The organism is Streptomyces sp. NPDC005263, from assembly GCF_042872365.1.
Lineage (GTDB): Bacteria > Actinomycetota > Actinomycetes > Streptomycetales > Streptomycetaceae > Streptomyces.
The window spans coordinates 1-57,671 of sequence record NZ_JBIAKJ010000014.1; the positions used below are offsets into that span (position 1 = coordinate 1).

Genomic DNA, 57,671 nt, shown 5'->3' on the forward strand with positions numbered 1-57,671 from the left:
GCGGGGGGCGCCCCCCCCCCCCCCCCCGCGCGCCGCGCCGCGTGGCGCCGGGGGCTCTACCGCCCCCGGGGCCAACCCCCCCCCCCCCCGGGGGGGGGGGGGCCCCCCGGGGGCCCCCCCACCGCCGTTCGGTCGTGCTGTGCCGTTCCGGCATCCGCCTCTAGGCGGACACCTCCGACCGGTCCCCGCCCCACAGGGTGTGGAACGAGCCGTCCCGGTCGGTCCGGCGGTAGGTGTGGGCGCCGAAGAAGTCCCGCTGCCCCTGGGTGAGTGCGGCGGGCAGACGCTCGGCGCGCAGGGCGTCGTAGTAGGCGAGGGCCGCGGCGAAGCCCGGGGTCGGGACGCCCTGGCGGGTCGCGGCGATGATGACCTCGCGCCAGTCGTCCTGGGCGGCGGCGATCTCCTGGGCGAACGTGTCGTCGGACAGCAGGCTGGGCAGGTCGGCGCGGGTGTCGTAGGCCGCGCGGATACGGTCCAGGAAGGCGGCGCGGATGATGCAGCCGCCCCGCCAGATCGCGGACACGGAACCCAGGTCGATGTTCCAGTCGTACTCTTCGCTGCCGGCCGAGATCTCGTGGAAGCCCTGCGTGTACGACACGATCTTCGAGGCGTACAGCGCCTGCTCCACCCGGTCGGCGAAGGCACCGGCCTCCGACGGGCTCAGCGCGGTCGCCTTCGGCCCGGCCAGGCCGCGGGAGGCCTCGCGCAGTGCCGCGTGGCCGGAGAGGGAACGGGCGAACACCGCCTCCGCGATACCGGAGACCGGAACGCCGAGGTCCAGGGCGATCTGGACGGTCCAGCGGCCGGTGCCCTTCTGCTCGGCCTGGTCAACCAGCACGTCCACGAAGGGCTTGCCGGTGCTCGCGTCCACGTGGGACAGCACCTCGGCCGTGATCTCGATCAGGTAGGAGTCCAGGCGGCCGGTGTTCCAGGTGCGGAAGATCTCCGCGATCTGCGCGGGCTCGTACCCGGCGACGTCGCGCAGCAGTTGGTACGCCTCACCGATCAGCTGCATGTCGGCGTACTCGATGCCGTTGTGCACCATCTTCACGAAGTGCCCGGCGCCGTCGGGACCGACGTGCGTCACACAGGGCGACCCGTCCGCCGCCTTCGCGGAGATCTTCTCCAGCATCGGGCCGAGGGAGTCGTACGACTCGACGGGACCGCCCGGCATGATGCTCGGTCCGTGCAGCGCGCCCTCCTCGCCGCCGGAGACGCCCATGCCGACGAAGTGGATGCCCTGTTCGCGCAGTTCACGCTCGCGGCGTCGGGTGTCCGCGAAGTGCGCGTTGCCGCCGTCGATGATCATGTCGCCGGGCTCAAGGAGCGGGGCGAACTCCTGGATCACCGCGTCGGTGGGCTCGCCCGCCTTGACCATGACGACCAGACGGCGCGGCCGTTCCAGCGCGGCGACGAACTCCTTGGCGGTCTCGGCCGCGATGAAGTCGCCCTCGCTGCCGAACTCCTCGACCAGGGCGTGCGTACGCGACGCCGTCCGGTTGTGCAGGGCGACCGTGTAGCCGTTGCGGGCGAAGTTGCGGGCGAGGTTGCGGCCCATGACCGCGAGTCCCGTGACGCCGATCTGGGCTGTAGTGCTCATGCGGTGTGGCTCCTAAAGGATCCCGTGGAGGATTCCGGTCGTCGGGGCTGTCGGTCGTACCGCCAGTCTGCCCCACCGACCATCGTGACGTGCCGGTACACCGTCCGCGCATCCGGGCCGTTCGGTGTTCCGCAGGCAGATACGCACAGGAGGCCCCACCTTCCTCAGACGTTTCGCAACTACCGTTTTTTCCCGGTTCGCTTCGCCCGAAGCGCGGCCGATTGCCGCCTTGTCATGGCCTGTTCGCGGCACTTACTTTTGCCCCTTCCGACGCATGTGTAGGGGGCTTTCCATGGCCGTACGCGGCCGGCACCGCCGGTATCAGCCGAACAGGATCAACCGAGCCTCGCTCACCGTCACGGCGGGCGGCGCCGGAATGGCGATCCCGCTCATCGGCACCGGCATGGCCCAGGCCGCCGACGTGGAAACCTGGAACAAGGTCGCCGCCTGCGAGTCGACCAACGACTGGAACATCAACTCCGGCAACGGCTTCTACGGCGGGCTGCAGTTCACCCAGTCCACCTGGGAGGCGTACGGCGGCACGCGGTACGCGCCGCGAGCGGATCTGGCCACCCGGGACCAGCAGATCGCCGTGGCGGAGAAGGTGCTCGACGCGCAGGGGCCCGGCGCCTGGCCGCAGTGCTCCGTGCGGGCCGGGCTGACCCGGGGCGGGAGCACCCCGGACGTCCGTCCCGCCGGCTATCGCGACAGCGGCTCCCGCGGCGCCACCACCGAGAGGTCGGACGGCGCCGACGGCAAGAAGCAGGACAGTGCCACGGGCCGGAGGTCGGGTGCCTCCGCCCCCGACGTGCAGCCGCAGACCACGCCCCAGTCCCGGGCCGGGACCGCGCAGATGTACACGGTGGTCCGCGGCGACTCGCTGTCCGCCATCGCCGACACCGAGCGCGTCCGGGGCGGCTGGCAGGGGCTGTACACGGCCAACCGGAAGACCATCGGCTCGGACCCGGATCTGATCATGCCGGGGCAGCGGCTGAGTCTGCGAGGTCAGGACACCGGCACCACGACGCCCCGGGCGGGCGCCGAGTCCACCGAGAAGACGTCGTCCTCCCGGACTCACGACAAGAAGTCCAGCACAAAGGACAAGAAGTCCCGCACCCAGCACAGACCGTCCCGCACACGGGACAGCCATGACACCGCGGAGAAGGCCACCCACAGCGGTTCGATGGTCGCGCCGGTCGGCGCGGGCACCGGAACGCCGTACCACCAGGCCGGCTCCTCCTGGTCGAAGGGCTACCACACCGGCGTCGACTTCCCCGTGCCCACCGGCACGTCCGTGAAGGCGGTCGGGGCGGGCACGGTCGTCAGCGCCGGCTGGGAGGGCTCCTTCGGGTACCAGGTGGTGATCCGGCACTCCGACGGCCGCTACAGCCAGTACGCCCACCTGTCGGCGATCTCCGTGCGGTCCGGGCAGACGGTCGGCGGCGGCCAGCGGATCGGCCGCTCGGGGTCCACCGGCAACAGCACGGGCCCGCATCTGCACTTCGAGGTGCGGACGGGGCCCGGCTTCGGTACCGACATCGACCCGGTGGCCTATCTGAGGGCCGGCGGCGTCAGGATGTGACCCGCGTACGGCGCCGGTCGGGGACCGGCAGCGGGATGTACGGGCCGCCGTAGAAGGGCCCGTAGAGGTTCAGCGCGTTGTCGGGCACCGACGGCTCCGGCTCCTCGTGCCCGCCGCTCAGGGCGGCGGGCGCCGGGATGATCACGCCCTCCGGGGCGTCGGCCGGGACCGGGACGACCACGTCCTGCGCGGCTGGTGCCGGGACGAGGTCCGCGGGCGCGAGCGACGGGACGAGCACGCTGCCCCGCAGCGCCGCGACCCGCTGTTCCGGCAGCAGCGCCAGGAGCCCCTCGGCCAGGTCCCCGGCGGCGACCGGCCCAGCGGGGCTGGACCCGGCGCCGGCGGGCTGGGCGTCGGCGGGCTCGGGGAGCGTCGGCGTCGCCTGCTCCTCGGCGTGGGTGCGCGCGATCCGCTCCGTGGTCAGGAGGATCAGACCGCCCGCCGCGACCACACCGCAGCCCAGGGCGAGCGCGGTGCCCGTCGTGCCGTAGCGGAAGGTTTCGCCGAACATCGTGATGCCGACCGCGGCCGCCACCACCGGGTTGACGACCGTGAGCGTCGCCAGCGGGGCCGCGAGACCGGCGCCCCGGTAGGCGGCCTGCGACAGCATCATGCCGGCCGTGGCCAGCACGCCTATCACGGCCAGGGAGGGCACATCGGCCGCGGAGACGCCACCGGCCCAGTCGACGGCGACCGTCTTCGTGAACACCGAGGACATGCCGAAGGCGATGCCGGACGCCGTCGCGAGCAGGATGCTGCGCACCGCCGGGTGCCGGTGGGCGGCCCGGCCCGCGATCATCAGCGTGACCACCGCGCCGGCGGTGACCACGGCCACGACCACCCGCTGGGTGGTGTCCAGCGACTGCGCCTCGGACGCGCCGACCAGCGACAGCAGACCGGCCAGACCCGCCGTCGCCATGATCGCGCCCCGCCAGGCGGTCGCCCCGGCCCTGCGGCCCACGAACAGGGCCGCCATCGGCAGGGCGAACACTATGGTCAGCGCGCCGAGCGGCTGGACCAGGCTCAGCGGGCCGTAGGCGAGCGCCACCACGTGCAGCAGTCCGCCGAGACCGTTCAGGGCGACCGCCGCCCACCAGCCCGGGCGGCGCAGCGGCGCGTACTGTTCGTCGGGCGAGGACACCGCGACCTGCTCCTGCACGATCGCTCCGGCCGCGTAGGCCACGGCGGAGACGAGCGACAGCAGCACGGACAACGCGAGGGCACTCATCAGTTGCTCCTCTGCGTGAGGCGGGGGCGGGGCGCCCGGCGCGACGAACGGTCGGCTTCCATACGCAACACGATCCCGTGAAAACTTCTTCCCGTCGTCGTCCCTGAGCAGGCAATGGGTCCTACTGCCGATGGAGTACGAAACGGGCGCCATCATCCCCAAGGTGGGGTATCCGGGTCGGGCCCCTCCGGGTTGCGACCCCGAGGGGCCTTGGTACTACTGCTCTTCGTGGACCTCGACCCCGACCTCGCCGCGCTCCGCCCACTCGGCGGCTTCTTCGCCCTGCGCACGACCGGAGGGCGGCGACCACCGCTGCCGACGCTCGAACGTGTGTATGAGGAAGGGGCGTCGGATGGTTCTGGACATTCTATAACTTTCCGCGTCAACAAGGTGGTGAACGCCCTCCGCGCCCCCGAGGTGCGGATCGGGGCCTCCGTGGCCCACCAGGGCCTCGCCGCACGCCTCTGGTCGACGGCGCTGGGCTGCGCCGCCCTCTACGAGCGGGTCCCCGACCTCGACCCGCGGCTGCTGCACTGGGACCCGGACGGCACCGCCCCCGACGACCTGTGGCTGACCGCCCTACGGCCCCTGCCCGCGGACGTGGAGACCCTCACCGACGTCGTCCTGACCGCCCACCTGCGACCGTTGACCGACCTCCTGCACACCCGTCACCGCTTGGCCGAGGGCCTGCTGTGGGGCAACGCGGCCTCCGCGCTGACGGGCGCCGCCCGCCAGCTGGACGGCTGGGCGCGGGCGCACGGTCGTACGGACGTCGGCGAGCGGGCCCGCGAACTCACGGCGGGGTTGCTCGCCCACCCTCTCCTGGCCGGCACCGGCACCCTGACCGGCACCGCGTTCCGGCGCCGCAGCTGCTGCCTCTACTACCGCGTCCCCGGCGGCGGGGTCTGCGGTGACTGTTGCTTCCTACGAACCCCGCGCTCTTCCCCACGCGCGTCATCTGGGTGACCATGAAGACCATGAAGGCAATCAGCGGCTGAGAGACAGGGGGTTCCGGGTGCGAGTGGGACTGCTGACCCGGGAGTACCCGCCGGACGTGTACGGCGGTGCGGGTGTCCATGTCGAGTTCCTCGCCCGGGAGCTGAGATCCCTCGTCGATCTGGACGTGCACTGCTGGGGAGAGGGCCGCGCGGAGGGCGTGATCCGGCATCGCCCCTGGTCGGCGCTGGACACCGCCAACGACGCGCTGCGCACCTTCTCCGTGGACCTCGCCATGACGGCCGGCCTCGAAGGCCGCGACCTGGTCCACTCGCACACCTGGTACGCCAACCTGGCCGGCCATCTCGGCAAGCTGCTGTACGGCATCCCGCACGTGGTGACCGCGCACTCCCTGGAGCCCCTGCGCCCCTGGAAGGCCGAGCAGCTCGGCGGCGGATACGCCCTGTCCAGCTGGGCCGAGCGCACCGCGATCGAGAGCGCCGACGCGGTGGTCGCCGTCTCGGGTGCCATGCGCGAGGACATCCTCGGCTGCTACCCGGCGCTGGATCCGGCCAAGGTCCACATCGTGCACAACGGCATCGACACCACCCTCTACCGGCCCGACCCCGGCACCGACGCGCTGCGCCGCATCGGCCTCGACCCCGACCGCCCGTACGTTCTGTTCGTCGGCCGTATCACCCGCCAGAAGGGCGTGCCCCATCTGCTGCGGGCGGTGCGGAAGATCGACCCGGCGGCCCAGGTCGTGCTGTGCGCGGGTGCCCCCGACACTCCGGAGATCGACCAGGAGTTCCGGGACCTCTTCGGGGAACTCAGCCGCGTCCGCGAGGGCGTGCACTGGATCCCGCAGATGCTGCCGCGGCCCGAGGTGATCCAGCTCCTCACGCACGCCGCCGTGTTCGTCTGCCCCTCGGTGTACGAACCCCTCGGGATCGTCAACCTCGAGGCGATGGCCTGCGGGACTCCTGTCGTGGCCTCCCGGGTCGGCGGGATCCCCGAGGCCGTGGAGGACGGCGGGACGGGGGTACTCGTCCCCGTGGACGACGATTTCGAGGCGGGCCTCGCGCAGGCGTTGGACACGGTGCTCGGTGATCCGGTGGCCGCTCGGGCGATGGGTGAGGCCGGGCGGGAGCGCGCGGTGGGCGAGTTCGGCTGGGACGCGGTCGCCCGTCGTACGGTCCGGCTCTACGAGGAGATCGTCAAGCAAGCGTAAGCCGCCCCGTGCGAGGGCAGGCATGGGTCAAACCAGCGTGAGGGGAGCGGCCATGCGTCGTGGTGGTCCTTCGGTGCTCGGCATCGTACTGGCGGGCGGAGAAGGCAAGCGGCTGATGCCGCTGACCGCGGACCGCGCGAAACCGGCGGTCACCTTCGGCGGCACGTACCGCCTGGTCGACTTCGTGCTGTCCAACCTCGTCAATGCCGACGTCCTGCGCATCTGCGTGCTCACGCAGTACAAGTCGCACTCGCTGGACCGGCACATCACCACCACCTGGCGGATGTCCAGTCTGCTCGGCAACTACATCACTCCGGTCCCTGCCCAGCAGCGCCTCGGCCCCCGCTGGTACCTGGGCAGTGCGGACGCGATTCTGCAGTCCCTGAACCTCATCTACGACGAGCGCCCCGAGTACGTCGCCGTCTTCGGCGCCGACCACGTCTACCGCATGGACCCGCGCCAGATGGTCAACCAGCACATCGAGAGCGGCGCGGGCGTGACGGTGGCCGGCATACGCGTCCCGCGCGGCGAGTCGTCCGCGTTCGGCGTGATCACCCCCGGCTCGGACGGCCAGACGGTCGAGCGGTTCCTGGAGAAGCCCGCCGACCCGCCCGGTCTGGCCGACGACCCGGAGAGCGTGTTCGCCTCCATGGGCAACTACATCTTCACCACCAAGGCCCTCATCGAGGCGCTGCAGCGGGACTCCGAGGACCCGCAGTCCGTGCACGACATGGGCGGCTCGATCCTGCCCCAGCTCACCGGCCGGGGCGAGGCCCACCTGTACGACTTCAGCGCCAACCACGTCCCCGGCGAGACCACCCGCGACCAGGGATACTGGCGTGACGTGGGCACCCTGGACGCGTACTACGACGCCCACATGGACCTCATCGCCGAGCGGCCCGCGTTCAACCTCTACAACCGGCAGTGGCCCATCTACACCCACTCCGGCCAGCTCTCCCCGGCCCGTTTCAACGCCGGTGGCATCGCCAGCGAGTCCATCATCAGCGCGGGCTGCCTGATCCGGGGCCAGGTCACCCGGTCGGTGCTCTCGCCGGGGGTGGTGGTCGACCCGGGTGCGGTCGTCCAGGGCTCGGTGCTGCACGACAACGTGCACATCGGGCGGGGCGCGGTGGTGCGGGGCGCCGTCCTGGACAAGAACGTCGAGGTGCCCCCGGGGGCGACGATCGGCGTCAACCCGGAGCGGGACGCGGAGCTCTACACGGTTTCCAAGGGCGGGGTGATCGCGCTCGGGAAGGGGCAGCGGGTGCCCTGACCTCTCAGGGCGGCCCCGATGACCGGTGCGCACCGGGGCCGCCGCGACGTCACGTCGTGATGCCCTCTGGACGGTGGGTGGAATGCGTGTTGTCATGCCAACTCCGTAGCATGACAACGTTGTTATGGGGGTTCAGTGCACCGCACCCGCCTCAGAAACCGACTCTCCTTACTCCTCGCCGCGCTCCTCGGCCTCGCCGGGCTGACCGCGGCACCCGCCCTGGCCGACGACGCGGTCGAGGCCCGTGGGCTGAAGGGTGAGTACTACACCCAGTCCGCCCCCGGCGCCTTCGACTTCCACGAGCTCAAGGCCACCACCTTCGACCCGGCCATCGACTTCGACACCCTGGAGCCGCGGCTCGCCGCCGCCACCGGCCGCGCGGACGACGTCAGCGTCCGCTGGACCGGCCGGATCGTGCCGGAGCGGACCGGTCCGCACACCTTCTCGGTGATCGGCGACAACGGCTTCCGGCTGTGGATCGACGGCAGGCTCCTCATCGACCACTGGGTCGACGACTGGGACCGCGAACAGACCGCCACCCCGATCGAGCTGACCGCCGGCACCGCCTACGACATCAAGATCGAGTACTTCGAGCACTACGGCGGCTCCAACCTCCACCTGCGCTGGACCGAGCCCGGCGGCAGCAAGGAGGCCGTCCCGCAGTCGGCCTTCCGGCTGCCCGCCGGGTTCGACTACGACGGGCCGATCGCGACCACCGTCCTCGGTGACGGCCGCACCCTGAGGCTCGACTTCGCCCAGCGCCTCGCCCCGCCCCCGGCCGGTCTGGCCGACCACCTCGAAGCGGTGATCGGCGGCGCCGCATGGCCGCTCGGCGCGGTCAAGCCGGACCCCGCGGACCCGAGCGCCCTGCTCGTCGCCCTCGACCAACCCGTCGTCGGCAACAAGACCGGCACCGCACGCGGCACGGCCGACCTCCGCTACGACGGGAACGGCGGCCTCACCGACACCGGGGGCGACGTTGTCGGGGCGTTCTGGAGCAGCGGCTCCAACCACTCCACGTACCAGCTGCGCACCCGCTGGGCCGACGAGGTCGGACCGGACAACGCCCACCCCGAGTACCCGCGCCCGCAGCTGACCCGTGACGCCTGGCGCAATCTCAACGGGCGCTGGCAGTTCGCCGCGGCCAAGGCGGGGGAGGGGCCGCCCGTCGGCAGGAACCTGGCGGAGCGCGTCCTGGTGCCCTACCCCGTCGAGTCCCAGCTCTCCGGCATCGAGCGGCACGAGGACCGCATGTGGTACCGGCGTACCTTCACGGTCCCCGCCGACTGGCACATCGGCTCGGGCAAGCGACTGCGGCTCAACTTCGGCGCGGTCGACTGGCGCTCCGAGGTCTACGTCAACGGCACGAAGGTCGCCGAGCACCAGGGCGGCTACGACAAGTTCGGCGCCGACGTCACCGACGCGCTCAAGCCCGGCCGCACCCAGGAGCTGATCGTCGGTGTCTACGACCCGACGGACGCGGTGAACGGCGAGAACCCGCCCCTGGGCAAGCAGCGCCTGGACCCGAGCGGGATCTGGTACACCCCGAGCTCCGGCATCTGGCAGACGGTGTGGATGGAGCCGGTGGCGCGCGACCACGTCGGCTCGCTCAAGCTGACCCCGGACGTCGACGCCGGCCGGCTCACGGTCGAGGCGCAGGGGGTCCGTCCCGGCGTACCGATCACGGCGACGGCGTACGACGGCGGACGCAGGGTCGCCACGGCGCGCGGCCGGACCGGCGGGCCGCTGACCCTGACGATCGAGAACCCGCGTCTGTGGTCGCCCGACGATCCGTTCCTCTACGACCTGAGGGTGACCGTCGGCACCGACCGGGTGGGCAGCTACTTCGGCATGCGCTCCATCACCGTCCACCAGGTGAACGGTGTCCCGCGTACCCTCCTCAACGGTCAGCCGGTCTTCATGATGGCCACCCTCGACCAGGGCTTCTGGCCGGACGGACTGCACACCGCGCCGACCGACGAGGCCCTCGCCTCCGACCTGAGGGTCCACAAGAAGCTGGGCTTCAACGCGGTCCGCAAGCACATCAAGGTCGAGCCCGACCGCTGGTTCTACTGGGCCGACCGGCTGGGTCTCCTGGTGTGGCAGGACATGCCCGCGATGACCGCGGGAGTGAACCCGAGCGCCGCCGCCCGCGCCGAGTACGAGCGGGAGATGAAGGAGCTGATCGACGAGCACGTCAGCAGCCCGTCGGTGGTCATGTGGGTGACCTTCAACGAGGGCTGGGGCCAGTACGACGTCGGGCGCGTCGCCGAGCAGGCCAAGGCCTGGGACCCGACCCGGCTGGTCAACAACCAGTCGGGCCTCAACCTCGGAGCCGACGGCGACGCCGGCGACATCATGGACGAGCACGGCTACCCCAGCCCCGCCCTGCCGCCCCGCCCGGACGGCAGACGGGCCCTGGTCAGCGGCGAGTACGGCGGACTGGGACTGGCGGTGCCGGGACACGCCTGGTCGGTCCAGCAGTCGTACGTCGACGTCGACCCGGCGACCTACACCGACGACTACCTGACCAAGCTCGACGAGGTACGCGCCCTGGCCTGCCGGGGCGGCAACGGTGCCGTCTACACGCAGATCTCGGACGTGGAGGGTGAGCTGAACGGTCTGCTGACCTACGACCGGAAGGTGCTGAAGCCGGACGTGGCGCGGCTGAAGGCCGCTCACCGGGCGCTGATCCGGGACGCCTCCCGGGCCACGCCCGCCGGCTGCCCCGCGCACTGAGGCGCCCGCGAAAAACGGATGTGACCACAGACGGCCCACGAGTCCCGCCTCTTCCGAGAGGCGGGACTTAATCTGCTTTTAACTGTGCGTAGCATGACCGTGCTTGACCGTAATCGCCTGTGGGCGGTTGACTGCTGACTCACCCGTCGTCGAAGCGAGGCAAGCCATTGACTTCTCACCTGCTGGCCCCTCTCGACCTGGCGTTCTGGAACATGGAATCCGCCGAGCACCCGATGCACCTGGGCGCACTCGGCGTCTTCACGGCCCAGTCGCCCAGCGCCGCCGCCCACGCCGCCGACCTGCTCGCCGCCCGGGCCGCCGCGGTGCCCGGGCTGCGGATGCGGATCCGGGACGTGTGGCCCCTGGGCTTCCCGACCGCGTTCGGCGGGGCCGCCCGGGAGCCCGATCCCGACTTCGACCCGCTCGACCACGTCACGCTGGGCGCGCCCACCGCGGACTTCCAGGCCGAGGCCGGCCGCCTCATGCAGCGGCCGCTGGAGCGCGGTCGGCCGCCCTGGGAGGTACATGTGCTGCCGGGACAGGACGGCCTCTCGTTCGCCGTGCTGTTCAAGTTCCACCACGCCCTGGCCGACGGACTGCGCGCACTGACGCTCGCCGCCGCCGTCCTGGACCCGATGGACATGCCCGCGCCGCGCCCCCGTCCCGTCGAGCCGCCGCGCGGTCTCGTCCTCCCGGACGTCCGCACACTGCCGAACGTCCTGCGCGGCGTCCTGGCCGGTGCCCTCTCGGACGTGGGCCGCGCGCTCGACATCGGCGCCTCCGTCGCCCTCTCCACCCTGGACGTGCGGTCCTCCGCCGCCCTCACCGCCGGGTCCACCGGCACCCGCCGCACCGCCGGAGTGGTCATCGACCTCGACGATGTGCACCGTGTCCGCAAGGTCGTCGGCGGCACCGTCAACGACGTCCTGATCGCGGTCGTCGCGGGCGCCCTGCGCCGCTGGCTCGACGAGCGCGGCGACGGCAGCGAGGGTGTGGCGCCCCGCGCCCTGATCCCGGTCTCCAAGCGCCGCCCGCGCACCGCCCACCCGCAGGGCAACCGGCTCTCCGGCTACCTGATGCGGCTGCCCGTCTCCGATCCCGACCCGCTTCGGCGCCTCGCGACGGTTCGCGCGGCCATGGACCGCAACAAGGACGCCGGCCCCAACCGGGGCCCGGGGGCCGTCGCCCTGCTCGCCGACCATGTGCCGGCGCTGGGCCACCGGCTCGGCGGACCGCTGGTCGGCCAGGCCGCCCGGCTCTGGTTCGACATCCTGGTGACCAGCGTGCCCCTGCCGAGCATCGGACTGAAGCTCGGCGGCAACCCGGTCACCGCGGTGTACCCCTTCGCCCCGCTGGCCCGCGGCCAGTCCCTCGCCGTCGCGATCTCGACCTACCGCGGACGCGTCCACTACGGCCTGGTCGCCGACGCCCACGCCGTCCCCGACCTGGACCGGCTGGCCCGCGCCCTCACCGAGGAGGTCGAGACGCTCATCACCGCCTGCGAGGCGTGATCCTCGCGGTTTGGCGCCGCGGCCCGACCCTGTCGTAAAATTCGCCGTTCGAAAGCGGACGCCGTCGGAGCGCCGCGCGGAAGACCCAGGGAACGGCAGCGGCCATGACGGTGACAGACAACGGCTCGGCGACCACGGACGAGGTGGTGTACGGGCCCGGCATCGACCCGGAGCGGCTGGCCGTCTGCCTGAGCGTGCTCGACGAACTCGACAAGCTGGACGTCGACCACCCCGACGCGATCGCCGTGCGCCGGGCCACCGCCGGCATCTACCGCACCGTGAAGCAGCGCCGCCGCCAGGAGCGCCGAGCCGCCAAGACCGCCCACGACAAGGCGGTCACGGAGGCCACCGCGACCGGCTCCGCCCAGCGCATCGACGACGAGACGGAGGGCATCCTGCCGTCGTCGGCCACCGAGGAGGGCAGGATCGCGGGGATCCTCCAGCGACCCCGCTCCTGCTACACCTGCAAGGCCCGGTTCGTGGAGGTCGACTACTTCTACCACCAGCTGTGTCCCGACTGCGCACGGCTGAACCGCTCCAAGCGCGACGCCCGCGCCGACCTCACCGGCAAGCGCGCCCTGCTCACCGGCGGCCGCGCCAAGATCGGCATGTACATCGCGCTGCGGCTGCTGCGCGACGGCGCGCACACGACGATCACCACGCGCTTCCCCAAGGACGCCATCCGCCGCTTCAAGGCCATGGACGACTCGGGGGACTGGATGCACCGCCTGGAGGTCGTCGGCATCGACCTGCGCGACCCGGCGCAGGCCGTGACCCTCGCCGACCAGGTCGCCGAGGCGGGGCAGCTCGACATCCTCATCAACAACGCGACCCAGACCGTGCGCCGTCTGCCCTCCGCCTACGCCGCCCTGGTCGACGGCGAGGGCGCCCCGCTGCCCGCCGGCGAACTGCCCGCCCACCACGTCATCGGCGCCTTCGGCTCCGGCGCGGTCGACGGCCTCGCCGCGCTGCCCGTCGGCATCAGCGGCCTCGACGCACAGCAGGTCGCCGACCTCGCCCTGGTCGCGGGCAACGCCAGCGTCGCCCGGCACCTCGACGGCACCGCCATCGACGCGGGCGGCCTCGTCCCCGACGTCGTCGACAGCAACACCTGGGTGCAGACCATCGAGCAGATCTCCCCCGTGGAGCTCCTCGAGACCCAGCTGTGCAACTACACCGCGCCGTTCATCCTGATCAGCAAGCTCCGTCCGGTCATGGCCGAGGCCGCCAGGAAGACGCCGAGCGGACGTGCGTACGTCGTGAACGTCTCGGCGATGGAGGGCGTCTTCGGCCGCGGCTACAAGGGCGCGGGCCATCCGAACACGAACGCCGCCAAGGCCGCGATGAACATGGTGACGCGGACCAGCGCGCAGGAGATGTTCCAGTCCGACGGCATCCTCATGACCTCGGTCGACACCGGCTGGATCACCGACGAACGCCCCCACTACGACAAGCTGCGCCTCGCCGAGGAGGGCTTCCACGCCCCGCTCGACCTGGTCGACGGCGCCGCCCGCGTCTACGACCCGATCGTGCGCGGTGAGGAGGGCGAGGACGTGTACGGCGTCTTCCTGAAGGACTACGCGCCGGGCAAGTGGTAACAGTCGCGCGCCGGGCATGAGCCGTGCGTGAGGCGGTCGGTGGCGCCGGGATCAACCGCGGGGCCCGGCGGGCCGGTCGTGCGGTTCCCCGCGTCCCACGGGTGCCGTGTGGGCGGGCCGGACCCGGGTCCCGCCGTCCACCAGCAGATCGGCGCCGGTGACCCAGCGCGCGGCGTCCGACGCCAGCCACAGCACCGCCCGTGCCACGTCCTCGGGCTCGCCGATCCGTCCGAGCGGCAGTCCCGCCGCGATCTCCGTCTCCGCCGGTTCCCAGACGAACCGGGCCATCTCGGTCCGCACCAGCCCGGGGGAGACGGAGTTGACGCGCACCTTTGGCGCGAGCTCGCCCGCGAGTTGCCCGGTGAGGTGGAGCAACGCGGCCTTGCTGGTGCCGTACGCGCCCACGTGCGGACCGACGTGGCCCGCCCCCTCCGTGCAGATGTTGACCACCGAGCCCCCGTGCTCCCGCATCCAGCCCCGCCACGCCTGCTGGACGAGCCGCAGCGGTGCCTCGACGTTGACGGTGAAGGCGGTGCCCCACAGGTCCGGGTCGGCTTCCATGAGCGGCCCGTACGGCTGGTTGGTCGCCGCGTTGTTGACCAGTACGTCGAAGCGGCCGAACTCGCGCAGCACCAGCTCGGTGACCCGCTCCGGATGACCCGGGTCGGCGACGCTGCCCGCCAGTCCGATGCCGCCCAGTTCCTCGGCGGTCCGGCGCACGTCGTCGCCGTCCCGAGCGGTCACGCACACCAGCGCGCCGGCCGCGGCCAACTGCGCCGCCACGGCCCGCCCGATCCCCCGTGTCGCCCCGGTGACGACGGCGGCCCTGCCCTCGAGTCCGTACGACGACGTCATCGCCGTACCGTCTCATGACGGACCGTCAGTCAACAGCCCCAAGGCGCGAGTTGCGTGCCGCCAGCAGCTCCAGCACCGTGCGCCAGTCCTCCAGGACCCCGGCGTCGAACGTGGCGTGGCGGGCCTCCTCGTCGGCCTGGCGCAGGCGCAGCTGGTCGTCGTCGGTGAGTCGGCCGTCGGGGCGGTGGGCCCGGATCAGGCCGGCGACCCGCTCACCGAGGAGGGAGCGGACCGCGTCGGCGGCGCAGTCCGGGTGCGCGGTCCGGTCGCCGGGTCGCAGCAGCGGGCCGATCGCGTGCACCAGGCCCGCCACCTGGAGCTCCTTGTCGGCGGGCCGGGACCGGCGCAGCAGTGCGGCTGTCCGCAGCGCGTGCTGGTGGAGGTCGACCGGGCGGTCCCCTGGGAAGCCGGGCCCGCCGAACGCGCCCCGGCAGGCGTACAGCAGATCCATCAGCTCTTCGACACCGCGCAGCTCCATGCGCCAGTCCTCCCGCTGGACGAGCCTTGCCGGACGCCAGCAGATCATGGTCGGCTTGCGATTCGGCCAACGGGATCTGAACTGCGCCGCGCGTTCGTCCCCGTAGGCCGAACGGGCGACCACAAAAGGGGCGTCTCGGAAGGGAACAGGGCAGACTGTCCCTGGCTGTGCACGGGTTGACTTCGGATAGTTACCCTTTGTTTTCAGCCCTATCGAGCGGTACGCCGCTCATTTGGTTAGTCTGTAGCGGACGGACAGCAGTACGGGGTCCAACCCACACCCATGGTCCGTCCTGGGACCCGCCCGTTCACCACGGCCTGCTCTCATTCGAGAAACCGGCGCCACCGCGTCCGAACTGCCTCTAGCCATACCCAAGCGGGCGTCGGGAACCAGGTCGCAGACTGGGCAGGGACGCCCGAGGGTGACCCGACACATAAGGAGTGCGCGGTGACACCGGAGAAGACGAATCGCGATCAACGCCCCAAGGAACGCACGGACCGTGCCGGCCGCAGGCCCGGAGAGATCGGCAGCCTCGACGTGTGGGCACGGTCCGCCCCGATCCGCCTCGCGGGTTACGAGGAAGACCTCGCGGAGGACCACATCCTGCCCAGCGTGGACTGACCCGGGGGCAACCCGTCGCGATCGCCGACCGCATGGGCGTGCGAAACTCACGCCCATGCTGATCAGAGAAGCCGTGGCCGACGACTGGCCACGGATCTGGCCTTTCTGGCACCGGATCGTCGCCGCCGCCGAGACCTACGCCTGGGCGCCCGACACCTCCGAGGAAGCGGCACGCGCTCTGTGGATGGCCCCGGCCAAACGCGTCTACGTGGTCGAGAACGACGACGGCGCCGTGGTCGCCTCCGCCTACCTGACCCCCAACTACGGCGGACCCGCGGCCGGCATCGCCAACGCCGGCTTCATGGTCGACCCCGCCCACGGCGGCCGCGGCTACGGCCGCGCCCTCGCCGAACACCTCCTGACCGCCGCCCGGGCGGCCGGATACCGGGGGATGGTCTTCAACGCCGTCGTCGAGACCAACCCGGCCGTCAAGCTCTGGACGTCCCTCGGCTTCACGATCCTCGGCACGGTCCCGGACGCGTACGACCATCCCCGGCACGGTCTCGTCGGCCTGCACATCATGCACAAGGCCCTGTAGACATCGGGCACATGGCCCGCGCCGCTGCTCCAGTGGCACCGGGGCACACGCAGCTCGCCCCGCCACCGCAGCGGCACCGGGGCACACGCAGCTCGCCCCGCCACCGCAGCGGCACCGGGGCACAGGCTGCCCGCCCCGCTACTCCAGAGGCGCCGTCCGCTCCCACGGGTGCCGCTCCTCCAACTGGGCCGCCACCTCCAGCAGATCCGCCTCCGAGCCCGGCCGCCCCACCAACTGGACGGCGCACGGGGCGCCCGCGGGCAGGGTGCCGAACGGGACCGACATCGCGGGCCACCCGGTCAGGTTCCACGGCGGGGTCAGGGGCGAGTAGTTCGTGTTCGCCAGCACATTGCGCAGCCAGCCCCGCTCGTGCCACGGCGCGGACTTGGGGGAGCGGCGGGCGAGCGCCGGCATGAGCAGTACGTCGTGCTCCTCGAAGAACGGCTCCAGACGCCGGCGCAGCGCCTCCCGCCCCGCGCCGGTGCGCACGGAGTTCACGAAGGGCCGCCCGACGGCCGCGTGCACCCGGGTGCGCCGCGTCAGCCGCTCGCGGTCGAGACCCCGCGCGTCCACGGCGGTGCCGGCCGTCCAGTGGGCGAGCGAGGTGAAGCTCAGCGACAGCGGATACGGCGGATCGGCCCGGCGTACCCGGTGTCCCGCCTTCATCAGCACCCCGGCGGCCTCCCGGACCGCCGTCGTGTACGGCGTGGTGACGACGATGCCGGCGAGGGGGCTGCGCAGGGAGACGGCGATCCGGTGGGTCGCGTCCGCGTCCCGGCGTACGAACGCCGTACCGGCGAGGACCGACAGCATCAGACGGGCGTCCTCGACCGTCGTCGCCAGGGGCCCGTTCTCGGACATGCCGAACCAGTCGCCGTCGCTGATGCCGGCGGGCACCACGCCGGGGCCCGGCTTGAGGGTGACCAGGCCGCAGTTGGCCGCCGGTATGCGCAGCGAGCCCATGCCGTCGTTGCCCAGGGCGATCGGCACCAGCCCGGCGGCGACCGCCGCGGCGCTGCCGCCGGACGAACCGCCCGCCGTGCGGGAGGTGTCCCAGGGGTTGCGGGCGGTGCCGTGGACACCCTCCGTGGTGCCGAAGACGCACAGCTCCGGCACGTTGGTCAGCCCCACGACCACCGCGCCCGCCGCCCGCAGCCGGGCCACGGTGACATGGTCCGCGTCGGACGGCGTGTCCGGGGTGGCGGCCGAGCCGACGCGTCTGGCCTCGCCGCGCACCGCGAGGTTGTCCTTGACGGCCACGGGCACCCCGGCCAGGGGGAGGGAGTCCAACTCGCCCCGCTCGGCGACCTCGTCGGCCTCGGCGAGCGCCGCCTGGGCCCGCACCACGCGGAAGGCTCCGACGCGAGGGTCGAGCCGCTCGATCCGGGCAAGGTGCTCGGCCACCACCTCGCGGGGCGTGGCCCGCTTCTCACGTACGGCGGCGGCGATCTCGACGGCGGTCCGGCCGACCCAGTTGGTCACGGGCGCTCCCTGGAGGCTACTGGTGGGTACGTCGAGAGAACTCTGCCCGGGACCGGGCGCCGCGTCGAGAGCGTGTGCGCTTGGACATTCGGACAGCTCTTGTTGGACTTTTCGCGGTCGGGCCGGGACCGCGGTCGACTGATCCGCAGGTCATCCGATCAATGGCCCGCCTTCTGCCCCATCGACCCCCATTGACAGGCTGATGGGCCGAGCCAATCATCAGGCCTCCGATGAATGGGGAGTCGCTGATGAGGAAACGGCTGAAACTCGCCGGCGTCATGGCAGCGCTGACGCTGCTCCTGGCACCGGCCCCGGCGATAGCGCGGCAGCAGCAGAGCCCGCCGGTCACCGTGCCCGCCCTGACCGACTGGACGCCCGAATCCGGCAGTTACATCTACCGGACCGGCGCGCGTCTGGTGGCGGACGGTCCAGGCGAACGCCGGGTCGCCGACACCCTGGCCGACGATCTCCGGGCGGCGGGCCACGGCACCGTGCCGGTGGTGCGAGGCGGTGCCCGCACCGGTGACATCGTCGTCGACGTCCAGCCCTCCGAGACCGCCCTCAGCGCCGAGGGCTACGAACTGCACGCGGGCCGGACCCTGTCGGTGACCGGCGCCACCGAGACCGGCGTCTTCCACGGCACCCGCACCCTGCTCCAGCTCCTCGCACAGGGCGACCGCGTCCCCGCCGGACGGACCGTCGACGTGCCGCGCTACAAAGAACGCGGAGTCGGCGTCTGCGCCTGCTACGTCCACATCTCGCTGCCGTGGCTGGAGAACCTGGTCCGCGAGATGGCGTACAACAAGCTCAACCAGCTGCTCCTCGAACTCAAGGTGAAGAGCGACACCCACCCCGAGGCCAACACCTGGGGCTACTACACCAAGGACGAGATCCGCCGGCTGGTCGCCCTCGGCGAGCGGTACCACGTGGAGATCATCCCGGAGATCAACTCCCCGGGCCACATGGATCCCTGGATCGAGAACCGGCCGGATCTCCAGCTCACCGACTCCGACGGCGCCAAGCAGCCCTCACGCCTCGACATCACCCAGCCGGCCGCCTTCACCTACTACACGAGCCTGATCGACGAGTACGCGCAGGTCTTCACCTCCACCTCCTGGCACATGGGAGCCGACGAGTACATGCTCGGCTCCGACTTCGCCAAGTACCCGCAGATCCTGCGGTACGCCCAGGACAGGTACGGCGCGGACGCCACCCCGCAGGACGCCTTCATCGACTTCGTCAACCGCGTCCACGCCTACGCCTTGGCGAAGGGCAAGAAGCTGCGGATCTGGAACGACGGACTCACCGGAGCCAACACTGTGCCCGTCGCGGCCGGCACCACGGTCGAACACTGGCTGGACGTGGCCACGAAACCCAGTCGACTCCAGGCCCAGGGCTACCCGTTGATGAACGCGGCGTACTCGCTGTACCTCGTCCGCGGCGGGTTCCACAGTGACACCGAGGGCCTGTACGAGCAGAGCTGGGATCCGCGCAGCTTCGAGGGCGAGAAGCTCACCTCCGCCGACGGCATCACCGGCGCGAAGATCAGCCTCTGGCCCGACAACGGGCGCGGCGAGACCGAGAACGAGGTCTCCGGCGAACTGTGGCCCGCCCTGCGGCACATCGCCCAGGCCACCTGGGGCGACCCGCACCCCGACGCCACGTATGCCGCCTTCACCGCGCGCGGGACGGCCGTGGGACACGCGCCCGGATGGCGGGACCTGACCCGGGTGCCGGTGCCGGACGGGACGTACACCCTCACCACGGCGGGCCGGACGATCGACGCCGAGGTACGGCGCACCGCGGACGGCTACGTGAGCCTGCGGACCCAGGACGGCTGCCTGGAGGTACGCGGCGGCAAGCTCACCCTCAACGTGCCGCTCCAGCCCGGCGTCGAAGCGACCTGGCAGAGCTGCGGCCCCGCGAACACCCTGCAGCGCTGGCAGGTGGCCCCGGCCGCCGAGGGCTACCGACTGGTCAACGCGATCACGCAGATGGCCCTCGGCGTGACCGACGACGGCCGGCTCGTGCAGTACCCGCCCGACCAACACCCGCCCGCCGTCTGGCATCTGACCGCCCACTGACGTGAGGAGCCCCACCCCCATGGCAGTCTCCCGCCGCCTCTTCGTCACCGTCGCCACCGCACTCGCCGTGACCGGACCGCCGGCCCTGACGGCGTCCGCCGCCCCGGCCGACCCCCGCTACCGCATCCCCGTCTCCCCCGACGACACCGAGGCCGACCTGGTCCGCAAGGCCTCCCAGGTCCGGCCCACGCAACGGCAGATCACCTGGCAGCGCCTGGAACGCACCGCGTTCCTGCACTTCGGCGTGAACACCTTCACCGGCCTGGAATGGGGCACCGGCGACGAGGACCCCGATGTGTTCCAGCCGGCCGGCCTCGACACCGACCAGTGGGCCAGAGCCCTGCGCGACGGCGGTTTCAAGCTCGCCATCCTCACCGTCAAGCACCACGACGGTTTCGTCCTCTACCCCTCGCGCTACACCGACCACTCCGTCGGCTCCAGCAGTTGGCGGGGCGGACGGGGTGACGTACTGCGCTCGTTCGCCGACTCCATGCGGCGCCACGGCATCAAGGTCGGCGTCTACGTCTCACCCGCCGACGAGAACCAGTACCTGCACGGTGTGTACGCCAACGGCAGCGCCCGCGCCGAACACGTCATCCCCACCCCCGTGCCCGGCGACGACCGTTCACCGAGCCGCTCGTACACCCTGCCCGCCACCGACTACGGCGCCCATATGCTCAACCAACTCTACGAGGTCCTCACCGAGTACGGCCCGATCGACGAGGTGTGGTTCGACGGCGCCCAGGGCCGGATCCCGCCGGACAAGGTCGAGAAGTACGACTGGGACAGCTGGTACACCCTCGTGCGCTCGCTCGCACCCGACGCCGCGATCGCCGTATCCGGTCCCGATGTGCGCTGGGTCGGCAACGAGGGCGGGCTGGCCCGCGAGGATGAGTGGAGCGTCGTACCGGTCCAGGAGAAGGACTACGGCCGCACCGACTACGCCCTCGCCTACGACGCCGCCGACATGGGCAGCCGGGACGCGCTCGTCAAGGCCCAGCCGGTGGCCGACTACCTGCAGTGGTGGCCGGCCGAGTGCGATGTGTCGATCCGGGACGGATGGTTCTACCACGCCGACCAACAACCCAAGACCGTCGACGAGTTGACGGACATCTACTTCCGGTCCGTGGGCCGCAACTCGGTCCTGCTGCTCAACGTTCCGCCCGACACGGACGGGCTGCTGCCCGCCGCCGACGTGGTCCGGCTGCGGGAGCTGCGCGAGCGCGTGGACCGCGAACTGCCCGAGGACCTGGCGCGCGGTGCCCGGACCACCACCGGGCCGGGGCGGGTGACCGTCGACCTCGGCACGGAACGGGAGGTGGACCGGATCAGGCTGGCCGAGGACGTGCGGTACGGGCAGCAGGTTGAGAGCTTCGTGGTCGAGGCCTCGGCGGGCGGCGCGTGGACGGAGGTGGCGAGGGCCGGGACCGTCGGCCTGAGCCGGATCCTGCTGCTGCCGGGCGCGGTACGTGCCAGACAGTGGCGGGTGCGGGTGACCGGGGCCCGCGGCGGCGTACGCATCTCGGAGTTCGGACTGTACCGGTCGCGGGTCTGAGGCGGGTGCGAGGGTGGGCGCGGGAACCGGCCAGGGCTTCACCGGTCCCGCGCCACCTCGTACCGCCCCGCCCGGTTGGAACCGCGTGCCGCGGGGGAGCTGTACACCTCGTCGGCCACGTCCTCGTGACCCACCCCAGGTAACCAACCGCCCCGGGCCCCGTCCCCCGGACTTCGTACGGAGCACACCGCATGCATGACGACCGCGACCTGGTCGAAGCCCGCCTCAAGCGCGTCCTCCACGAGCGCGTCCGCCCCGCCGTGTACCCCGAGTCCGTGCCGCTGGACGTGGCGGTGTGGCACGCGCCCGGCGAACCGGTGCCGGTCGCCGAAGGGCTCGCCGGCCGGACCGAACCCATCGCGGTGGGCACTCGGTGGGGCGCCCCCTGGGGCACCAGCTGGTTCCGCGTCACCGGGACCGTGCCGACGACGTGGGCCGGCCGGACGGTCGAGGCGCTCCTCGACCTCGGCTTCGACGAGAACCTGCCCGGCTTCCAGTGCGAGGGCCTGGTCTACCGGCCCGACGGCACCCCGGTGAAGGGCCTGAACCCGCGCAACCAGTGGGTGCGGATCGGCGCGCCCGTCGAGGGCGGCGAGGAGGTGCGCCTGCACATCGAGGCCGCCTCCAACCCCGTCATCCTCGAGCACCACCCGTTCCGGTTCCTGCCCACCCCCTTGGGCGACAGGGAGACCGCGGGCAGTGAGCCGCAGTACACGCTCACCCGCATGGACCTCGCCGTCTTCGACGAGACGGTGTGGCAGTTGGTGATGGACCTGGAAGTGCTCGGTGAACTGATGGCCGAGCTGCCGGTGGAGTCGGCGCGCCGCTGGGAGATCCTGCGCGCGGTGGACGGTGCCCTGGACGTGATCGACCTCCAGGACGTCAACGGCACTGCGGAACGGGCCCGTTCGCGCCTGCGACCGGCCCTGTCCGCGCCCGCCGTGCCCTCCGCGCACCGCATCAGCGCCGTCGGTCACGCGCACATCGACTCGGCGTGGCTGTGGCCGCTGCGCGAGACCGTCCGCAAGGTCGCCCGGACGACGTCGAACATGACCGCTCTCCTGGAGGACGAGCCGGACTTCGTGTTCGCCATGTCGCAGGCCCAGCAGTGGGCGTGGGTGAAGGAGCACCGGCCCGAGGTGTGGACGCGGGTGAAGAAGGCCGTGGCGGACGGCCGGTTCGTGCCGGCCGGCGGGATGTGGGTGGAGTCGGACACCAACATGCCCGGCTCGGAGGCGATGGCCCGGCAGTTCGTGCACGGCAAGCGGTTCTTCCTCGACGAGTTCGGGATCGAGAACGACGAGGCGTGGCTGCCCGACACCTTCGGTTTCGCCGCGGGGCTGCCGCAGATCATCAAGGCGGCCGGCTCCAAGTGGCTGCTGACGCAGAAGATCTCCTGGTCGCAGACGAACAGGTTCCCGCACCACACCTTCACCTGGGAAGGCATCGACGGGAGCCGGATCTTCACCCACTTCCCGCCCGTCGACACCTACACCTGCTCCATGGAGGGCGGCGAGATCGCCCACGCCGCCCGCAACTTCAAGGACAAGGGAGTGGCCCGGCACTCCCTCGCGCCCACCGGCTGGGGTGACGGGGGCGGCGGCACCACCCGCGAGATGGTCGCCAAGGCGGCACGGCTCAGGGACCTGGAGGGTTCGGCGACGGTGGTCTGGGAGACGCCGCGGGAGTTCTTCGAGAAGGCCGAGGCCGAGTACCCCGACCCGGTCGGCGAGCTGTACCTCGAACTCCACCGTGCCACCCTCACCAGCCAGGCCAGGACCAAGCAGGGCAACCGCCGCAGCGAACACCTGCTGCGCGAGGCCGAGCTGTGGGCGGCGACGGCGGCCGTACGGACCGGATTCCCCTATCCGTACGAGGAGCTGGACCGTATGTGGAAGACGGTGCTGCTGCACCAGTTCCACGACATCCTGCCGGGGTCGTCCATCGCCTGGGTGCACCGCGAGGCCCGCGCGACCTACGAACGGGTGGCCGGGGAACTGAACGACGTCATCGCCGCCGCCCAGCGTGCGCTGGCCGGCGAGGGCACCACCCCCCTCGTCTTCAACGCGGCCCCGCACACCCGCGACGGCGTCCCGGCGGGCGGCGCCCGCACACCCGCCGCCACCGGCCGGACCACGATCGGTGAGCGGCCCGGCGGCGGCCACGTCCTCGACAACGGCCTCCTGCGCGTCGAGATCGACGCCCGCGGTCTGGTGGTCTCCGCGTACGACACCGAGGCCGACCGGGAGACGGTGGCACCCGGCCGGGCCGCGAACCTCCTCCAGCTCCACCCCGACTTCCCGAACAAATGGGATGCCTGGGACGTCGACGAGTTCTACCGCAACACGGTCATGGACCTGACCGACGCGGACGAGGTCGTCGCCGTGGAGGAGGGCGTGCGGATCGTCCGGTCCTTCGGAGCCTCCCGCGTCACCCAGGTGCTGTCGCTCGCCCCGGGGGAGCGGCGGCTCGTCCTGGACACCGAGGTCGACTGGCACGAGACGGAGAAGTTCCTCAAGCTCGCCTTCCCGCTCGACGTGCACGCCGAGCGGTACGCGTCCGAGACGCAGTTCGGGCACGTGCACCGGCCCACCCACACCAACACCAGCTGGGAGGCGGCCAAGTTCGAGGCGTGCAACCACCGCTTCATCCACCTGGAGGAGCCGGGCTGGGGCGTCGCGGTCGTCAACGACTCGACGTACGGCCACGACGTGACCCGGACGGTCCGTACCGAGGGCGACCGCGGTACGACGACGACCGTCCGCGTCTCCCTGCTGCGCGCCCCGCGCTACCCCGACCCCGAGACCGACCAGGGCGTCCACCGCTTCCGGCACGCCCTGGTGCCCGGGGCGGGCATCGGGGACGCCGTGCGCGAGGGCTGGCGGATCAACGTGCCCGAGCGGCGGGTGACCGGCGCCCGGCAGAGCGCGCCGTTGGTGACGGTCGACGCGGCCGCGGTGGTGGTCACCGCGGTGAAACTGGCCGACGACGGCAGCTCGGACGTGGTCGTCCGCTTCCACGAGGCGCACGGCGGCCGGGCACGGGCCACCCTGACGGCGGACTTCGCGTTCGACCGGGTGACGGCCACCGACCTGCTGGAACGCCCGCTGGCCGACGTACCGGAACCGGAGCGCGAGGGCAACCGGGTGTCCCTGCGGCTGCGTCCGTTCGAGCTGGTCACCCTGCGGTTCCGGCGGCCCTGACGTGGGGCCCGGTCGGGGGCGGGGCCCGGGTCCTGCTCCGGTGGGATCCTCAGCTCTCGATCTGCGCCCGCAGCCACTGTTCGACCTCTCCCACGTGCGCGGCGGCCGCCGCCCGTGCCGCCTCCGGGTCGCGGGCGACCAGGGCCCGGTGGATGGCGGCGTGCTCGCGGCGGGTGCGCTCGAAGGCGCCCTCCTCCTGGTAGCCGCGCCAGACCCGGGCGCGGAAGGTGCGCGAGGACAGGCCGTCCAGGATCGCGGCCATGGTCTCGTTGCCGGCCGCCGTGGCGATCTCGCGGTGGAAGGCCAGGTCGTGGGCGATGATCACCTCGGGATCCTCGGTGGCGGTCATCGCCGTCAGATGCTTCTCGACCTCGGCGAGCTGGTCCGGGGTGATCCGGGCCGCCGCCAGCGCGGTCGCCGTCGACTCCAGGATGCGGCGCACCTCCAGCAACTCCACCAGGCGCGGGCCGCGGGACAGGTCGGCGACCACACCGAAGGTCTCCAGCAGGTCCCCGGCCTCCAGCTGGGTCACGTAGATGCCCGACCCGTGCCGGGCCTCCAGCACTCCCAGCACCGTGAGCGCGCGGATCGCCTCCCGCATGGAGCTGCGGGAGATGCCGAGCTGGACCGCCAGATCGCGTTCGGTGGGCAGCCGCTGGCCCGGCTCCAGCCGGCCCTCGCCGATCATCGCCTTGATCCGCTCGATGGCGCGCTGCGTCACGGTCCCCTTCTGGGGGGCTGTCTCGTCCACGCCGTTCCTCCACTCGCGGGGTGCGCCGCAGTCTAACCGGCAGAGTGGTCCGACCACTACGGCCTCAACTCGGGAAAATATGGCCACGGAGGGTGTTCCTCTGGCCGAGTGGTCTGATAAGTATGCGGGCATCTGCTCGAAGACCGCTCAACGAGGAGCCACCAGATGCTCGGCAGGACAGTGGGGAAGCGGAACAGGTTTCGGAGTGCCGGGACGGCGGCCACGGCCGTCGGAGCCGCGCTCGTGCTCGCCGCGTGCGGCAGCACGAAGGACACGGGTGGCGCCTCCAACGCGGGAGGCGACGGCAAGGGCAAGGTCGGGGTGATCCTGCCCCTGCTGACCTCGCCGTTCTGGCAGTCGTACAACGACTACGTACCCAAGATGGCGAAGTCCGAAGGCGTGGACGCGCTGAAGACGGTCAACTCCAACAGCGACCCCTCGCAGCAGATCACCGACATCAACAACCAGCTCAACCAGGGGGTTAAGGGTCTTGTCGTGGCCCCCCTGGACAGCGCCGCGATCGAGGCCGGACTCAACCAGGCCGAGCGCAAGGGAGTGCCGGTCGTCGCCGTGGACGTCGCCCCCGAGAAGGGCAAGGTCGCCATGGTCGTGCGCGCCAACAACGAGGCGTACGGAGAGAAGGCCTGCCAGTACCTCGGCAAGCAGATCCCCTCCGGCAAGGTCGTGCAGATCATGGGTGACCTCGCCTCGGTCAACGGCCGTGACCGCTCCGAGGCGTTCCGCGCCTGCGTGAAGAAGAACTTCCCGAAGCTGAAGGTCCTGGAGATCCCGGCCAAGTGGGAGTCCGACACCGCGGCCTCCAAGCTGGACACGCTGCTCAACGCCAACCCCGACGTCAAGGGCATCTACATGCAGGCGGGCGGCGTCTACCTCGCGCCCACCCTGCAGACCCTGAAGTCCAAGAACATGCTGAAGACGATGGGCCAGAAGGGCCACATCGCGATCGTCTCGAACGACGGCATCCCGCAGGAGTTCGACGCCATCCGCAAGGGCGAGATCGACGCGACCGTCTCCCAGCCCGCCGACGCCTACGCCAAGTACGGCATGTACTACATCAAGGCGGCGATGGAGGGGAAGACCTTCAAGCCCGGTCCGACCGACCACGACTCGACCATCGTCAAGCTGCCCAGCGGCATCCTCGAGGACCAGCTGCCCGCGCCCCTGGTCACCAAGGACAACGTCGACGACGCCAAGCTCTGGGGCAACACGGTCAAATGAGCACGCCACTGGTTGAAGCGCGTGGGGTCGTCAAACGCTACGGCCCCACCACCGCCCTCGCCGACGGCAGGCTCACCGTCCTGCCCGGCGAGTCCCACGCCCTCGTCGGCCGCAACGGCGCCGGCAAGTCCACCCTCGTCACCGTCCTCACCGGCCTCCAGGCACCGGACGAGGGCACCGTCAGCTTCGACGGCGAGCCCGCGCCGCCGCTCACCGACCGCACCGCCTGGCGCTCCAAGGTGGCCTGCGTCTACCAGCGGCCCACCGTGGTCCCGGAGCTCACCGTCGCCGAAAACCTCTTCCTCAACCGTCAGCCCGACAGCCGGCGCGGCTTCTTCAGCTGGCGCCGGCTGCAGGCCGAGGCCGCCGACGTCCTCGACACCTGGGACATCCACGTCGACCCCACCGCCCGCACCGCCGACCTCAAGGTCGAGGACCGTCAGATGGTGGAGATCGCCCGGGCGCTGAGCCAGGGCGCCCGCTTCATCGTCCTCGACGAACCCACCGCCCAGCTCGACAACCGTGAGATCGAGCGCCTCTTCACCAGGATGCGCGCGCTGCAGGAGTCCGGCGTCACCTTCCTGTTCATCTCGCACCACCTCCAAGAGGTGTACGAGGTCTGCCAGAAGGTGACGGTCCTGCGCGACGCCCGCTGGATCACGACCGCACCCGTCGCCGAACTGCCCAGGGCCTCCCTGGTGGAGGCGATGGCGGGGGAGGCGCTGGCCGAGCGGCAGGCGGCTGCCGCGGACGCCGTGGTGGAGCAGGCGGAACAGGTGGAACAGGAACGGGCCGACGCGTCCGTCGTCCTCGACGTCCAGGGTCTGACCTCGGACACGTACCAGGACATCGCTCTGACCGTCCGCCGTGGTGAGGTCGTCGGCCTCGCCGGTTCCAGCGGCAGCGGGAAGATCGCGCTCGCGGAGTCCCTCGCCGGGCTGCACACTCCGACCTCCGGAACCGCACAGGTGGAGGGCAGACAGCTTCCGTTCGGCGATGTCCAGGGAGCTCTGAAGGCCGGCGTCGGCTGCGTCCCGCGCGACCGGCACGGCCAGGGGCTCGTCTTCGGCATGTCCATCGGCGACAACGCCACCATGAGTGTCCTGGGCCGGCTCGGGCGGTACGGGTTCGTCGGCGCGGCCCGTAAGCGCGGCTTCGCCGCCGAGCTGATCCAGCGGCTGGACATCCACGCGGAGGGACCCGACCAGCCGGTCTCCGACCTCTCCGGCGGCAACGCCCAGAAGGTCGTGATGGCCCGCGCCCTCGCCTCGGACCCGCGTCTGCTGGTGCTCATCAACCCCACCGCCGGCGTCGACGTGAAATCCAAGGAGTCCCTGCTGTCCCGGGTGGACACCGCCCGCGAGGACGGCACCGCCGTCCTGGTCGTCTCCGACGAACTCGACGACCTGCGCCGCTGCGACCGCGTCCTCGTCCTCTTCCACGGCAGGGTCGTGGCCGAATACCCGGCGGGCTGGCACGACCACGAGCTGATCGCCTCCATCGAAGGAGTGGACCATGGCTGACACGAAGGCCCCGTCGGCCTCCGCATCCATCCCCGTGAAAGCGCCCGACAGCAAGACCCTCAGGAGCGTGCTGCTTCACCGGGCCCGTGAACTGGCTCTGGTCCCGCCCCTGTTGCTGCTCATAGTGATCGGCGCCGTCGTCAACGACTCGTTCCTCACCGAGCGCACCCTGATCTCCATCCTCGCTTCCTCCGCCGCGCTCGCGATGGTGGTGCTGGCCGAGGCGCTGGTGCTGATCATCGGCAAGATCGACCTGTCCCTGGAGTCGGTGGTCGGTATCGCGCCCGCCATCGGCGCGCTGTTGGTGCTGCCCGCCGCACAGTACGGCTGGGGCACCGAATGGCCCGCCGCCCTCGCCCTGGTCGGGATCCTCGTCGTGGGCGGAGCGATCGGCGCGTTCAACGGCTTCCTCGTGGTGAAGCTCAAGCTCAACGCCTTCATCGTCTCCCTCGCCATGCTGATCGTCCTGCGCGGACTGCTGGTCGGCGCGACCAAGGGCAAGACGCTGTTCTCGATGCCCGACGCGTTCTTCTCGCTGGCGACCACCACGTTCCTGCGCGTACCGATGTCGGTGTGGGTCGCCGCGCTCTGCTTCGGCGTCGCCGGACTGATCCTCAAGTACCACCGGATCGGCCGCGCCCTGTACGCCATCGGAGGCAACGCGGACGCCGCCCGCGCCGCCGGCATCCGGGTCGACCGGGTGGTGTTCGGCGTGTTCGTCGTAGCAGGCGTCCTCGCCTCGGCCGGCGGGATCATGCTGACCGGCTACGTCGGCGCGATCAGCGCCAACCAGGGCAACAACATGATCTTCACGGTCATGGCGGCGGCGGTCATCGGCGGCATCAGTCTCGACGGTGGCAAGGGCACCATGTTCGGCGCCCTCACCGGCGTCCTGTTGCTCGGTGTCGTACAGACCCTGCTGCAACTCGCCCAGGTGCCGTCCTTCTGGATCCAGGCCATCTACGGCGGCATCATCCTCCTCGCCCTCATGATCGCCCGCGTCACCACCGGCCGCGCCCAGGACTGACCCGTCCCGACCCGCCAACGACCGAAAGGCCCTCCGTGTCCCCGACGCCCGTCCGTATCACCGAGGTCGACACCTACGACATCCGTTTCCCCACCTCGCGGGAGCTCGACGGCTCCGACGCGATGAACCCCGACCCCGACTACTCGGCGGCGTACGTCGTGCTGCGCACGGACAGCGACGACGCGGACGGCGGGCCCGAGGGGCACGGCTTCACCTTCACCATCGGGCGGGGCAACGATGTCCAGGTCGCCGCGATCCGCGCACTGCGTCACCACGTGGTCGGACGGTCCGTCGACGAGCTGTGCGCCGACCCGGGTTCGCTGTTCCGGGACCTGATCGGGGACAGCCAGCTGCGTTGGCTCGGGCCCGAGAAGGGCGTGATGCACATGGCGATCGGCGCGGTCACCAACGCCGTGTGGGACCTGGCGGCCAAGTGCGCCGGCAAGCCCTTGTGGAGGCTGCTCGCCGAGGCCGACCCCGAGTGGCTGGTCGGACAGATCGACTTCCGCTACCTCACCGACGCGCTCACCCCCGAGGAGGCGCTGAAGCTCCTGCGTAAGGGCCGGGAAGGCGCGGCCGACCGCGCCACGACCCTGCTCGCCAAGGGCTTCCCCGCCTACACCACCTCCGCGGGCTGGCTCGGCTACGACGACGAGAAACTCACCCGGCTCGCCTCCGAGGCCGTGGCCGACGGCTTCCGGCAGATCAAGCTGAAGGTCGGCGCGGACCTCGACGACGACATCCGGCGCTGCCGCGTCGCCCGCTCCGTCGTCGGCCCCGACATCCGCATGGCGATCGACGCCAACCAGCGCTGGGACGTGGACGAGGCGATCCGCTGGACCAAGGCCCTCGCCGAGTTCGACGTGTACTGGATCGAGGAGCCCACCAGCCCCGACGACATCCTCGGCCACGCGGCCATCCGCCGGGCCGTGGCACCGGTGAAGGTGGCCACCGGCGAGCACGTGCAGAACAGGGTGGTCTTCAAGCAGCTCCTCCAGGCCGGTGCCGTCGACATCGTCCAGATCGACGCGGCGCGGGTCGCCGGAGTCAACGAGAACCTCGCGATCCTGCTGCTGGCGGCCAAGTTCGGCGTCCCGGTCTGCCCGCACGCGGGCGGTGTCGGCCTGTGCGAACTCGTCCAGCACCTGTCGATGTTCGACTACGTGGCGCTGTCCGGCACCACCGAGGACCGCGTGATCGAGTACGTGGACCATCTGCACGACCACTTCCTCGACCCGGTGGTGATCCGCGAGGGTCACTACACGGCACCCACCACGCCGGGTTTCTCCGCCGCCATGCGGCCGGAGTCCCTGGCGCGGTACACCTTTCCCGACGGCGCCTTCTGGGCCGCCGACCTCGGAGCCAGTGACACAAGCGAGACCCCGGACGAGACCCCGGACAAGAAGGGACAGGCGGCATGACCGACTTCGAGGGCCTCAAGGCCCTGGTGACCGGCGGCGCCTCCGGCATCGGCCGGGCGACGGCGGAACTCCTGGCGGCGCGCGGCGCCCAGGTCGCGGTACTCGACCTGGACCCGTCGTCGGTGGACAAGCCGCTGCTCGCCTTCCGGGCCGACGTCACCGACGACGCCTCCGTACGCACCGCCGTCGCGGCCGCGGCGAGCGACCTCGGCGGACTGGACGTCGTGGTCAACAACGCCGGCATCGGCGCCCAGGGCACCATCGAGGACAACGCCGACGACGAGTGGCACCGGGTCCTGGACGTCAATGTCGTCGGCATGGTCAGGGTGGCCCGTGCCGCCCTGGCCCACCTGCGGGAATCCACCCACGCGGCGATCGTCAACACCTGCTCGATCGCCGCCACCGCGGGCCTGCCGCAGCGGGCGCTGTACAGCGCGACCAAGGGCGCCGTGTACTCCCTCACCCTCGCGATGGCCGCCGACCACGTCCGCGAGGGCATCCGCGTCAACTGCGTCAACCCCGGCACGGCGGACACCCCGTGGATCGGCCGGCTGCTGTCCAAAGCCGCCGACCCGGCCGCCGAACGCGCCGCGCTGGAGGCCCGCCAGCCCACCGGCCGGCTGGTCAGCGCCGACGAGGTCGCGAGCGCGATCGCCTACCTGGCGAGTCCGCTGTCCGGCGCCACCACCGGCACCTCACTCGCCGTGGACGGCGGCATGCAGGGCCTGCGGCTGCGACCGGCGGGCCGGTGAGCACCCTCGGCCGAAGCGGCGTCGAGGTCAGCGCCCTGGCCTTCGGCGCCGCCGCCATCGGCAACCTCTTCACCGAGGTCGGCGAGGAGCAGGCGCACGAGGCGGTGACCGCCGCCTGGCAGCGGGGCGTGCGCTACTTCGACACCGCCCCGCACTACGGCCTCGGCCTGTCCGAACGCCGGCTCGGAGCGGCCCTGCGGGAGCACCCCCGCACCGAGTACACCGTCTCGACGAAGGTGGGCCGCCGCCTGGAGCCGACGCGGGACGGGGGAGACGACCTGGCGAACGGCTTCGCGGTCCCCGCCACCCACCGCCGCGTCTGGGACTTCACCGCCGACGGCGTACGACGCACCCTGGAGGCGAGCCTCGAGCGGCTCGGCCTCGACCACGTCGACGTCGTCTACCTGCACGACCCCGACGACCACGCCGAACAGGCCTTCCGGGAGGGCTATCCGGCCCTGGAGAAACTCCGCTCGGAGGGCGTGGTCGGCGCGATCGGCGCGGGCATGAACCAGGCCGGGATGCTCACCCGCTTCGTCCGGGACACCGACGTCGACGTGGTGCTGTGCGCCGGCCGCTACACCCTGCTGGACCAGGACGCGCTCGCCGAACTGCTCCCGGCCGCCACGGCACGCGGCACCTCCGTCGTCATCGGCGGCGCCTTCAACTCCGGGCTCCTGGCCGACCCCCGGCCCGGGGCGACCTACAACTACGCGCAGGCACCAGCCGAGTTGCTGGACCGCGCCCTGCGTCTGAAAACGGTCGCCGACCGCCACGGCACCACCCTGCGGGCCGCCGCCCTGGCCTTCTGCGCCGCCCCCGCCGCCGTCGCGAGCGTCCTCGTCGGCGTCCGGTCGGCGGCCGAGGTCCACGACTGCGCCGACCAGTTCGCGGCCCGGGTGCCCGCCGCCTTCTGGCAGGAACTGCGTGACACCGGCCTGCTACCCGCCGACGCCCCCGTCCCCACCGAGGAACAGTCATGAGAGTCGCCCTGCACACCACGGTCCGCGCCGACCGCGTCGACGAATACGAGGCCGCTCACCGCGAGGTCCCGGTCGAGCTGACCGACGCGATCCGCGCCGCCGGGGCCACCTCCTGGACGATCTGGCGCAGCGGCACCGACCTCTTCCACGTCCTGGAGTGCGAGGACTACGCCCGTCTCCTGGCCGAACTGGAAAGCCTCCCGGTCAACGTCGCCTGGCAGACCCGCATGGGCCAACTGCTGGACGTGGTGCACGACTACTCCGGCGAGGGCGCGGACGCCGGTCTGCCCGTCGTGTGGGAGCTGCCGTGACCGTGGACGCGCACCACCACGTGTGGGACCTGTCCGTACGGGACCAGGACTGGATCGAGGAACACAGCCCGCTGCGGCGCGATTTCACGATGGCCGACCTCGGGCCCGAGGCCGACGCGGCCGGAGTCGACCGCACCGTCCTCGTCCAGACCGTCACCGTCGCCGAGGAGACCCCGGAGTTCCTCGCCCTCGCGGCCGGCCACGAACTGATCGCGGGCGTGGTCGGCTGGACCGACCTCACCCGCCCCGATGTCGCCGACGAACTGGCCCGGCTGCGGGAACTCCCCGGCGGGCAGTACCTCAAGGGCATCCGGCACCAGGTCCAGGGCGAGCCGGACCCCCAGTGGCTGCTGCGGGCGGACGTACGGCGCGGCCTCACCGCGGTCGCCGACGCCGGACTGGTCTACGACCTCCTGGTGCTGCCCCACCAGCTACCGGCGTGCGTCGAGGTGGCGGCCGGTCTGCCCCAACTCACCTTCGTCCTGGACCACTTGGGCAAGCCGCCCATCGCCTCCGGGGCCCTCGAACCCTGGGCGGGCGACATCCGCGCCCTCGCCGCCCTGCCGAACACCGTGTGCAAGCTCTCCGGCATGGTCACCGAGGCGGACGCCGCCTCCTGGACCGTCGACGACCTGCGACCGTACGCCGAGGTGGTGGTGGACGCCTTCGGTCCGGACCGGCTGATGTTCGGCTCGGACTGGCCGGTGTGCACGCTCGCGGCGACCTACGGCGACGTGCTGGACGCGGCGGCCACGCTGACCGGCCCCGCCGACCGCACCCGCGTCTTCGAGACCACCGCCACCCGCGTCTACGGCCTGTGAGGCACCCGCGCTGAACGGCCCGCGAGCCCCGCACCTCTACGACCCGCGGGACACCCCAGATAGCCGGGTCGGCGGCAGGTACTCGCGTACGTACGTCCGCTCCCAGCACGCGCCCGTCTCCCGCAGCTCACGCCAGGTCGTGTAGCGGTAGCGGAACAGGCGGGCGCGGACGTGGCGGGGCGGGGCGTCGGACGGGAACGGGGAGCGGCGCAGCAGCTTCAGGGTGTCGCGGTCGTTCTCCAGGAGCCGTTCCACCATGGCCCCGAACCAGGTCCCGGCGTACGCGGGCGACAGCGCGGCGAACCACATCATCCAGTCGAGCCGCAGATGGTACGGCGCGAACTGGCGCGGCCAGCGCCGGGGATCGCCGGGCTTGCCCTTGAACTCGTACTCCCGCCAGTCCGAGTCCTCGCGCGGTACCTCGTCCGCCGTGCCCTCGACGACCACCTCGTAGCGGATCCGGCTGACGCTGCCGAACGCGCCGTAGGTGTTGAGCAGATGGAGCGGGTCGAAGGAGCGGTTCATGACCTGGCGACGGGAGAGCATGTTGCGGACCGGCTGGTGGCTCAGGCCCACCAGCAGCGCGGCGACGGCGAGCACCACCACCTCGTACCAGAGCGGCGGCCCGGCCACCGACGGCGGGTTTGCCGGGAACCTGACCGCCGACAGCGCCAGCACGACGGTGATCCAGTTCAGCCACGAGAAGTTGCCCGACAGCACCAGCCACAGCTGGGTCACGATCATCAGCGAGGCCGCCGCCGTGGCGATCGGCTGCGGGGTGAACAGCAGCACCGGGACGACGAGTTGGGTGACATGGTTCGCGGCCACCTCCACCCGGTGCAGGGGGCGGGGCAGACGATGGAAGAACCAGCTGAGCGGCCCCGGCATCGGCTGGGTCTCGTGGTGGAAGTCGAGACAGGTCAGCTTCCGCCAGCACGCGTCACCGCGCATCTTGATCAGACCCGCGCCGAACTCGACCCGGAACAGGATCCAGCGCAGCAGGAACAGCACCACGACCGGCGGGGCCACCTCGTCGTTGCCGAGGAACACCGCGAGGAAGCCGACCTCCAGGAGCAGGGACTCCCAGCCGAAGCCGTACCAGGTCTGACCGACGTTCACGATCGACAGGTACAGCGCCCAGGGGAGCGCCCACAGCGCCATCGCGGCCCCCAACGGCAGCCGGGAGTCCACTCCCGCCAGCAGCGCCGCCGACACCGCGCAGCCCGCCCAGGCGCAGGCGGCGAAGAAACGGTCCGAGTAGTGCAGGTGGAAGACGGACGGAGCCCGCCTGAACGGCACCCGCTCCAGATAGCGGGGCACCGGCAGCATCCCGCGCTCTCCGATCAGCGCCCGGAACTGCAGGGCCGCCGTCAGGAACGCCACCAGGTACACGCCGGCCAGGGCCCGCTGGAAGACCAGCCGGCTCATCCAGTACTCCGGTGCGGTGAACCAGTCCACGGACGTGCGCTCCTGTCCCCATTCTCGTGACTCACACGACTCACACGACTCACGCGATTCTCGCGCCGAACACCCGCGCGCCGGACCTCCAGGTGATCCTCCGGGTACCTCCCTGCAGCTCGCGTACCCCGATCGAGTGAAGCAGAGGATCCCCGGCGGACCGGCCCGACCGGCCCCGGACGTGCCCCGATCGCGGGAGCCCCTCCCGGACGAGCCCGTCACCTCGCCGGGGCCGGCGTCCTCGACCGTCCCACCCCAATCTTCGACAGCGGACGACGAACCATGTCCCATTCCTCACATGGGGGTCGAAGAATCGGGCAAATGCTGGCAAGGTGTCCCCATGGTTGATCGGGGAGCGAGCGCCCTGTCACTCCCGGACGACTGGCCCGCCCATCCGGATCCGATCCTGGCGCTCAATCGCATGGGCAGTTTCGACTGGGATCTGGACACCGGTCTGTTCCACATGGACGCCCAGGCTCACGAGGTCTTCGACCTGCGCCCCGACGAATACGACGGCTTCCCCGCCTCCCTCGCGATCCGGGTCCCGCGCGCGGAGGCCCACCGGCTCGACGCCGTGGTCGCGCAGGCCATGAAGGACGGCAGCGAGAACTACGGCGCCTACTTCCGGCTCCGCTGCCGGGACGGATCCCTGCGCTGGACCCACACCCAGGGCTACATCCGGCGGGACCGGACGGGCCGCCCGCGCCGCATCGTCGGCATCGTCCGGGAAGCCACCCAGGAGTTCGACGAGCTCGAGTCCCGCGGGGACCAGGCAGCCCAGGACGAGGCACGGCGCCACCAGACCAGCGTCGTGCAGCTCGCCACCGCCGCCCTGGCGCACGCCCGCACCGTCGAGGACGTGATCGACGTCCTCAGGGACACCCACGGCCTCACCCACCTCGGCGCCACCAGCCTGGTCTTCGGCCTGGTCGAGGCCGGCCGGATCCGGCTGGTCACCGAGGGCCCGGAGGGCAGCTTCGTCCCCGGCGCCGACGTCACCCGGATCGACGAGCCGTACCCGATGAGCGAGGTCGTCCGTACCCTCAGCCCGCGCTTCATCGAGTCGCCGGAGGAGTTCGCCGAGCGCTATCCGGTCCTCTGGTCGCACATCACCGACCTGAACATCACCGCGGCCGCCTATCTGCCCCTCATCGCCGAGGCCCGCCCGATCGGTGCCATGGGCCTGCTCTACAGCGACCGGCGCGCCTTCTCGCCGGAGGACCGCAACGTCCTCGTCGCCCTCGGCAGCAGCATCGCCCAGAGCCTGCAGCGGGCCATGCTCTTCGAGCAGGAGAAGGACCTCGCCAACAATCTCCAGCAGGCCATGCTGCCGCGCACCATCCCCAGCGTCCCCGGCGCCGACCTGGCCGTCCGCTACCGGGCCGCGACCGCCGGCGGTTCCCCCGGCCGGGACATCGGCGGCGACTGGTACGACCTCATCCCGCTGCCGGGCGGCCGGGTCGGCGCGGTCATCGGAGACGTCCAGGGCCACGACACGCACGCCGCCGCCGTCATGGGGCAGCTGCGCATCGTCCTGAGGGCCTACGCCGCCGAGGGGCACACTCCGGCCACCGTGATGGCCCGCGCCTCGGTCTTCCTGCACGAACTCGACACGGACCGCTTCGCCACCTGCCTGTACGCCGAGGCCGACCTGGCGACCGGCGTGGTCCAGGTGGTCCGGGCGGGCCACCTCGACCCGCTGATCCGGCATTCCGACGGCAGTTGCCGCCGCATGCCGGTCGAGGGCGGCCTGCCCCTGGGCCTGTCCGCGGAGTTCCACAGCCTCGAATACCCGGTCACCACCCTCGAACTCGATCCCGGCCACACCCTGCTGCTGTGCACCGACGGCCTCGTCGAACAGCCCGGCGCCGACCTGGACGACGGCATGCGGACCCTCGCGGCCCTCGTCGCCACCGGCCCGGACGACGTCCGGGACCTCGCCGACCGGCTCATCGACGTGGTCGAGGACCGCCGCGGCGACGACGACGTGGCTCTGCTCCTGCTGCGCCGCCGCGCCCTGGAATCACCCCGGACCGGGGGCCGGCTCCAGCAGCACGTGGCGCCCGGAGACCCCGAGGCGCTGGCCGAGGCCCGGCACATGATCCGCGCCGCGGTCGCCGCCTGGGGCGCGCGTGACCGGTCCGACGAGATCGAACTCGTCGCCGACGAACTGATCACCAACGCCCTGATGCACACCGAGGGTTCGGCGATCATCACGCTCAGGGCCTTCACCGGCAGCGACCGCCGGCTGCGCGTGGAGGTCGAGGACTCCTCCAGCGCCCTGCCCCGCCGCCGCGACGCGGGCGAGTCGGGTGTCTCCGGCCGGGGTCTGCTCCTCGTCGACCTGCTCACCGACGTGTGGGGCGTGGAGGCGCGCGGCGGCGGCAAGTGCGTGTGGTGCGAGTTCGTGGTGCCTGAGCGGGGCTGAGTGTGCCGCAAACGAGGCTGGGCCGTGCCGTGAACGAGGCTGAATCGTGCCCGAACGAGGCTGATCGGGTGCCGCGGCGGAGCTGAGCACTCCGGTGTCCGGTGGCACTCTGGACCTATGCCGGAACTTCCCGAGGTCGAAGCGCTCAAGGACTTCCTCGCCGAGCACCTGGTCGGTCACGAGATCGTCCGGGTGCTGCCCGTCGCGATCAGCGTCCTGAAGACGTACGACCCTCCGCTCACCGCGGTCGAGGGCCACGAGGTCACCGCCGTGCACCGGCACGGCAAGTTCCTCGACCTCGTCACCGACGGGGGCCCGCACCTCGTCACCCACCTCGCCCGGGCGGGCTGGCTGCACTGGAAGGACAAGCTCCCGGACGGTGCGCCCCGCCCCGGCAAGGGCCCCCTCGCCCTGCGGGTGGCCCTGGAGACCGGCGCCGGCTTCGACCTGACCGAGGCGGGCACCCAGAAGCGCCTGGCGGTGTACGTCGTCCAGGACCCGCAGGAGGTGGCCGGGGTGGCCCGTCTCGGCCCGGACCCTCTCGCCGACGACTTCGACGAGGCCCGCCTCGCTACCCTGCTGAAGGGCGAGAGGCGCCAGCTCAAAGGCGCGCTGCGCGACCAGGGCCTGATCGCCGGTGTCGGCAACGCGTACAGCGACGAGATCCTGCACGCGGCGAGGATGTCCCCCTTCAAACCGACCTCCTCGCTGACCTCGGAGGAGACCACGAGGCTGTACGAGGCCCTGCGCACCACCCTCACCGAGGCGGTCGAGCGCTCCCGCGGGGTGGCGGCCGGCCGCCTGAAGGCCGAGAAGAAGAGCGGCCTGCGCGTCCACGGCCGTACCGGCGAGCCCTGCCCGGTGTGCGGCGACACGGTCCGCGAGGTCTCCTTCAGCGACTCGTCGCTCCAGTACTGCCCGACCTGCCAGACCGGCGGCAAGCCCCTTGCCGACCGCAGGCTGTCCAGATTGCTGAAGTAGCCGTCAGCGGGACTTGAGCGTCACCAGGCGCTCCCCGGTGCTGGTGCGCACCTCGTAGTGGTCGATCTCGTCGCTGTGCATGGACGAGCCGCCGTGCATGGTGTTCGGCCTGGCGTCGTGGCGGGGGACGGTCCAGGTGGTCACGGTCTGTTCCGAGCCGTCGACGCCGATCGCGATCAGGCGGCAGGAGCGGGGGCCCGCCCCGTCCTTGATCTTCAGCTCCACGTCGCTGCCCCAGACCTCGTCCTCGGAGGTGACCTGCGCCCACACGCCCGACCGCTCGTCGGTCGCGGCGGTCACCCGCACGGCGCTGTCCTGGGCGGTGCCGCTCACCGTCATCGCGAGCCCGGACCCGGCCACCGTGAACACCACCGACGCGGCCAGCGCGTACAGCAGTCGCCGACGCCGTGACCGGTGCCGGGACGCGACCTCGCCGAGCAGCCGGTCCAGCATCCGGGGGCCCGGCTGGGCCATCGGGTGGACGACGCGCGGGGTCGCCCTCCGGTACAGCATCATCTGGCGGGTGATGGGCCCGAACTCAGTCACGTGTGCCGCACAGCGGGGGCACTCCATGAGGTGGTCCTCGAAGCGGAAGGCGTCCGCCTCGTCCAGCACGCCGAGCGCGTACGCGCCGACGTCGCGATGCCTCTCCAGGGACCTCATGCCGAATCCTCGTGCCGTTGGGTGCGGGTGGGGGGTTGCTCCTTGCTCCCACCCGTACGCACCAGCCAGCCGAATCACTCAAGGCGCACACCGAATCGTAACCAAGGGGTTCGGAGCCGTTGGGCCCGAGGATTGGTCCACGTCGAGACGATTTAAAAAAGATGGATCGCGAGGTGTCCCAGAGGCAACCCGAGCTGCCATGCGGGCGTCCATACCTCAGGCCCTTCGTCCTCTCCGCCCGCCGCACCGCCGCCCGGCACCGCGTTCAGATCGGGCGCGAGCAGTTCGGTCTCCTCCAGCCAGCGCCAGGCCGCGCGTGCCAGTTCCAGGTCGGGCGCCGGGCCGCCCGCGGCGACCACCTCGGCGGCTACCGCGGCCATCCGCTCGTCCACCCAGTCCTGCCACGGCTGGTCGTACGCCGTCAGCGACAGCCAGTTCTCCAACTGGGAGACGACCTGGATGCCGGACAGCTCACGGTCGGTGTCGGACAGGTAGATGGTCAGCGCCAGCGCGTCCCGTCCGGCCCGGAACTCGAAGGACGTCGGCGGCATCAGATCGCCGGAGCGCAGCAGCTCGTCGGCGATGTACTCGGCGTACAACCAGGCCATGGGGACGGTGAGTTCGCCCTCGCCGGCGCCGTCCGTGCTCTCTTGACCTCTGTGCAGCATCCCTTCCTGCCTTCCTCCGGTGCGTGCGCGTCGCCCGTTGCCGGGTCCTCAGTCCGGAACACGGATAGGGACACCCGATTACTCAACCGGGGTCAGCTGCAAGGCGCTTTACGGAGGTTTGACTCAGCCATTGGTTTCACCGCAGGTCGGCCGCGTATCCCGGAAGCACCCGGCGCAGGGCGCGCAGCGCGTAGTACGCGCGGGACTTCACCGTACCGGGTGGAATTCCGAGGACTTCGGCCGTTTCCGCCACACTCGCCCCCTGGAAATACACCAGCACCAGGACTTCGCGGTGCTCCGGAGTGAGTGTCTTCACAGCCTCGCGGACGTCGAGCGTCGCGGCCGCCCGCTCGGCGTGGTCGGCACACACCCGCGCGTTCTCCAGGACGGCGTCGCCGACCTCGGCCGGACGCGCCTGCCGGGCCCGGCGCGCGTCGATCGCGAGCCGCCTGCCCACCGTGAGCAGCCAGGGCCGTACGGACTCGAAATCGTCGGCGCGCAGCGCCTCGGGATGCTGCCAGGCGCGTACGAGGGTTTCCTGGACGAGGTCCTCGGCGCGCTGCCGGTCGCCGTCACAGAGCCGGAGCAACAGCGCGAAGAGGGGCCGGCCGTGCTCCCGCTGCAGTGCGACGAGCTCGTGCTCGGCGGTCGTCCCGTTCATGAGTGTGGTTCCGGCCGTCATGGCCGTATGGCACAGCAGGGGCTCCTTTCTGGACAGGGCGGGCGCACAGGTCTGCGGCGGACGGTCGATCGCGTCGACGAACGGTTCGGTGAACGGTTCCCTCCGCATGAGCCGCCCGCTCCCGCCGGCGGGTCGCCATGAGCCTCCGCGTCGAACCCAGTAGGCCCCTCCCCGCCGTTCGCGCCCTCCGGACGGGCTAAGAGGGCGGGCAAGCCGTTTGCGGGCGACTCCACCTTCGTACCTATTCGTAGGTAAATATGATCACAGTGGAGTGAGCCGATGATTGCACGCAGACGACAGGTGGCGCTGGCCCTGACGGCCCTGCTCACGGCGGGCGCCGCCTGCCAGGCCGAGGGCCACGCACCGTCCGCCGGACATCCGGCGCCGTCCGCCGCCGGCCGCGGCTTCACACTCGTCGCCTCCGGCGACGTCCTCCCGCACAGTTCCATCATCGACCGGGCGCACTCCGACGCGGGCGGCACCGGCTACGACTTCCGCCCGATGCTCGCCGGGATCAAACCCGTGGTCTCCCGCGCCGATCTGGCGCTGTGTCACATGGAGACCGTGTACGGCGCGAACGGCGACTACACCGGCTACCCGACCTTCAAGTCCCCGCCCGAAGTGGCCAAGGCCCTCGCCACCACCGGCTACGACGGCTGCTCCACCGCCTCCAACCACAGCCTCGACGACGGTGCCGCCGGCATCCGCCGCACCCTGGACGCCCTCGACCGCGCCGGTGTGCGGCACGCCGGCACGGCCCGCGCCGAGGTCGAGGCACGCACGGTCACCGTGCTGCGCGCGGGCGGGGCGCAGGTCGCCCACCTCTCCTACACCTACGGCACCAACGGCCTCCCCCTCCCGCAGGGGCAGCCCTGGGCCGTCAACCTGATCGACGAGAACCGGATCGTCACCGACGCCCGGGCGGCCCGGAAGGCCGGCGCCGACGTGGTGGTCGTGTCCCTGCACTGGGGCACCGAATGGCAGGACACACCCGACGAACAACAACTGTCCCTGGCCCGCAGGCTCACCGCCGCCCGCACCGGACACCGCCCCGACATCGACCTGATCCTCGGCACCCACGCCCATGTGCCGCAGGCGTACGAGAAGATCAACGGCACCTGGGTCATCTACGGGATGGGCGACCAGATCGCCGGAGCGATGTACAACCACGAGGGCGCCCAGGACCCGCGCGGAAACCAGTCCACCCTCGGCCGTTTCACCTTCGCGCCGCCCGCGCGGAAGGGGCAGCGCTGGCGCGTCACGAAGGCGGAGTTCGTCCCGCAGTTGTTCGACCTCGACGCGGGGCGGGTGGTGAACCTGAACGAGGCGCTCGCCGCGGGCGCCGACGTGCGCGCCGTGCGTGACCGCATCCGGACCGTGGTACTGAGCCGGGGCGCCGCTCAGGACGGGCTCGCGATGGGCCGGTAGGGGCGTGTCGACGCCCCCCGGCCCCGCTACGGCACCACCGTCACCGGCCACCGCCCCGCCTTCACCAGCCGCACCGCGACCGAGCCCACGATCCGGTGGCCGGCCTGCTCGGAGGCGCCCACCACCACCGCGTCCGCCCTCAACTCGTCCGCCGCCTTCACCAGGCCGTTGAAGGGGTCGCCGCGGAAGGTGTGGAACTCCCAGCGCACGTCGAATATCCCCCGGGTCCGTTCGGCCGCCTCACGGATCTGAGTCACCAGGTCCTCGGCGATCTCGTCCGTGGTCGCGGCCACCGGGGCGCCGAGCGCCGCGCCCGACGCGAGCACCGGCTGCACGTACACGACGGCGAGCAGGGCGTGCTGGCGCCGGGCCAGACCACCGGCGTACGCCGCCGCCCGGAACGAGGAGTCGGATCCGTCCACGCCGACCACGATGACCTTGGGCCCGTCGGTGCCCCGCTCGAACTGGTGCGAGTGCTGTTCCATCACGGCAGCGAGGCTATCGGAACGCGCAGGTCCGGCCCCCTCCGGGACCAGTCCGACGGGCGGCGCCACCGGGGTGTTCCTACAGTCGGAACATGAGCGCCACCCTTCAGGCCGCGCCGGCGAAGGACACCACGGGCCCCGCCCGGCCGCCCGGACACGGGTTCCTCGGCAGGGTGCCGGAGGGCTTCGCGGCCTTCTTCGGCGCCATCGGTCTGCTGTGTGTGCTCCTCGACCTGATCCCGCCGCTGCGCGCGCTGCTCCGCCCGGTCGTCCGGTTCCTCGACCACCTCGTGGTGCCCGTCAGCGCCAACCTCGCCTACGCCGTCTTCCTGTTCCTGCTCGCCGCCGCCACCGCCGCCCGCAAGAAGGTCGCCTGGTGGCTGGTCGTCGTCTACCTGGGCCTGCTCGTCCTGACCGACGTCCTCGGCCTCGTCGTGGGCCTGTACGAGGACTCCATCCCCTCGCTCATCGTGTGCGGCCTCGCGCTGACCGTCCTGATCGTGGCCCGCCGGGAGTTCTACGCCGCCTCCCGCCGCGCCGCCGTACGCAGGGCGCTCGCCGTCCTGGCCGCCGGACTGGTCCTCGCGATCCTGGCCGGCTGGGGCCTGGTCGAACTGTTCCCCGGCACCCTGCCGCACGGCCAGCGACTGGCCTGGGCCGCCGACCGGGTGTGCGGCGGACTGGCCTCCGGCGGCACCTACGACGGCCGCCCGCCCCGCGTCCTGTTCTTCCTGCTCGGCCTGTTCGGCGCGCTCGCCCTGCTGAACGCCTGCGCCACCCTCTTCCGCTCGCAGCGCCTGGAGTCGGCCCTGCACGGCGACGAGGAGGCCCGTATCCGCGCCCTCCTGGGGCGGTACGGCGACCAGGACTCCCTCGGCTACTTCGCGACCCGCCGCGACAAGGCCGTGGTCTTCTCACCCAGCGGCAAGGCGGCCGTCACCTACCGCGTCGAGGCCGGGGTCTGCCTCGCCAGCGGCGACCCCGTCGGCGACCGGGAGGCCTGGCCGCACGCCATCGCCGCCTGGCTGGACATCGCCCGCCGCCATGCCTGGGCCCCCGCCGCGATGGGCGCCTCCGAGGACGGCGCCACCGCCTTCGTCCGCGCCGGACTCGGCGCCCTCCAACTCGGCGACGAGGCCATCCTGCAGGTGGCCGCCTTCGATCTGAACGGCCGCGAGATGCGGGTGACCCGGCAGTCCGTGCACCGGGTCCGCCGCACCGGCGCCACCTGCCGGGTCCGCCGCCACTCGGCCCTCACCGACGCGGAGATGGAGGAGGTGATCGACAAGGCCGACGCCTGGCGCGACACCGAGACCGAACGGGGCTTCTCGATGGCCCTCGACCGCCTCGGCGACCCCGCCGACGGCGACTGCCTCCTCGTGGAGGCGCTCAGCGAGGACGGCCGCCTGCTCGCTGTGCTCTCCCTCGTGCCCTGGGGCAAGGACGGCATCTCCCTCGACCTGATGCGCCGTGACCGGGGCGCCCCCAACGGCGTCATGGAGTTCATGGTCGCCGAACTGTGCGCCGCGGCGCCCAAACTCGGCGTCCGCCGGATCTCGCTGAACTTCGCGGTCTTCCGCTCCGTCTTCGAGGAGGGCGCCCGCATCGGCGCCGGACCGGTCCTGCGGCTGTGGCGACGGCTGCTGCTCTTCTTCTCCCGGTGGTGGCAACTGGAGGCGCTCTACCGCTCCAACGCCAAGTACCACCCCGACTGGTCCCCCCGCTTCATCTGCTACGGCGAGACCGGCGCCCTCGCCCGCATCGGCCTCGCCTCCGGGATCGCCGAAGGATTCGTCTCCGTACCCTCGTTGCGCAAACTCTGGGGAAAAGGGCACTCGAAGGGCGGACGTCTACCGGCCACCACGGCCGGTCTGCCGTCGCTCTCGGCGCTCGGCCTCGACGGAGGGGAGGAGGCCGGGACCGGGGAACCGGACGCGGACCTGCCGGAACAGGTCCGCGTCCGGCACCGCACCCTCGACCGGCTGCGCGCCGCCGGCACCGACCCCTACCCGGTCGGCTTCCCCGAGCGCACCCACGCCCTCGCCGACGTCCGGGAGGGCGAGCGGGTCACCGTCGCGGGCCGGATCATGCGGGTACGCGACTTCGGCGGCATCGTCTTCGTGACCCTGCGCGACTGGTCCGGGGACCACCAACTCGCCCTCACCCGCGCGGGCGGCGGCCTCGACCCGTTCCGGGCGGACACCGACATCGGCGACCACATCACGGCCTCGGGCACGGCCGGCACGAGTGACCGGGGCGAGCCCACCGTCTTCGTGACCTCCTGGCAGCTCCTCGGCAAGTGCCTGCGCCCGCTGCCCGACAAACGCCGGGGACTGACCGACCCCGAGGCCAAGGTCCGGATGCGTCACCTGGACCTGATCGCCGGCCCCGACGCCCGCGAGGTGGTCCGCGTCCGCTCCACCGCCGTACAGGCCCTGCGCCAGGGCCTCCTGAACCGCGGCTACCTCGAGGTCGAGACGCCGATGCTCCAACAGATCCACGGCGGCGCCAACGCCCGCCCCTTCACCACCCACATCAACGCCTACGACCTCGACCTCTATCTGCGCATCGCCCCCGAGCTGTATCTGAAGCGGCTGTGCGTCGGCGGCCTGGAGAAGGTCTTCGAGATGGGCCGCACCTTCCGCAACGAAGGCGTCTCCTACAAGCACAACCCCGAGTTCACGGTGCTGGAGGCCTACCAGGCGTACGCCGACTACGACGTGATGCTCGACCTCACCCGTGAGCTGATCCAGGGCGCCGCCATCGCCGCCCTCGGCGCGCCGACCGTCCGCAAGGGCGGCGAGGAGTACGACATCTCGGGGCCGTGGCCGGTCAGGACGGTCCACGGCGCGATCTCCGAGGCGCTCGGCGAGGAGGTGGACGCCGACACCGAGCTGCCCGCGCTGCTGCGGATGTGCGACCGCGCGGGCGTGCCGTACACCGCCGACGACGGCCGCGGCGACGTCGTCCTCGAGATGTACGAGCGCCTCGTCGAGGAACGGACCCGGCTGCCCACCTTCTACAAGGACTTCCCGACCGACGTCTCCCCGCTCACCCGCCAGCACCGCGCCGACCCGCGGCTCGCCGAACGCTGGGACCTCGTCGCCTTCGGCACCGAACTCGGCACCGCCTACTCCGAACTCACCGACCCCGTCGAGCAGCGCCGCCGCCTCACCGCCCAGTCGCTGCTCGCCGCCGGGGGAGACCCCGAGGCGATGGAACTCGACGAGGACTTCCTCGACGCCCTCGAATACGCCATGCCGCCCACCGGCGGCCTCGGCCTCGGCGTCGACCGCCTGGTCATGTTCCTCACCGGACTGACGATCCGGGAGACCCTCCCCTTTCCCCTGGTACGCCACCGCTGACCCGAAGGGCTGCGCCGAGCGGGTGTTTTGGTGCCGCCGCTCCGGTACCTCTGTGGTGCGTCGGGGCCGCCGCGGGCGACTGATGAGTCATGACGAAGGATCAGTTGCTCACACGGCTGTCGTCGACCGCGGCGGCGCTCACACGGCGCCGCGCGCTGCTGGCCGGCGCCGCGGCCTGCGGGGCGGCAGGCACGGCAGGCCTGCTCTCGCTGGGCTCGGGCGGCGAGTCGGCCCCACCCGCCCTGCCCGCCGCCGGCGCCCAGACGCACCGCGCGCCCATGCCCTCCGCCTACCGTCTCCAGCCCATGACCGGGTACGGCTCGCCCCGGACCGAACCCAGCCAACCCCTGGTCCGGCGCGAACCGTTCCTGCGCCTGTCCGGGCGCGGCCGGACCATGGTGCTGACCTTCGACGACGGGCCCGACCCCCGCTACACCCCCGACATCCTCTACACCCTCGCGCAGTACGACGTCCGGGCGATGTTCTTCGTGTGCGGCTCGATGGCAGTCAGCCACCAGGACCTGGTGGCCCTGATCGCCGACGAGGGCCACATCGTCGGCAACCACACCTGGTCGCACCCGCTGCTCACCAGACTCAGCCGCAGTCGGATCCGCTGGGAGATGGAACGCACCAGCGACGTCATCGAGGAGGCGTGCGGCGAACGCCCGCTGTGGTTCCGCGCGCCCTACGGGGCGTGGAACCGTGCCGCCTTCCAGATCGGCGCCGAACTCGGCATGGAACCGCTGGGCTGGACGGTCGACACCCTCGACTGGACCACCCCCGGCACCCGCACCATCGTCGGCCGGGTGGAGCACAACGCGGCCCCCGGCGTCGTGGTGCTCTCGCACGACGCCGGGGGAGACCGCACCCAGAGTGTCCGGGCGCTGCGCGCCTATCTGCCGCAACTGCTGGATTCCGGCTACCACATCACCGTCCCGCGACGACGGCGCACATAGAAGCCTTTCACTGTGCCCGCCCGGTCGGGGAACGCTCAGCGCACCTCGACCAGGCGGGCGAAGGCGACGACGTTGCCGTCGTAGCCGTTCTGCTGGGAGAAACCGCCCCCGCAGGTGATGACCCGGAGTTCGGGAGCGCCCTTCGAGGCGTAGACACGGTCGCCGGGGAAGTTGTTCTTCTCGAACACCTCGACGCCGTAGATCTCGAAAACGGCCGTCTTTCCGTCCTTGCGGGTGACCTCGACGCGATGTCCCTGTTTCAGGGCCCCGAGCCCGTAGAACACCGCCGGGCCCTGTCTGTTGTCGACATGGCCCACGATGACCGCGGTGCCCTTCTCGCCCGGAGAGACCGCGCCGGTGAACCAGCCGGCCAGGTTGGGGTCCTCCGGCGGTGGCGCGGCGATCCAGCCGTCCGCGGCCAGGCCGATGGGCATGATCGGCGCGTCGACCCGGATCGTCGGGATCCTGACCCGGTCCGGCACGGCGTACGGCAGCGGGCTGGGGGTGCCCGAAAAGGTGCCGGGCGTGAGGGTGCTCCTGGCGGCGGCCGCCGACGCGGGTTGCGGCGGCCCGACGTCGAACTCTCCCGAGCCGTTCCGAATGAGCGCGAGGCCGGTCAGCAGAACAAGCGCTATCACGCCCCAGGGAGCGCGTTTCCGCCGCGGCTCCTCCTCTTCGGCCAGGTCGGCCAATTCGGACGCATACATTCGACTTCCCCTCTCGACGCGGCCGTCGCCCCGTCATTCGCGCATACGGAAACGCTATGTCCGGCGCGGTGAAGCGGCGACGGGACGGATACGAACGGGTGATCCGCGATGTGCTCGGTGCGCCATCCGAGTTGCCGCGGACAGGAATTTTCTGACGGCCCGTGACCTGCGACAATATCCGATTATGCGCTTTTCGTTCGGCATGTCCCCTCACCAGGACGGACCATTCTCGAAATGCGCCCGCGCCCACGGCATCTGAGGGTCTTTCTGGGAGGCGCTTTCTCGCCGATCCACCGGGGACGGTTCCCGGGGCGTCTTCCGCGGAGGATCACATGCGTACTACTCGTGCCCTGGCGGCCGCCGGAGCCGCAGTCGCCGTCTTCGGGCTCGCCACCCCCACCGCCGTCGCACGGGACGGCATGGGCGCCCACCCGAGCAACATCGTCGCCCTGCCCAGTGTCATCGCCCGTGGCGGTCAGCTGACCGTCACCGTCGACGGCTGCCCCAACGGCGGCCGCATGAGCTCGGACGCGTTCCCGAACGCGACCCTGACGCCGCTTCCCGGCACCAACGGGACGTCGAGGGGCACCGCGACGGTCAACAACAACGCGAGCCCCGGTTCGCACAGCATCACGGTCAACTGCTCCGGCAGGACCCTGACGAACCCGGCGGCCTTCACCGTCATCGGAGGCGTCCAGGGCGGTCTCGGCGGCAGTAGCTCCACCGGCGCGACCCCGACCGACATGGCGATCGGCGGCGGGCTGCTGGCCGCGGCCCTCGTCGGCGGCGGGCTGTTCTGGATGCGCCGCCGCTCCGAGAAGCAGATCGGATCCGAGCGACCGCTCTGAAGGCGCGGCGAGGGAGCCGCGTCATTACGCGGAGCCCGACACGCGGAGCCCGACCGCAGGTGCGACGGCCTTTCCCCGGCTCTTCTCCCCGGCCCTTTTGGGACGCGGGGCGAAGGCCGTGTGCCTGCGGCGGTCAGCCGCCGTCCTCGCCACCGCGTCGGCGGGAGAGACGGTACGCCGTCCCGACCGCCCCCGTGACGAGCGCGGCCCCGAGTCCGATCTCCTCGAGGTCGAACCCGGCGAAGCTGCCGCCCTCACCGGCGTGGGCACCCCGGGACGGCTGCACCGGTACGGGGGTGGGGTCGTCCGGTCGGCCGCCGGCGATGGTGAGGTCCGCGTTCCGCGAGAAGGTTCCGCAGTGGAACGTCACCTCGTACAACGCGCCCGGTCTCGCGTCCCAGTCGACATGGGCGACGGCCCAGGACCGGTCCTTGCGGATGGTCACGTCGTTGAAGACGCCCGACGTGACGAACACGTCCTGGTCGCAGCCGGTGGCCCGGAGGGTCACCTGCCCCCCGGGCGCGACGGTCTCGGGAAAGACGCTGACGCTGAAGCGCCGGCTCTCGCCGCTCGCGTGCGCGGCGGGTGTGGTGAGGGCCAGGGCGCAGGCGCCCAGCAGGGCGGCCGAGGCGACGCGTATCGCGCGCATGGTGGTTCCTCCGGTCCCCGAGGAGCAGCTGCGGACTTTTTCCGCTCGCGCCGTGAGTGCACCTCGATGACCGAAACGCTAAGAACGTGGGTACGTCCGCGCGATCGCACTGGTGCGAACGGGGTAAGCGGGTGCGCCGGTCGGGTGATGACGTTGCTGCGGCCGGGGGACAAGGCACGCGTGCGCGTGTCCCCCGGCGGTCGGCAGTCCGGCGGCCCGATGGTCCGGTGGTCCGGCGGCTCGCCGGGGTGAGGCGCTGTCAGTGGCCGAAGCGTCAGCCCTTGATGTGCGGGAAGAGGCTCAGGAACGGGTCCGCCGAGGCGGTGATGCCCCGGCTGTAGGGCGCGTCGAAGTCCCAGATCAGGAAGAGCAGGAACGCGATCAGCGCGGAGAACAGTCCGGCGAGGACCAGTTCACGCGGCGTACGCCGGATCTGCAGAGCGAAGATCATCCCGATGGTGGCGGCGGCTCCGGCCAGCAGCCCGAACCACACCACGCCCGGCATGGTCGGCGAGGCCGAGTCCGCCCGGGCGTTGCGTGCCTGGTCCGCGGCGGCCATCTGGTCGAGGACCGGCTGGTAGGCCTGGGCCTCGAAGTCAGTCTTCGGCTGGTAGTCGGTGACGTCCGCGCGGACCTTTCCGAGGAGCGCGGTGCCCCGTTCCGTGACCTCGCCGCTGTCCGCCATGTGCTTCCACTCGGTGTCGACGACGTGTCCGACATAGGCGTTGACATCGTCCCGAATGCGGTCGCGGACGTCGGCCGGGTAGACCCGGACCCGCTCCGAGATCTCGTGCAGTGCCTGGGCCTCGGCCTGGACGTGGTCCTGGGCGCCGCTGCGCGCCTCCCAGACACCGGCGATGGCCAGGCCCAGGACGATGGCGTACACCACGCCGATCCACATCGTCATGTACTCGATGACATCCGGCGTCTCGTTGGGGTCCTCGTCCTCGGGCGCCCTGCGGTGCCGTAGCAGGGTGATGACGACCACCACGACACAGGCGGCCAGCATCGCGAGGGTGAGAACAAGCCATTCCGGCAAGGGGTGCCTCCAGGATCAGGTGCCAGGGGGTGTCGGCAAGGTCGCGTCGTCCGCCCCGAGGGCGGGCCGTGGGGCAGGCGGGACGTCGCGGACACGCCCTAGCGGGGCCGCAGTGCGGCGACGGCGATCACCGCGGGCGCGGTGATGAGCAGGACGTAGGTGACCGGTGACGTGGTGCCGCGGGGCGGCCGTTTGCGGGGCAGCGCCCGGTACCGCGGGTAGGTGACCGGGGCGGCGGACGGGCTCGGGGTGGGCGTCGCCGACGGTGTCGGGGTGGGTGACGGGGGTGGGGGAGGGAGCGGTGCGCGGACGGGTGGCGGGGTCGGCCTGGCACGGGGCGGCGCCGGCTGCGGTGCCGGGGGTGGCGGAGGCGTCGGCTTCGGTGCGGGTTTCCGCGGCGGCGGGGGCTTGGGGGCGGGGGTGGGCTTCGGCGGGGGCGGAGCCGGTGGCGGAGGCGGCGGAGTCGGAGTCGGAGTCGGAGTCGGCGGTGGTGGTGGAGTCGGCGGCGGGGGCGGCGGCGTAGGAGTGGGAGCGGGGGTGGGGGCCGGGGTCGGGCACGGCGGGGGAGGGGGCGGTGGGCAGACCGGGGGCGTGGGCCAGGTGAGGTCGCCGGCGATCGCCACCACCTCTGTGCCGCCCGGCCCGGTCGAGACGTAGGCGCAGGCGTCGGCCTGGGCCGTGCCGGCCGGCGCGCCCACGAGCAGCCAGGTGAGCGCCAGCAGAGCGAACACCCTTGTGGCGGGAGCGGATTGGATCGGTTCGGGTCGATGCACGACGGAGATCATGAGGCTTCACGTGGCCCCGTGCGCCCGGGTACGGGGGGATTGGCCCGAAAGAGGGAACGTCGATGCCACAGGTTTCAGAAAGAAATCTGCGAGCTCGTTGAACACAACCAGGCCCTCCATGCGTACCCATGGTCGTGCGGCGGCGCAGCAGGGCGCTGCAACACCCTACGAATGTATGGGGAGTTGACGATGAACACCTCCTGGCGGAGCGCCTCACTCGTGGCGAGTGCCGCGGCGGTCTTGGTGCTGACGACGGCGTGCGGCCAGGAAAGCGCCCCGTCCACCGGCAGCCAGAACGTCGGCGCGACGGCTGCGGCGGGCGACTACGGCAGCGCCGGTGCCGGTCTTGGGACCGACACCGGAGCCGGCGCGGGAGCGGGAGCGCCGGCCAGCCCGAGCGCGGCGACCCAGACGGCCGGCGCGGGACAGTTGGCCGTGTCCACCAACGCGGAACTCGGCGACGTCCTCACCGACGGCACCGGCCTCACCCTCTACCGCTTCGACGCGGACACCGCCGAGCCGCCGAAGTCGAACTGTGACGGCGACTGCGCCACGGCCTGGCCGCCGGTCCCGGCGGGCGACGCCGCGGCGGGCGAGGGCATCGACAAGTCGAAGCTGGGCGAGGTGACCCGTGCGGACGGCACCAAGCAGCTGACCGTCGGCGGCTGGCCGGTCTACCGCTACGCGAAGGACACCAAGGCCGGGGACGTCACCGGCCAGGGCGTGGGCGGCAAGTGGTACGCGCTCGCTCCGGACGGCAAGAAGGCGAAGAAGGGCGGCGGCGGCCTTTCCGAGCAGGCCGAGCAGGCCGGACTCTCCACCCGCAAGGACCCCAAGCTGGGTGAGGTCGTCGTCGACAAGAACGGCCACACGGTCTACCGGTTCCTCAAGGACACGGCCTGGCCCGACCCGATCTCCGCCTGCACCGGCGCCTGCCTGGAGAAGTGGCCCGCCGTGGCCCCCGTCGACATCAACGACACCAAGGGGATCCAGAAGAAGGGCTACATGAATTTCACCCGGCCCGACGGCGTCGAGCAGCAGACCATCAACTGCTGGCCGATCTACACCTTCTCGGGCGACAAGGCCCCGGGTGACACCAACGGTCAGGGCGTGGGCGGCACCTGGTACGCCGCGGCACCCGACGGAAAGCCGATCGGAGCGCCCGAGAAGTAGAGCTCGCGCGTCCGGTCAACCGGTCCCGCCCCCTCCACGCCGCACGGAGGGGGCGGACCGGTTTGTCGTCGTTCCCCACGACAGCGTGTGTACTTTTCCTATCATTTCACCATGGCGGAAGCGGAGGCGCTTCAGGCTCGGTGTACGGGGGAATCACTTGGGCACGTGCCGCAGGCAGTGACCGGGAACGGACGGTCAATTTCCGTTTCTGCTCGCTCCTTTGGCGGGCGATCAGTAGCCTCAGCTCGAACACCGGATCGCCTACGCCTGGAGAGATAGATGGAGCGTCCCGCCTGGGCCCCACGCAGCATCGACATTTCGGTGCCGAGCGTTTCGCGCATCTACGACTACTACCTGGGCGGTTCGCACAACTTCGAAGTCGACCGGGAAGCGGCCCGCAGGGCCATGGAGTTCCTGCCGGGACTTCCCAAGATCATGCAGGCGAACCGGGCGTTCACGCGCCGCGCGGTGCGCTACGCCGTCGACGAGGGCATCACCCAGTTCCTCGACATAGGCTCCGGCATCCCGACCTTCGGCAACGTCCACGAAGTGGCCCAGGCGGCCCGTCCCGGCGCCCGCGTGGTGTACGTGGACCACGACCCGGTCGCCGTCGCGCACAGCGAGGCGGTCCTGGCCGGCAACGCGGACGCGGGCGTCGTCGCCGCCGACCTCCGCAAGCCCCGGGAGATACTCTCCAGCCCCGAAGTGCGGGGCCTGATCGACCTGAACCGGCCGGTGGCCCTGCTTCTCGTTGCGATACTGCATTTCGTGGAAGACGCGGACGACCCGTACGAGGCGGTGGCAGAGTTGCGCGACGCGCTCGCGCCCGGCAGCCTGCTGCTGCTCACGCACGCCTCGTACGAGGGAATCCCGCTGCCGCCACAGCGGGCCGAGGGGGCGGTGGACGTGTACAAGGACATTCGCAACCCGCTGATCATGCGTTCACGCGCCGAGATCGCGCGGTTCTTCGAGGGGTACGACATGGTGGAACCCGGACTGGTGCCGATGCCGCACTGGCGGCCGGAGACCGCACCGGAGGACGAGGATCCCTACGCGTTCTCGGGTTTCGCCGGAGTGGGGCGTACGGCGTGAGCGCGGAACAGGACGGGCCCGAGGACAGACTGCGGCGGTTCGCGACGATCTGGAGCCGGGCGGTCTTCCCGGTGACCTCGACGTCCGCGACCCGGCCGGAGTTCGAGGAACAGCTGCTGCCGCTGGCGCGACGGTTGAGTGAGGCCCTCCGTGCCAGGATCTTCGACGCGGACGAGGCGAGGGCGGTGGGCGCCGCCCTGGTCTCGGCGCACTGCACCGACCCGGAGGCGCTGACCCGCACCCTGGACTGCGTCGAGGCCTATCTGGTGCTCTACTGCGGGGCGGACGGCGTCCAGGAGGACCTGCGGGCGCGCGCGGCACGGATCCAGCACGCCATGGCCGCCGGGTTCGCGAAGGCGTTGCGGGAGCGGACGCTCGCCGAGCAGGAGGCCATCGCGCAAGCCGCGTTGCGGGCCCAGGGGGTGGTGGCGCAGGCGCTGCACGCGAGCGAGGCGCGCTTCCGCGCGGTCTTCGAGGGCGCCGCCATAGGGATCGGCATCGCCGACCTGGACGGCCACGTCCTCCAGGTCAACGGGGCCCTGCTGCGCATGTTCGGACTGTCCGACCAGACGATGCGCAACCGCCGGGTCCAGGAGTGGACCCACCCCGACGACGCCCCCCAGATCTGGCGGCTCTACGACGAACTCGTCCGCGGGCGGCGCGAGCACTACCACGTCGAAAAGGCCTTCTACCGCCCTGACGGAACGGTCCTGTGGACCAACCTCACGGTCTCCCTGCTGCGCGACGCCGACGGCAACCCGCAGTACCAGCTGGCCCTCATGGAGGACACCACCGAGCGCCGGCTGCTCAACCTCCGGCTGCGTTACGAGGCCACCCACGACGCCCTCACCGGCCTGCCCAACCGCACCTTCTTCTTCGAACGCCTGGAGAAGGCGCTCGGCGCCGGCCCGGGCCAGCGGTTCGGGCTGTGCTACCTCGACCTGGACGGCTTCAAGACCATCAACGACAGCCTCGGCCACGCGGCCGGCGACCGGCTGCTCGTCGAGATCGCCGACCGGCTGCAGTCCTGCGCGACCGCGCCCGGCGAGATGGTCGCCCGGCTCGGCGGCGACGAGTTCGTCGCTCTGACCACCGGACCGGAGACCGAGCACGAGGTCGACGAACTCGCCGCGCGGATCATGAACGCGCTGCTCGCTCCGGTCGGCATCGACGGCCGCGAGCTGACCGTGCGCGGCAGCATCGGCGTCGTCGAGGGCCCGGCGGGGGAGCACAGCCCGGCGGAGGTGCTGCGCAGCGCCGACATCACGATGTACCGGGCCAAGTCGGCAGGCGGCAACCGCTTCGAGCTCGCCGACCCGGAGGCCGACGCCCGGGCCATCACCCGGCACGGGCTGACCACGGCCCTGCCGACGGCCCTGGACCGGGGCGAGTTCTTCATCGAGTACCAGCCGCTGGTCCACCTCGGCGACGGCAGCGTGCACGGCGCGGAGGCGCTGGTGCGCTGGCTGCACCCGCAGCACGGCGTGCTCGGCCCCGACCAGTTCATCCCGCTGGCCGAGCACACCGGGCTGATCGTGCCGCTGGGCCGCTGGGTCCTGGAACAGTCGGTGCGCCAGGCCCGCGCCTGGCAGGAGCGCCTCGACGACGCCGCCCCGCTGCGGATCAACGTCAATCTCTCCCCCTGCCAGCTCACCCACCCCGGCCTGGTCCAGGACACCGTGGAGATCCTGGAGCGCACGGGTGTCGAACCGGACGCGCTCTGCCTGGAGGTGACCGAGTCGGCGCTGATCGGCGCGGACGACGACCTGTTGAAGCCGCTGCGGCAGCTCGCCGAGATGGGCGTCGACATCGCCCTGGACGACTTCGGCACCGGTTACTCGAACCTCGCGAACCTGCGCCGGCTGCCGGTGAGCATCCTCAAGCTCGACCGTTCCTTCACGCAGAGCATGCAGCAGTTCCCGGCGGACCCCGTCGACCTCAAGATCGTCGAGGGGATCGTCTCGCTCGCCCACGGCCTGAACCTGGCGGTGACGGTGGAGGGCGTGGAGACCGGCGCGCAGGCCGAGCAGCTGCGGATACTGGGCTGCGACACCGCACAGGGCTGGTACTACGCCCGCCCCGGCCCGCCGGAGCGACTGCACGAGCTGGCGCTGGTGGACGCGACGGGGTGAGGCGGGGCGGGCGTACCGGGCGTGGGCTCGCGCAGGGCGCGCCGGTCTCGGAGCGGCCGGGACGAGGGCCCGTGCGGGGAGGCGCGGGGCCGTGTCGACATGTGGCTCCGCGGGCCGGGCGCGACCAGCTCACACCGGCTTGCGGATGTGCCACCGCGGCGCTCGGCGGAGCATTCAGCTCGCCCGCCGCTCCCGTGCGGTTTCCGCCACCTCCACGGCCGCGCGGACCAGCGCCGCGGTGGCCGTCGAGCGGGACTGCTGCGGCCAGGCGACGGCCAGGACGGCAGGGGGCGCGTCCAATACGGGGCGGTAGACGACGCCCGGCCGGGGATAGCGGTCGGCCACGGACGCGGGGAGGAGGGCGACGACCTCGCCCAGTCCGACGAGGGTGAGCAACTGAGCCAGGTCGTGGCCCCTCCCGCGCGTCTCGTCGATGTACCGCTGTACCTCGCCGGGGCGCAGCCCCAGGTCGGCGAGGCTCAGCCCGGCCCGGGCGGCAAGGGGATGACGCGCGGAAAGGGCGGCAACGCGTGGTTCGGCGGTCAGGTACTCCGCGTCGAGGCCGGTGCGGTCGAACGGCTCGTAGACCAGGGCGACATCGGCCTCGCCCTGGCGCAGGAGCCGGGACTGTTCCTGCCAAGCGGACAGGCGGACGGTGACCGGCAACGCCGCCGGGTCGGCCGCGTAGCGCGCGAGGATGGCCTCCAGCAGCCCCGCGTCACCGTCGGCCTTCACGGCCAGCGCCAGTTCCGGCTCGGCGGCGGCCGCGCGGCGCGCTCGTCGTCCGGCCGCCTCCAACGCCTCCAGTGCGAACGGGGCCTCCGCCAGGAGGACTTCCCCGGCCGGGGTCAGCGTCACGCTGTGGGTGGTCCGCTCGAAGAGGACGGCTCCCAGCTCCGACTCCAGCCGGCGGATCGCCCGCGACAGCGGCGGCGGCGAGATGCCCAACCGTTCAGCGGCGCGGGCGAAGTTGAGCTCCTCGGCGACGGCGACGAAGTAGCGCAGCGGACGGGACTCCATGGGCCTGCCCTCCGATCGGTATTGCCCTGAGGGTAACAACCGCGAGCGAACCGGTCCTTCAGTTCCGGGCGGCCAGGAACGAGGCTCATGGACATCCGACAAACCTGTTTCCAGGAGCCGTTCATGATCGTCGTCACCACTCCGACCGGCCAGATCGGCCGCGAGGTCGTCGCCCGTCTCCTCGATGCCCGCGACGCCTCCGGCGCCTTGGTCCCGCTCCGGGTGATCGCCCGGGACCCCGCCGCGCTCTCCCCGCGGGTGCGCGACCGTGTGGAGGTCGTCCAGGGGTCGCACGCCGACCCCGCCGTACTGAAGGAGGCCTGCCAGGGCGCCGACCGCGTGTTCTGGCTGGTGCCGCCGACCCCCGGCGCCGACAGCGTCGAGAAACACTTCCGGGCCTTCACGGAGCCGCTGTGCGAGATCATCGCGGCGCAGGGCATTGAGCGGGTCGTGTCCGTCTCCACTCTGGGCCGAGGAGTCGCCAGGAACGCCGGGCTGGTCTCGGCGTCGCTGGCGATGGACGAGGCGATCGCCGCCACGGGCGTCCACTACCGGGCGCTGTGCCCTCCGTCCCTGATGGAGAACGAGCTCCGCCAGGTGGCGTCGATCCGCGACGCGGGGGTGTTCTCCACGACGCTCGTCCCCGATCGCGTGCTGCGCCTGTGCGCCACCCGCGACGTCGCCGCCACAGCCGCACGCCTGCTCCTCGACGGTTCCTGGGCCGGGCAGGAGGACGTGCCCCTGGTCAGCCCCGACGGCCTGACCCCGGAGGGTATGGCCGAGGTCCTCTCCGAGGTGCTCGGCCGGCCCGTCCGCGCCGAGTTCGCCTCCACCGCGGAGCGGAAGGCGATGCTGATCCGTTCCGGGGCGACCGAGGCGTGGGCGCAAGGGTATGCCGACATGGTGGACGCGCAGAACGACCAGGGCTTCTACGGAGCGTCCCAGCCGACCACACCCGACCTCGCCCCCACCACCTTCCGCCAGTGGTGCGAGGAGGTGCTCAAGCCGGCGGTCCTCCAGTCCCGGAACTGAGCCGCGCTCACCGCTCCAGAAGCATCCGCTGGAGCTCCCGGGCGGCCCGAGGCGGTGCCACGTCGCTGCGATGCGCGAGGGCGATCGTCCGGCGCAGCCCGGGCCGCGCGAGCGGAGTCACCCGCAGCCCCCGTCCCGACCGCGTCGCCACCATGCGCGGTACGACGGCCACCCCGAGGCCCGCCCGCACGAACCCCAGCACCGCGTCCATCTCCCCGCCCTCCACCGCGAAGTCCGGCTCGAAGCCCTCGCCGCGGCAGGCGGCGACGGTCAGTTCCCGCAGGTCGTAGCCGTGCCGGAACATGACCAGGCGTTCGCCCTCCAGGTCGGCGACGTGCACGGTCCGCCCGCCCCGGCCCGGCGCGGGGGCCTCCGGGGACGACACCACCACCAGGTCCTCACGGAGCAGCTCCACCGTGGTCAGCGCGGGGGAGGGCGTCGGCAGCGGAAGGACGACCAGGGCCAGGTCGAGGGCGCCGCGGGCGAGCTCCCGTACGAGATCGTGTGAGCCGCCCTCCTCGATCAGCAGCCGGATGCCGGGATAGCGGTCGTGGAAGGCGCGCAGCACGTCCGGCAGCAGACCCGTGCACACGCTCGGTGTCGCGCCCAGCCGGACTCGGCCACCGCGCAGCTGCACCAGCTCCTGGACCTCGTGCCGGGCGGTGTCCGCGTCGGCCAGGATCCGCCGGGCCAGCGGCAGCAGCGCCTCGCCGGCGTGGGTGAGGGTGATGTTGCCCC

Annotated in this window: 46 protein-coding genes and 2 pseudogenes (1 of these 48 running past the window's edge); 31 read left to right on the forward strand and 17 right to left on the reverse strand. The window is 71.7% G+C overall.

What is annotated here, in order from left to right; genetic code table 11:
• Window positions 1-160: 160 nt before the first annotated feature.
• Window positions 161-1,600, reverse strand: coding sequence for an NADP-dependent phosphogluconate dehydrogenase (gndA, locus tag ACFYRY_RS39175; RefSeq protein ID WP_389157136.1), 1,440 nt, complete (start codon window positions 1,598-1,600; stop codon window positions 161-163).
• Between the two features lie 403 nt (window positions 1,601-2,003).
• On the opposite strand from gndA, the pseudogene ACFYRY_RS39180 reads away from it, so the two are divergent.
• A pseudogene (locus ACFYRY_RS39180) lies at window positions 2,004-2,183 on the forward strand (transglycosylase family protein); the annotation flags it as partial.
• Between the two features lie 222 nt (window positions 2,184-2,405).
• Window positions 2,406-3,182 (forward strand): annotated as a pseudogene (locus ACFYRY_RS39185) (peptidoglycan DD-metalloendopeptidase family protein); the annotation flags it as partial.
• Here the strand turns inward: ACFYRY_RS39185 and ACFYRY_RS39190 are convergent.
• The gene (locus ACFYRY_RS39190; RefSeq protein ID WP_389157139.1) at window positions 3,172-4,410 is read right to left on the reverse strand and encodes a DMT family transporter; all 1,239 of its coding nucleotides are present in this window, start codon (window positions 4,408-4,410) and stop codon (window positions 3,172-3,174) included. The pseudogene ACFYRY_RS39185 and the gene ACFYRY_RS39190 sit on opposite strands and share 11 nt — an antisense overlap.
• Before the next feature lie 210 nt (window positions 4,411-4,620).
• On the opposite strand from ACFYRY_RS39190, the gene ACFYRY_RS39195 reads away from it, so the two are divergent.
• From ACFYRY_RS39195 to ACFYRY_RS39220, 6 genes are all read left to right on the forward strand, one after another.
• Window positions 4,621-5,376: a (2Fe-2S)-binding protein gene (locus ACFYRY_RS39195; protein ID WP_389157142.1), complete on the forward strand. Its 756-nt coding sequence runs from the start codon at window positions 4,621-4,623 to the stop codon at window positions 5,374-5,376.
• 49 nt (window positions 5,377-5,425) lie between these two features.
• Window positions 5,426-6,577: a glycogen synthase gene (glgA, locus tag ACFYRY_RS39200; RefSeq protein WP_389157145.1), complete on the forward strand. Its 1,152-nt coding sequence runs from the start codon at window positions 5,426-5,428 to the stop codon at window positions 6,575-6,577.
• A gap of 52 nt (window positions 6,578-6,629) precedes the next feature.
• Window positions 6,630-7,850, forward strand: a complete 1,221-nt coding sequence (gene glgC / locus ACFYRY_RS39205) for a glucose-1-phosphate adenylyltransferase (RefSeq protein WP_389157148.1) — start codon at window positions 6,630-6,632, stop codon at window positions 7,848-7,850.
• A gap of 135 nt (window positions 7,851-7,985) precedes the next feature.
• Window positions 7,986-10,589 carry a PA14 domain-containing protein gene (locus tag ACFYRY_RS39210; protein ID WP_389157151.1) on the forward strand — a complete coding sequence of 868 codons (2,604 nt, stop codon included), beginning with the start codon at window positions 7,986-7,988 and terminating at the stop codon, window positions 10,587-10,589.
• Window positions 10,590-10,756: 167 nt separating this feature from the next.
• Window positions 10,757-12,100, forward strand: coding sequence for a wax ester/triacylglycerol synthase family O-acyltransferase (locus ACFYRY_RS39215; protein WP_389157154.1), 1,344 nt, complete (start codon window positions 10,757-10,759; stop codon window positions 12,098-12,100).
• Between the two features lie 104 nt (window positions 12,101-12,204).
• Entirely contained in the window at window positions 12,205-13,698 is a 1,494-nt protein-coding gene (locus ACFYRY_RS39220; RefSeq protein WP_389157157.1) for an SDR family NAD(P)-dependent oxidoreductase, read from the forward strand.
• Between the two features lie 51 nt (window positions 13,699-13,749).
• Here the strand turns inward: ACFYRY_RS39220 and ACFYRY_RS39225 are convergent, their stop codons facing one another.
• Window positions 13,750-14,553 (reverse strand): SDR family oxidoreductase, encoded by an 804-nt coding sequence (locus ACFYRY_RS39225; RefSeq protein WP_389157160.1) that lies wholly within the window; start codon window positions 14,551-14,553, stop codon window positions 13,750-13,752.
• A gap of 25 nt (window positions 14,554-14,578) precedes the next feature.
• Window positions 14,579-15,031: a hypothetical protein gene (locus tag ACFYRY_RS39230; RefSeq protein ID WP_389157435.1), complete on the reverse strand. Its 453-nt coding sequence runs from the start codon at window positions 15,029-15,031 to the stop codon at window positions 14,579-14,581.
• A 447-nt stretch (window positions 15,032-15,478) separates the two neighbouring features.
• Here ACFYRY_RS39230 and ACFYRY_RS39235 point away from each other — a divergent pair, with 447 nt between their 5' ends.
• Both ACFYRY_RS39235 and ACFYRY_RS39240 read left to right on the forward strand, forming a co-directional pair.
• Window positions 15,479-15,652, forward strand: coding sequence for a hypothetical protein (locus ACFYRY_RS39235; RefSeq protein ID WP_356777822.1), 174 nt, complete (start codon window positions 15,479-15,481; stop codon window positions 15,650-15,652).
• Between the two features lie 55 nt (window positions 15,653-15,707).
• Window positions 15,708-16,190, forward strand: a complete 483-nt coding sequence (locus ACFYRY_RS39240) for a GNAT family N-acetyltransferase (RefSeq protein ID WP_389157164.1) — start codon at window positions 15,708-15,710, stop codon at window positions 16,188-16,190.
• Between the two features lie 138 nt (window positions 16,191-16,328).
• Here the strand turns inward: ACFYRY_RS39240 and ACFYRY_RS39245 are convergent, their stop codons facing one another.
• On the reverse strand, window positions 16,329-17,672 hold the full coding sequence (locus ACFYRY_RS39245) for an amidase (RefSeq protein WP_389157167.1): 1,344 nt from the start codon (window positions 17,670-17,672) through the stop codon (window positions 16,329-16,331).
• Between the two features lie 248 nt (window positions 17,673-17,920).
• On the opposite strand from ACFYRY_RS39245, the gene ACFYRY_RS39250 reads away from it, so the two are divergent.
• The 3 genes from ACFYRY_RS39250 (at window position 17,921) to ACFYRY_RS39260 (ending at window position 24,514) form a co-directional block, all read left to right on the forward strand.
• Entirely contained in the window at window positions 17,921-19,756 is a 1,836-nt protein-coding gene (locus ACFYRY_RS39250) for a family 20 glycosylhydrolase (RefSeq protein ID WP_389157170.1), read from the forward strand.
• 19 nt (window positions 19,757-19,775) lie between these two features.
• Window positions 19,776-21,311: an alpha-L-fucosidase gene (locus ACFYRY_RS39255; protein ID WP_389157173.1), complete on the forward strand. Its 1,536-nt coding sequence runs from the start codon at window positions 19,776-19,778 to the stop codon at window positions 21,309-21,311.
• 191 nt (window positions 21,312-21,502) lie between these two features.
• Window positions 21,503-24,514 carry an alpha-mannosidase gene (locus ACFYRY_RS39260; protein WP_389157176.1) on the forward strand — a complete coding sequence of 1,004 codons (3,012 nt, stop codon included), beginning with the start codon at window positions 21,503-21,505 and terminating at the stop codon, window positions 24,512-24,514.
• A gap of 49 nt (window positions 24,515-24,563) precedes the next feature.
• On the opposite strand, the gene ACFYRY_RS39265 is transcribed toward ACFYRY_RS39260, so the two are convergent.
• Window positions 24,564-25,265 carry a FadR/GntR family transcriptional regulator gene (locus ACFYRY_RS39265; RefSeq protein ID WP_389157178.1) on the reverse strand — a complete coding sequence of 234 codons (702 nt, stop codon included), beginning with the start codon at window positions 25,263-25,265 and terminating at the stop codon, window positions 24,564-24,566.
• A gap of 165 nt (window positions 25,266-25,430) precedes the next feature.
• Between ACFYRY_RS39265 and ACFYRY_RS39270 the strand changes: the two genes are divergently transcribed.
• The 8 genes from ACFYRY_RS39270 to ACFYRY_RS39305 are packed head-to-tail and all read left to right on the forward strand — an operon-like array spanning window position 25,431 to window position 33,342.
• Complete coding sequence (locus ACFYRY_RS39270) at window positions 25,431-26,504, forward strand: sugar ABC transporter substrate-binding protein (RefSeq protein ID WP_389157181.1); 1,074 nt, start codon at window positions 25,431-25,433, stop codon at window positions 26,502-26,504.
• Entirely contained in the window at window positions 26,501-28,027 is a 1,527-nt protein-coding gene (locus tag ACFYRY_RS39275) for a sugar ABC transporter ATP-binding protein (protein ID WP_389157183.1), read from the forward strand. Before ACFYRY_RS39270 ends, ACFYRY_RS39275 begins: the two co-directional genes overlap by 4 nt.
• Window positions 28,020-29,054, forward strand: a complete 1,035-nt coding sequence (locus ACFYRY_RS39280) for an ABC transporter permease (RefSeq protein WP_389157186.1) — start codon at window positions 28,020-28,022, stop codon at window positions 29,052-29,054. The genes ACFYRY_RS39275 and ACFYRY_RS39280 overlap by 8 nt, the downstream gene beginning before the upstream one ends.
• A gap of 35 nt (window positions 29,055-29,089) precedes the next feature.
• Entirely contained in the window at window positions 29,090-30,475 is a 1,386-nt protein-coding gene (locus ACFYRY_RS39285) for an L-fuconate dehydratase (RefSeq protein ID WP_389157189.1), read from the forward strand.
• Window positions 30,472-31,227 (forward strand): SDR family NAD(P)-dependent oxidoreductase, encoded by a 756-nt coding sequence (locus tag ACFYRY_RS39290; protein ID WP_389157192.1) that lies wholly within the window; start codon window positions 30,472-30,474, stop codon window positions 31,225-31,227. Before ACFYRY_RS39285 ends, ACFYRY_RS39290 begins: the two co-directional genes overlap by 4 nt.
• Complete coding sequence (locus ACFYRY_RS39295; RefSeq protein WP_389157195.1) at window positions 31,224-32,210, forward strand: aldo/keto reductase; 987 nt, start codon at window positions 31,224-31,226, stop codon at window positions 32,208-32,210. The genes ACFYRY_RS39290 and ACFYRY_RS39295 overlap by 4 nt, the downstream gene beginning before the upstream one ends.
• On the forward strand, window positions 32,207-32,521 hold the full coding sequence (locus tag ACFYRY_RS39300; RefSeq protein WP_389157198.1) for an L-rhamnose mutarotase: 315 nt from the start codon (window positions 32,207-32,209) through the stop codon (window positions 32,519-32,521). The genes ACFYRY_RS39295 and ACFYRY_RS39300 overlap by 4 nt, the downstream gene beginning before the upstream one ends.
• On the forward strand, window positions 32,518-33,342 hold the full coding sequence (locus ACFYRY_RS39305; RefSeq protein WP_389157200.1) for an amidohydrolase family protein: 825 nt from the start codon (window positions 32,518-32,520) through the stop codon (window positions 33,340-33,342). The genes ACFYRY_RS39300 and ACFYRY_RS39305 overlap by 4 nt, the downstream gene beginning before the upstream one ends.
• A 36-nt stretch (window positions 33,343-33,378) precedes the next feature.
• On the opposite strand, the gene ACFYRY_RS39310 is transcribed toward ACFYRY_RS39305, so the two are convergent.
• Window positions 33,379-34,800 (reverse strand): lipase maturation factor family protein, encoded by a 1,422-nt coding sequence (locus ACFYRY_RS39310; RefSeq protein ID WP_389157203.1) that lies wholly within the window; start codon window positions 34,798-34,800, stop codon window positions 33,379-33,381.
• Window positions 34,801-35,140: 340 nt separating this feature from the next.
• On the opposite strand from ACFYRY_RS39310, the gene ACFYRY_RS39315 reads away from it, so the two are divergent.
• Together ACFYRY_RS39315 and ACFYRY_RS39320 are read left to right on the forward strand one after the other, a co-directional pair.
• Window positions 35,141-37,228, forward strand: coding sequence for a SpoIIE family protein phosphatase (locus tag ACFYRY_RS39315; RefSeq protein WP_389157206.1), 2,088 nt, complete (start codon window positions 35,141-35,143; stop codon window positions 37,226-37,228).
• 117 nt (window positions 37,229-37,345) lie between these two features.
• A complete protein-coding gene (locus ACFYRY_RS39320) occupies window positions 37,346-38,209 on the forward strand; it encodes an Fpg/Nei family DNA glycosylase (protein ID WP_389157209.1) in 864 nt (287 codons plus the stop codon).
• A 3-nt stretch (window positions 38,210-38,212) separates the two neighbouring features.
• Here the strand turns inward: ACFYRY_RS39320 and ACFYRY_RS39325 are convergent, their stop codons facing one another.
• The 3 genes from ACFYRY_RS39325 to ACFYRY_RS39335 form a co-directional block, all read right to left on the reverse strand.
• Window positions 38,213-38,872: a zf-HC2 domain-containing protein gene (locus ACFYRY_RS39325; RefSeq protein WP_389157212.1), complete on the reverse strand. Its 660-nt coding sequence runs from the start codon at window positions 38,870-38,872 to the stop codon at window positions 38,213-38,215.
• 152 nt (window positions 38,873-39,024) lie between these two features.
• Window positions 39,025-39,540: a hypothetical protein gene (locus ACFYRY_RS39330; RefSeq protein ID WP_389157215.1), complete on the reverse strand. Its 516-nt coding sequence runs from the start codon at window positions 39,538-39,540 to the stop codon at window positions 39,025-39,027.
• Window positions 39,541-39,676: 136 nt separating this feature from the next.
• Entirely contained in the window at window positions 39,677-40,222 is a 546-nt protein-coding gene (locus ACFYRY_RS39335; RefSeq protein WP_389157437.1) for a sigma-70 family RNA polymerase sigma factor, read from the reverse strand.
• Between the two features lie 279 nt (window positions 40,223-40,501).
• On the opposite strand from ACFYRY_RS39335, the gene ACFYRY_RS39340 reads away from it, so the two are divergent.
• The gene (locus ACFYRY_RS39340; protein WP_389157217.1) at window positions 40,502-41,650 is read left to right on the forward strand and encodes a CapA family protein; all 1,149 of its coding nucleotides are present in this window, start codon (window positions 40,502-40,504) and stop codon (window positions 41,648-41,650) included.
• 26 nt (window positions 41,651-41,676) lie between these two features.
• Here ACFYRY_RS39340 and ACFYRY_RS39345 read toward each other — a convergent pair whose 3' ends face one another.
• Window positions 41,677-42,138: a universal stress protein gene (locus ACFYRY_RS39345; RefSeq protein WP_389157220.1), complete on the reverse strand. Its 462-nt coding sequence runs from the start codon at window positions 42,136-42,138 to the stop codon at window positions 41,677-41,679.
• Window positions 42,139-42,227: 89 nt separating this feature from the next.
• Here ACFYRY_RS39345 and lysX point away from each other — a divergent pair, with 89 nt between their 5' ends.
• Window positions 42,228-45,500, forward strand: coding sequence for a bifunctional lysylphosphatidylglycerol synthetase/lysine--tRNA ligase LysX (gene lysX / locus ACFYRY_RS39350; protein WP_389157223.1), 3,273 nt, complete (start codon window positions 42,228-42,230; stop codon window positions 45,498-45,500).
• A gap of 89 nt (window positions 45,501-45,589) precedes the next feature.
• The gene (locus tag ACFYRY_RS39355) at window positions 45,590-46,456 is read left to right on the forward strand and encodes a polysaccharide deacetylase family protein (RefSeq protein WP_389157226.1); all 867 of its coding nucleotides are present in this window, start codon (window positions 45,590-45,592) and stop codon (window positions 46,454-46,456) included.
• A 35-nt stretch (window positions 46,457-46,491) separates the two neighbouring features.
• Here ACFYRY_RS39355 and ACFYRY_RS39360 read toward each other — a convergent pair whose 3' ends face one another.
• Entirely contained in the window at window positions 46,492-47,163 is a 672-nt protein-coding gene (locus ACFYRY_RS39360; protein ID WP_389157229.1) for a class F sortase, read from the reverse strand.
• Window positions 47,164-47,495: 332 nt separating this feature from the next.
• On the opposite strand from ACFYRY_RS39360, the gene ACFYRY_RS39365 reads away from it, so the two are divergent.
• Window positions 47,496-48,011, forward strand: coding sequence for a hypothetical protein (locus ACFYRY_RS39365; protein WP_389157232.1), 516 nt, complete (start codon window positions 47,496-47,498; stop codon window positions 48,009-48,011).
• 133 nt (window positions 48,012-48,144) lie between these two features.
• Here the strand turns inward: ACFYRY_RS39365 and ACFYRY_RS39370 are convergent, their stop codons facing one another.
• From ACFYRY_RS39370 to ACFYRY_RS39380, 3 genes are all read right to left on the reverse strand, one after another.
• On the reverse strand, window positions 48,145-48,660 hold the full coding sequence (locus tag ACFYRY_RS39370) for a hypothetical protein (protein ID WP_389157235.1): 516 nt from the start codon (window positions 48,658-48,660) through the stop codon (window positions 48,145-48,147).
• A 274-nt stretch (window positions 48,661-48,934) separates the two neighbouring features.
• Window positions 48,935-49,699 carry a hypothetical protein gene (locus tag ACFYRY_RS39375; RefSeq protein ID WP_389157237.1) on the reverse strand — a complete coding sequence of 255 codons (765 nt, stop codon included), beginning with the start codon at window positions 49,697-49,699 and terminating at the stop codon, window positions 48,935-48,937.
• 15 nt (window positions 49,700-49,714) lie between these two features.
• A complete protein-coding gene (locus tag ACFYRY_RS39380) occupies window positions 49,715-50,257 on the reverse strand; it encodes a hypothetical protein (protein WP_389157239.1) in 543 nt (180 codons plus the stop codon).
• 416 nt (window positions 50,258-50,673) lie between these two features.
• On the opposite strand from ACFYRY_RS39380, the gene ACFYRY_RS39385 reads away from it, so the two are divergent.
• The 3 genes from ACFYRY_RS39385 (at window position 50,674) to ACFYRY_RS39395 (ending at window position 54,881) form a co-directional block, all read left to right on the forward strand.
• Window positions 50,674-51,657, forward strand: coding sequence for an SCO0930 family lipoprotein (locus tag ACFYRY_RS39385; protein ID WP_389157242.1), 984 nt, complete (start codon window positions 50,674-50,676; stop codon window positions 51,655-51,657).
• A gap of 279 nt (window positions 51,658-51,936) precedes the next feature.
• Complete coding sequence (locus ACFYRY_RS39390; protein WP_389157244.1) at window positions 51,937-52,749, forward strand: SAM-dependent methyltransferase; 813 nt, start codon at window positions 51,937-51,939, stop codon at window positions 52,747-52,749.
• Entirely contained in the window at window positions 52,746-54,881 is a 2,136-nt protein-coding gene (locus ACFYRY_RS39395) for a putative bifunctional diguanylate cyclase/phosphodiesterase (protein ID WP_389157246.1), read from the forward strand. The genes ACFYRY_RS39390 and ACFYRY_RS39395 overlap by 4 nt, the downstream gene beginning before the upstream one ends.
• Before the next feature lie 174 nt (window positions 54,882-55,055).
• Here ACFYRY_RS39395 and ACFYRY_RS39400 read toward each other — a convergent pair whose 3' ends face one another.
• Window positions 55,056-55,901: a LysR family transcriptional regulator gene (locus tag ACFYRY_RS39400; RefSeq protein ID WP_389157250.1), complete on the reverse strand. Its 846-nt coding sequence runs from the start codon at window positions 55,899-55,901 to the stop codon at window positions 55,056-55,058.
• 123 nt (window positions 55,902-56,024) lie between these two features.
• Between ACFYRY_RS39400 and ACFYRY_RS39405 the strand changes: the two genes are divergently transcribed.
• Entirely contained in the window at window positions 56,025-56,933 is a 909-nt protein-coding gene (locus ACFYRY_RS39405) for an NAD(P)H-binding protein (protein ID WP_389157440.1), read from the forward strand.
• Between the two features lie 7 nt (window positions 56,934-56,940).
• On the opposite strand, the gene ACFYRY_RS39410 is transcribed toward ACFYRY_RS39405, so the two are convergent.
• Window positions 56,941-57,671: the 3' portion of a LysR family transcriptional regulator gene (locus tag ACFYRY_RS39410; RefSeq protein ID WP_389157253.1), read on the reverse strand. It continues 154 nt past the right edge of the window; the window shows 731 of its 885 coding nt (coding positions 155-885); its start codon lies off the right edge, out of view; it ends in the stop codon at window positions 56,941-56,943.

Coding starts and splice junctions, on each gene's coding strand:
- ACFYRY_RS39230 (WP_389157435.1), bottom strand. CDS start 15,031: ATGGAGCTGCGCGGTGTCGAAGAGCTGATGGATCTGCTGTACGCCTGC.
- ACFYRY_RS39270 (WP_389157181.1), top strand. CDS start 25,431: ATGCTCGGCAGGACAGTGGGGAAGCGGAACAGGTTTCGGAGTGCCGGG.
- ACFYRY_RS39390 (WP_389157244.1), top strand. CDS start 51,937: ATGGAGCGTCCCGCCTGGGCCCCACGCAGCATCGACATTTCGGTGCCG.
- ACFYRY_RS39335 (WP_389157437.1), bottom strand. CDS start 40,222: ATGACGGCCGGAACCACACTCATGAACGGGACGACCGCCGAGCACGAG.
- ACFYRY_RS39250 (WP_389157170.1), top strand. CDS start 17,921: ATGAGGAAACGGCTGAAACTCGCCGGCGTCATGGCAGCGCTGACGCTG.
- ACFYRY_RS39300 (WP_389157198.1), top strand. CDS start 32,207: ATGAGAGTCGCCCTGCACACCACGGTCCGCGCCGACCGCGTCGACGAA.
- ACFYRY_RS39320 (WP_389157209.1), top strand. CDS start 37,346: ATGCCGGAACTTCCCGAGGTCGAAGCGCTCAAGGACTTCCTCGCCGAG.
- ACFYRY_RS39340 (WP_389157217.1), top strand. CDS start 40,502: ATGATTGCACGCAGACGACAGGTGGCGCTGGCCCTGACGGCCCTGCTC.
- ACFYRY_RS39290 (WP_389157192.1), top strand. CDS start 30,472: ATGACCGACTTCGAGGGCCTCAAGGCCCTGGTGACCGGCGGCGCCTCC.
- ACFYRY_RS39385 (WP_389157242.1), top strand. CDS start 50,674: ATGAACACCTCCTGGCGGAGCGCCTCACTCGTGGCGAGTGCCGCGGCG.
- ACFYRY_RS39275 (WP_389157183.1), top strand. CDS start 26,501: ATGAGCACGCCACTGGTTGAAGCGCGTGGGGTCGTCAAACGCTACGGC.
- ACFYRY_RS39260 (WP_389157176.1), top strand. CDS start 21,503: ATGCATGACGACCGCGACCTGGTCGAAGCCCGCCTCAAGCGCGTCCTC.
- ACFYRY_RS39240 (WP_389157164.1), top strand. CDS start 15,708: ATGCTGATCAGAGAAGCCGTGGCCGACGACTGGCCACGGATCTGGCCT.
- ACFYRY_RS39330 (WP_389157215.1), bottom strand. CDS start 39,540: ATGCTGCACAGAGGTCAAGAGAGCACGGACGGCGCCGGCGAGGGCGAA.
- ACFYRY_RS39405 (WP_389157440.1), top strand. CDS start 56,025: ATGATCGTCGTCACCACTCCGACCGGCCAGATCGGCCGCGAGGTCGTC.
- ACFYRY_RS39370 (WP_389157235.1), bottom strand. CDS start 48,660: ATGCGCGCGATACGCGTCGCCTCGGCCGCCCTGCTGGGCGCCTGCGCC.
- ACFYRY_RS39225 (WP_389157160.1), bottom strand. CDS start 14,553: ATGACGTCGTCGTACGGACTCGAGGGCAGGGCCGCCGTCGTCACCGGG.
- ACFYRY_RS39355 (WP_389157226.1), top strand. CDS start 45,590: ATGACGAAGGATCAGTTGCTCACACGGCTGTCGTCGACCGCGGCGGCG.
- ACFYRY_RS39315 (WP_389157206.1), top strand. CDS start 35,141: ATGGTTGATCGGGGAGCGAGCGCCCTGTCACTCCCGGACGACTGGCCC.
- ACFYRY_RS39360 (WP_389157229.1), bottom strand. CDS start 47,163: ATGTATGCGTCCGAATTGGCCGACCTGGCCGAAGAGGAGGAGCCGCGG.
- lysX (WP_389157223.1), top strand. CDS start 42,228: ATGAGCGCCACCCTTCAGGCCGCGCCGGCGAAGGACACCACGGGCCCC.
- ACFYRY_RS39220 (WP_389157157.1), top strand. CDS start 12,205: ATGACGGTGACAGACAACGGCTCGGCGACCACGGACGAGGTGGTGTAC.
- ACFYRY_RS39190 (WP_389157139.1), bottom strand. CDS start 4,410: ATGAGTGCCCTCGCGTTGTCCGTGCTGCTGTCGCTCGTCTCCGCCGTG.
- ACFYRY_RS39400 (WP_389157250.1), bottom strand. CDS start 55,901: ATGGAGTCCCGTCCGCTGCGCTACTTCGTCGCCGTCGCCGAGGAGCTC.
- gndA (WP_389157136.1), bottom strand. CDS start 1,600: ATGAGCACTACAGCCCAGATCGGCGTCACGGGACTCGCGGTCATGGGC.
- ACFYRY_RS39255 (WP_389157173.1), top strand. CDS start 19,776: ATGGCAGTCTCCCGCCGCCTCTTCGTCACCGTCGCCACCGCACTCGCC.
- ACFYRY_RS39365 (WP_389157232.1), top strand. CDS start 47,496: ATGCGTACTACTCGTGCCCTGGCGGCCGCCGGAGCCGCAGTCGCCGTC.
- ACFYRY_RS39325 (WP_389157212.1), bottom strand. CDS start 38,872: ATGAGGTCCCTGGAGAGGCATCGCGACGTCGGCGCGTACGCGCTCGGC.
- ACFYRY_RS39280 (WP_389157186.1), top strand. CDS start 28,020: ATGGCTGACACGAAGGCCCCGTCGGCCTCCGCATCCATCCCCGTGAAA.
- glgC (WP_389157148.1), top strand. CDS start 6,630: ATGCGTCGTGGTGGTCCTTCGGTGCTCGGCATCGTACTGGCGGGCGGA.